This window comes from Bilifractor sp. LCP21S3_A7 (assembly GCF_052118825.1).
Taxonomy (GTDB): domain Bacteria; phylum Bacillota; class Clostridia; order Lachnospirales; family Lachnospiraceae; genus Bilifractor.
Map to the genome: position 1 here is coordinate 57,672 of NZ_JBQKGL010000006.1, position 57,671 is coordinate 115,342.

Below are 57,671 nucleotides of genomic sequence, written 5' to 3' on the forward strand. Positions count from 1 at the left end.
TATACAGGAATGTATAGAAGCAGGTATACAGGGATGTATATTGAATTCATGAAAACAGACAGGGAGGACAATATCATGAATGATTGTATTTTCTGTAAAATCGCAGCAGGCGAGATTCCGTCTGCGACAATTTATGAAGACGATGATTTCCGGGTGATCCTGGATCTCGGACCGGCGACGAAGGGACATGCGCTTATTCTTCCGAAAAAGCATTACGCGGACATCACGGAGATTCCGGAGGATCTCTTATCCAGAGCAGCTGTGCTCGCGAAGAAGATCGTGACCTTTATGATGAAGGCACTTCCGTGTGACGGCTATAATGTGGTTCAGAACAACGGCGAAGCTGCCGGACAGACCGTATTTCATTTTCACATTCACCTGATCCCGAGATACAACGGCGACGGAGCCGGTGTTACATGGAAGCCGGGAACACTGACAGACGAGGCTAAGAAGGAGATTCTGGAGAAGGCAAAGGATCTTAAGTAAGGCTTCGTTCATCCGGAATGAGGAACCTCACTGATCCCGCGAGAAACAAAAGTGGCGGAAGACTGCTTCCGCCAGGACATTTCATATCGTGAATTTGTGAAAAAGAGCCTGACACAGCCGGAAGAATAATACCTGCTGTGTCGGGCTCGCCCTTTCAGTGATTTCTTTTCCTTATTGGTTCAGCGATGCTCTCTTGTCGTATCTTCTACGTACTGACGGGCTTTGGAGAGAAGTTTACCCGTCGACTGCCGCTTATTCCGTTACCTTGTGTACTCCCGGATGAGATCCAGGATCATCTGAATGGAATCGGTATGCTTACTGTTCTTCATTGCGGAGATATAGGTATCCCTGTTGTCATGAAGTTTCTGTACGGCGGAGAGGAGTGTGTCTTTTGTCAGATTTTCCTCTTCGATTACCTCGCTGTATCCCTGCTTTTCAAAAGAGCGCGCATTTAATATCTGGTCGCCGCGGCTGGCGTTCGCGGAAAGCGGGATGAGAAGATTCGGAATGGCAAGGGTACTGATTTCGCAGATTGCGTTTGCTCCCGCGCGGGAGATGATCAGATCCGCCATCGCGAAAAGATCGGGCAGCTCTTCCTTGATATATTCATACTGGCGGTATCCGTCGGTATGGTCCAGCGAGTGGTCGAGATTTCCCTTTCCGCACAGATGCACCACCTGATATTGCTTCAGGAGTTCCGGAAGAGCCTCGCGGACATGGTTGTTTACATTTACGGAGCCAAGGCTTCCGCCCATGACGAGAATGACCGGCTTGTCCTGGGAAAGACCGGTGAAGGAATAGCCGCGCTCTGCGCTGCCCTCTCTCAATTCTTTCCGGATCGGAGTACCGGTAACAACAGCCTTGCCTTCAGGCAGGCTGGAGAGTGTCTCCGGAAAATTGCAGCAGACTTTGGAAGCATAGGGAATGCATATTTTATTTGCGAGACCTGGTGTCATGTCCGATTCATGAATGATTACCGGAATCCTGCAGTGTTTTGCCGCGAGGACGACCGGGACCGCTACGAAACCGCCTTTTGAAAACACAATGTCCGGCCGGATTTTTTTCATCAGTTTTCTTGCTTCAAAGATGCCCTTCACCACACGAAAAGGATCCGACAGATTCTTCGGATCGATGTATCGGCGCAGTTTTCCGGTAGATATTCCGTAATAGGGAATCCCCTCGGCCTCAATCAGGCTCTTTTCAATCCCGTTGTAGGAACCGATGTAGGAAATCTCGTATCCCAGTTCTTTCAGGCCTGGAATCAGGGCTATATTCGGAGTTACATGACCGGCGGTACCGCCGCCTGTGAGAACGATGTGCTTCATCAATTGGCCTCCATAGATGCTGTGAGTAATATCGGAACAGATTGTATTCCTTTCAGAAGCATTCTAGCTGATTTTATGAAAGAAATCAATTCCCGGAGATCATACCGGTCCTGTCATTCCCGGAGATCATACCGGTCCTGTTACCTGAGGTCCTGCTGCTGCCTGCAGCTATTTGTCGCTGTGCGTGCACAACGGATGAGACAGGTTACGGGCAGAAAGCCGTCCTGCCCCGCAAGCGGGGTACCACCATGGGGATAAGTCAAGTGCCCCGCGTCATTTTACTGCTTCACGGCCTGTGTGCCGCTAACAGGTTCACGCATCCTCTTGTAAATGCAGAGGACAGTAGATTATAATTAAATCAGTGTTCGCATCAGGTTTCTTATTTACGCGAACAGTGAGCCGCAGCCGAATGCGAAGTATTCGTATGCGGCGAGCGTCGCGATAGCGAGATAAAACTCGCGCAGCGTGTTTTATCTCGTTGATACTGTAAGCTGCGGATTGGGGGATTGTTTATGAAACTTACATTTTTGGGGGCAGCACATGAGGTGACCGGCAGCTGTTATTATCTGGAGGCAGCCGGGAAAAGGTTTCTTGTTGACTGCGGAATGGAACAGGGAAAAAATATCTACGAGAACAAACCGCTTCCGATCCCGGCGTCAGAGCTCGATTTTGTGCTTTTGACGCACGCGCATATCGATCACTCGGGCAACCTTCCGGTTCTTTATTCCAGAGGATTCCGGGGACCGATATACACGACGGAGGCAACAGCGGATCTTTGCGACATTATGCTCCGCGACAGCGCGCATATTCAGGAATTCGAGGCTGAATGGAGAAACCGGAAGGGAAAGCGGGCCGGAAAGGAAGCATATGTGCCGCCATATACGATGAAGGATGCCATCGGCGCGATTGACCTGCTTGTCGGAAAACCTTATAATGAGATTCTCTGTCCGGCAGAGGGGATCAAAATCCGGTTTATCGATGCCGGACATCTGCTCGGCTCTGCCAGTATTGAAATGTGGCTGACAGAGGGAGAGACCACCCGGAAGCTCGTTTTTTCCGGAGACATCGGGAATCTGAATCAGCCGCTCATCCGCGACCCTCAGTATATCCATGAGGCGGACTATGTTATCATGGAATCTACCTATGGAGACAGGAGTCACGGACCGGTGCCGGATTACGTATCATCGCTCGCGGACGTGATCCAGAAGACCTTTGACCGGGGAGGAAACCTGGTGATTCCGTCCTTCGCAGTCGGCAGAACACAGGAGATGCTCTACTTTATCCGGCAGATCAAGGAAAACCAGATGGTGCGCGGACATGGCGATTTTCCGGTGTATGTGGACAGTCCGCTCGCAATTGAGGCGACAACCGTTTTTCAGAGACACCCCGCAGAATGCTATGATGAAGAAGCGGGAAGGCTGATCAAACAGGGGATCAATCCGATAGCCTTCTCAAATCTGAAGACGTCAATTACCGCGGCGGACTCAAAGGCGATCAATTTTGACGAGACTCCGAAGGTAATCATATCCGCCAGCGGTATGTGTGATGCCGGACGTGTGAAGCATCACCTGAAGCACAACCTCTGGAGACCGGAGTGCACGGTACTGTTCGTGGGCTACCAGGCTGTGGGCACCCCCGGCCGCGCGATTGTTGACGGGGCGGAGAGTATCCGGCTGTTCGGCGAGGAGATAGCGATACGGGCACACATTCAGGTCCTGCCCGGGATCAGCGGCCATGCGGATAACGAGGGACTGATGAGATGGGCTTCCGCGTTCACGGTAAAGCCGGCAAAGGTGTTTGTGTGTCATGGAGAAGATGCTGTGACAGAGATTTTTGCGGAGCGTCTGCGGAAGGAACTCGGGTATGATTCCTATGCGCCGTTCAGCGGAACGGTATTCGATCTCGCCTCCGGGCAGATCGTCGAAGCGCCGGCGGGTGTTCCCGTGTCGAAGGAATCCGGTGGATGCGGAAAGGCGTCCCACCGCAGGGCTGCCGCCGTTTATGAGCGTCTTCTTGGTGCGGGTCAGAGACTTCTGACGGTGATTCGCCGGAATGAGGGAGGTGCGAATAAGGATCTGGCGAAGTTTACGGACCAGATCAATGCTCTCTGTGACAAATGGGACAGATGAGTGTGCCGAGAGGCAAATCAATATAACAGGAGAATATTTTATGAGTTTAATTGGAATTATTGGAGCTATGGAATCGGAAGTAGCAGAGCTGAAGAACCTGATGAGTGAGACCGACATCCGGGAAAAGGCAGGGATGAAGTTTTACCGCGGCATTCTTGAGGGAAAACCTGCCGTTGTGGTGCAGAGCGGTGTCGGAAAGGTAAATGCCGCAATGTGCACACAGATTCTGGTGGATGATTTTCATGTGGATTATATAATCAATACAGGAATCGCGGGAAGCCTTCAGAACAAAATTGATATCGGAGACATCGTTCTGTCTTCCGAGGCTGTGCAGCATGACATGGACGCAACGGTATGGGGATACAAGCCGGGACAGGTTCCCGGCATGGACGTCTACCGTTTTCCGGGTGATGAGAAGCTGATCGGGCTGGCAGAAGAGGTAAATGCGGAGGTGAACCCCGAAATTCACACCTTCCGCGGAACAGTGGTCAGCGGTGATCAGTTCATTTCGGATCATGAGGTGAAGACAAGACTCGCGGAGAACTTTCACGGATACTGCGCAGAGATGGAGGGGGCATCCATCGCTCAGACTGCGTGGAGAAACGGGGTTCCGTTTCTGATCATCCGCGTTATCTCCGATAAGGCTGACGGAAGCGCCGTGGCGGATGACAACACCTTTACCGAAGATTGCGTGAGACACTGCGTGCGCCTTGTGCGCGGAATGATTCGCAGAATCTGAACCAGAACAGTTCAGAATGACCATTAGGTCGATATGTAAGCTTGCGGAGGAATCCGCAGAATCCGGGACAGAGCAGGGAGCCGCGGCCTTCAGGGGCCTGCGGCTCTTTCAGTCCTCGTCCAGAACCTGAAGCTCCAGATAATCAAAGAAAATTTCTTCTCCGACAAAGCTGTCCTGTGTGAAGCGTACCTTTTTGGTTCGCTTGAATTCCCGTATGTTGGAGTCCAGCCAGATCGGCACACTCAGATCCCATTCATGGCAGATCTGCTCCAGGGTATGGAGAACCTTGTGGGTTCTTGTCTCCTCACTGTCATCAGTTATGGTCACATTCATCAGGATATGATTGTCCCGTATTATTTTTCCCCAGAAACGCATGTTTGAATTTTCCTCCCGTCTTGCGAAATTATTCTAAATAATATATGATAAACACTGAATTTGCAATCCGCATTGCGAAGCAGCGAAGTGACACGCAAGTGCGAATATGCGCGGGCGGTGAGCCATATCCGTTCACACAAGGTGTAAAGCAGTGGGGCGAACGCCGCGGCATACCGACAAAGCCGGCCGCCTGAAGGGCTGCGTGAGTTGCGGAGCAGCTGGCTGGACACAGTATGTGACGCTGTCTACATCATGTCGGTTACTGTACAGGTCGGGCTGCCAGAACAGGGCGGCATCAGAGTGATTAACAGGAGGAATGATCAGGTATGATTGAATTACAGAACGGCGGAGTGTATCTGGTAAACGGAACAACCGTGATTCCGGATGGACCGGACGCTGCCGCACAGCTTCAGCAGAAAACCGGAAAAGCTGTGCCGGCGGATGAGGCGAAGAAGGAGACCATGGCATACAATATCCTGAAGGCACATAATGTCTCGGGCAACATGGAAAATCTTCAGATCAAATTTGATAAGCTGACATCACATGATATCACATATGTAGGAATCATTCAGACTGCCCGGGCATCCGGACTGGAGAAATTTCCAATTCCCTACGTTCTTACGAACTGCCACAATTCTCTATGCGCGGTAGGAGGGACGATCAACGAGGATGATCATATGTTTGGCCTTTCCTGCGCGAAGAGATACGGGGGCATGTATGTTCCGCCGCACCAGGCGGTAATTCATCAGTTTGCCCGTGAGATGCTCAGCGGAGCAGGGAGAATGATTCTTGGATCGGATTCCCACACCCGATATGGCGCTCTCGGAACCATGGCCATGGGCGAAGGTGGACCGGAGCTGGTGAAACAGCTTCTGAACAAGACCTATGATATTGCGATGCCGGGAGTCGTTGCAGTCTATATGACAGGAGCGCCGGTGCCGGGGGTAGGCCCGCAGGATGTTGCGCTCGCAATCATCGGAGCAGTATTTGACAAGGGTTATGTCAAGAATAAGGTTATGGAGTTTGTAGGACCCGGCGTTGCCTCACTGTCAGCGGATTTCCGTATCGGCATTGATGTTATGACAACAGAGACTACCTGTCTGTCTTCGATCTGGATGACAGATGATACAATCCGGGACTACTATGCGGAGCACGGACGTCCGGAGGATTACAGCGAGCTGAACCCGGGCCCGGTGGCCTATTATGACGGCTGCATCTATGTGGATCTGGATAAGATCAAACCGATGATCGCAATGCCGTTCCACCCGAGCAACGTCTATACAATCGAAGAATGCAACGCGAATCTCCCGGATATCCTGGACGATGTAGAGAAGCGGGCACAGGTGGCATTCAACGGAAAAGTGGATTATAATCTCCGGAACAAGGTACACAACGGAAGGCTCCTTGTGGATCAGGGAGTTATTGCGGGATGTGCCGGAGGCGGATTTGAAAATATCTGCCAGGCAGCTGATATTCTGCGTGGGCAGTACATCGGCTGTGATGATTTTACGCTGGATATTTATCCGGCAAGTGCACCGATTTACAAGGAGCTGGCGGCTAACGGCGTGATTGCGGATCTGATGGAAACGGGAGCTGTGGTGAAGACCGCGTTCTGTGGTCCGTGTTTCGGCGCGGGCGACACTCCTGCGAACGGAGATCTTTCGATTCGTCATTCCACACGTAATTTCCCGAACCGTGAGGGCTCCAAGGTCCAGGAGGGACAGGTTGCCGGTGTCGCTCTGATGGACGCGCGGTCCATCGCGGCAACCGCTGCTAATAAAGGATACCTGACACCCGCGACAGAATTTGCCGGTGAATACCGTCATCAGATTTACCACTTTGACTCGAATATCTACGCGCATCGCGTATTTGACAGCCATGGTGTTGCGGATCCGACCGTGGAAGTGAGGTTCGGTCCGAACATCAAGGACTGGCCGAAGATGTCCGCGCTTCCGGAGAACCTGATTCTCAAGGTGGTATCGGAGATCCATGATCCGGTTACGACAACCGATGAACTGATTCCATCGGGAGAGACTTCTTCCTATCGTTCCAATCCGCTCAGACTTGCCGAGTTTGCTCTTTCCAGAAAAGATCCTCTGTATGTAGGAAGGGCAAAGCAGGTTCAAAAGGCACAGGAGGCACTGGAAGAGGGAGGCTGCGCTGGAGATGCGCTCCCGGAGCTGAAGCCGGTTATGAAGGTGATTCATACGAAGTTCCCGGATGTCTGCCATCAGAATATGGGAGTCGGCTCCACGATCTTTGCCGTAAAACCGGGTGACGGATCCGCCCGTGAGCAGGCAGCTTCCTGTCAGAAGGTTCTCGGGGGCTGGGCAAATATCGCCAATGATTACGCGACGAAGAGATACCGTTCGAATCTGATCAACTGGGGTATGCTTCCGTTCTTGATTCCGGCAGGCAGTCTTCCGTTTAAAAACGGAGATTACCTGTTTGTTCCGGATATCCGGAAGGCAGTTGAGAGCAGGGAGGATGTCATCACGGCATATGTTGTCGGAGATGAAGAGTTAACCGGATTTGAACTCCGACTGGGCCAGCTGACGGACGATGAGAGAGAGATTATCCTGGACGGATGCCTGATTAATTATTATCGCAATCACAGGTAAAGATTCTGATGATGCCTTGTGAGGTCAGGTAAATGGTATAAGTTCTGGATTGCCTGGCAAATGAAATTCGCCCGCTGGAATTTGCAAAAGGTCAGGTAAATAGTATAAGGTCAGGATTGCCTGGTGCTGTGCGCGCAGAGCAATCCTGATGGTATGAGGAGGTCAGAACCCTGGTTTTTGTATGGGTTCTGGCCTTTTTTACGCGAACAGTGAGCCGCAGCCGAATGCGAAGTATTCGTGTGCGGCGAGCGTCGCGATAGCGAGATAAAACTCGCGCAGCGTGTTTTATCTCGTTGGCTCATTGACAAAAAATTCCGCAGAGAGGCAATTCATGTAAAAATAAAGTCAGAAAATAATTAATTGAACAAATAAAAAACAAAAATTATGAAACCAGAAGACCGGATGAGAGAATAAGCAAAATCATATTTAAAAATGCGTTGACAAATAGAAACCTCTGTGTTATCCTGTAATCACATTAAAGAACGGGCGACAGAATTAATCCGATAAAAGCTCCGTCCTGATATTCAGATCCGATTCGGGATTACATGAACAGATGGAACGGCCTTTGATATCATATCGGATAAACGTTAAGTTCGGATCTTTAATTAAATACGAGAGAAGGAGGACAGTCCAATGGGAATTCCACCGGCACATCATCCTCAATATGAAAGTGGTATTGCATAAGCAGTTCCCTCAGAGAAGACCTTTTATAAGAGAGAAGAAAGTAACCGAGTTCCTGGTATAATCCGGAACCCATGATATGAAAGGTAATGTGAAGCTTGCAATTCATATTGAGTATATACCACGGAAGGTCTGAAGCATCCAAAGGATTCGTGTAAAGAAACGAAGCCCTGTAAAGACGAGAAATTACATGGATGCGGCAGATGTATCCAGAACATCGGAAGGGATTTTCGGACAGGCGTGCAGATATCACCGGCCGGAACGAGGAAGAGATTCCGATGAATTCACAGAACTTTCTAAGCGGGATAGAGAAGAGAGCGCAAGAGCGTAAGCTATATGCGAAGATCTGCAGATCAATATCCTGACGATGCAGGGAACAGATAAGGGTTATCGTACTTATGTTTCTTTCTTTCAAATTATTTGAAAGCACTGTTCTAAGAGAAACAGAGAGCATACCTGTAATAAGAGGAATCACGAAAGAGGAATATGTGATTCATAGCAGTAATTGATAAGATATGTGACTGATCAGCAGTTCATATTTTATAAGCTGTAATTCAGAAACCGAAAATTATTAAATCCATTTATCATTATATTTATAACAGGTTCTTAGAAAGAAAAACGAAATAAGTCCGATTAAACAAAAATTAAAGAAAGAAAGAGTAGAAAATTGAATAGCATTGAACCATTTCAGTAGTGGCCGTCTTGTCAGAAAATACTTGATAAGGCGGCCACTGCTTTTCATTTGTTTTTTCGGGCAGGGGCACGATGTAAACTTATTATTCCGAGGCTATTCCGAGGCGTCCAGGGTGACTCTGGAACAATGCAGTGATGTTTCATTCCGCGACACCCATGGAAGCACGGCCGCAATGCGGTGAAGTTTTATTTACGCGAACAGTGAGCCGCAGCCGAATGCGAAGTATTTGTGTGCGGCGAGCGACGCGATAACGAGATAAAACTCGCGCAGCGTGTTTTATCTCGTTCTGAAGCAGTTATTGCGGCACTGCCCGATACCCGGGTTCTTATTCCGGGGTGTCGGCTGTGGAACCGCCGCGGTATTTCTGCGGGCTGACGCCCTCATACTTCTTGAAAATCCGTGAAAAATAGCCCGGGTCGTCATACCCTACGGCTTCTCCGATTATATGAATGGGATAGTCGGGATTTCGATCCATGAGCTTCTTGGCTTTCTGCATTCGAAGGGATATCAGGTATTTTGTCGGAGGCATGTGATAGGTCTGCAGAAACACCTTGGAAAGGTAGCTCGGACTATAGTTCAGCTTTTCGGCGATCAGATTCATATTGATGTCGTGGTCAAATTCCCGCGTGAGGTAATTCTTCAGAAGCTCCGCAATTTCCCGGGAGGAGTGGCATGAGAATTCGAAGGAGAAGCTCTTCTCGAGCTCCTGTTCTTCCATCCGGTATTTGTTTGCGAGAGAGGATAAAACCGTCCGAAGCTGATCCTCATCCACGGGCTTGAGCAGATATTCCTTCACCTGAAGGTGTATGGCACGCTTGGCGTATTCAAAGTCGGAATATCCGCTGACGACGATCACATCAAGGTCCGGGTGATTTTCACGGGCCTGCTCGATCAGCTCCAGACCATCCATGACCGGCATTCGGATGTCGGTCACGAGCAGATAGGGATTAGAGGAATTGATCAGCTCCAGTGCCTGAATTCCCGTCTGGGCTTTTCCGACGACGGTGAAGCCGGTTCCTGAATTTTCAATTTTCTTTATGATGTTCTGCTGGATCAATATTTCGTCTTCCGCAACAATGACTCCGTATTTCATAAAATAAAACCCTTTCTATCTGGGGCGTCGGCGCATACTGCAGTTTTGAGATGTGTCCGCAGGCGCCCGCGCCTTCTGCAGTTTTGGGATGCCTCCGCAGGCGTCCGTGCTTTCTGCTGTCTTCGGTGACCTCCACAGGTCTCCGCTATATATATTTGGTTGCTTCTCGCAATCGTTCGATCCTATTTCTTTTCGGAAATGTCCGATCATTTTTTTCAGGAGTGCGAGGTCTTATTCTCCTTCGGAATCGTCAGAATCTTCTGTGCCGCCCGGCGTTTTTCTTCCGATTGTCACATAAGCATGGCCGTCTTCCGTGTTTCCGAAGTCAAAGACAATATCATCTCCGCAGTAGAGCTTCCAGCGTATATATACATTGATCATGCCGAGCCCACCGATTTTGAGATCGGTGAGATTGTGGTTCAGGTCGCGGTTGATCGTGGCGATCTTCTTATTCAGTTCATCGAGCACCTCTTCCCCGAATCCGTTTCCGGAATCGGTGACCCGGATATACCACATGGAATCGTCCCGGAAGCTTGTAATGGTGATTTTCCACGGCGGCAGACAATTGGTCCCGTACTTGATGGAGTTCTCCACAAGGGGCTGAATGATGAGCTTGGGAATTTTTTGCTCCATGATTTCGGGGAGAATATCAATGTGATAATTCAGACTCTCCTGATAGCGTACTTTCATGCAGTACATATACTCTTCAATATAGTGAATCTCATCGGCAACGGTAACGATCGTGATGCCGGTATTGGTGATATACCGCATGATGCGGGAGAGCGTCTGGCAGAGCTTTGTGACATCCTTGTTCTGACCGTTCTCCGCCAATATGCTGATGCAGGAAAGAGTATTGTAATAAAAATGAGGGTTCATCTGCACCTGCAGCGCAATCACGCGGGATTTCAGCTCGAGCTTCTGTGCGATTTCGAGCTCGGCGAGGGACTGCTGAAGGGATTCACTCATCTTCTGGAATTCCCGGTACAGCTCACCGAGCTCCTCATAGGAGGCGTCATAATGATCGAGCTTTTCCTCTCCGAGATTTTCCAGACGCAGCCGTTGAATCACGTGCTTCAGATGCTTGATAGGCTTGACCATGTTGTGAGTCAGATACAGGGAGAGGATAATGGAAAACAGCACCATCAGGCCGGTGATCGTGATCAGGACTCGGAGCATCTGGTAGACTGGACGCAGAATGACGTTGTTTTGCTGAAGAGCCACATAGGTCCAGCCGCTGTAGGCCGAGGTCTGCCGGGCGTACTGATATTTGATTCCGGATTCCGGATCGGTTCCGATGCCATAGCTGTCGTTCGTGCCGGAAAGAGTCTGATAGTAGGTCTGACTGATGTCTTTATGATTTTCAGTTGTATCATAAGGAAAAATCAGAGTCCCGTCCGAATCAAAAATCAAAATATCCGCCTGCGTGGAGCTTTTGGTCAGGTAAGCTGTGATGTCATGAAAGAGAACCTTGCAGTTCTTGACCGTTTCAATTCCGCCTATGACACGGTTCTGGCCGTCGAGAGAGGCCCGGTACAGAGACAGATACCATGCTGAATTCGAAGCTCCGGCGGAGTATTTACGGGTCTCATAGGGCGCGCTCAGGAATTTATAACCGCGAAGCCGGACCGCCTTCTCGAGCCATTTTTCATTGTTTTCGGAATAGGTATCATTTTTGGTGATGTTCCCGGATTCGATGACATGCCCATAGAGGTCGTAGATATTTACCTGGTCTGCGTCCAGATCGAGACCGTTCGACATCTGCACAACATCCAGAAAGGCATGGCCTTCATCGGAGGTCACGCTGAAATCCAGAACGGAAGGCATAAATTTGGTCTTGCGGTTATAGAAATTTATATCAGAGGATACCATATCCATGTCCTTGAGCTGCTTCTCTGTCTCATTCATCAAGGTTGAATTGAGCGTCTGAAGCATATTCTGCTCTCGGCTGATCAGGATATTCGAGTTGTATTGGAGAAAAAACAGCGCAAAGAAGATCAGAACGAGGAGTGGAGGAAGCAGGATATACAGAAACAGCTTGGTCTGCAGCTTCCGGGGCCTTCTTGCTGTTTTCTGGTCTTGCGAGGCCGACAGAGGAGGGATTTTTTCCGGTTCCGATTTTCTGTGCCGGATGTGATTTTTCAACAGATAATTTCCTTTCGAGTGAGATTTTTTATAAGTTACCATCATATTATAAACGTTTTACATGGACTTGACAAATCCATGAGCGGGCGCAGAAAATCATCCCGGAATTGTAGCGGATCACATGTGTACATGGCCCCTTACGAACAGGGAATTCGTGATTATTGCCATGGAATCGAAAATAAATAGAAGAAAATTGTTCAAACAGGACAATTTTGTTCAACTGCAGAAAGGTTTTATCCATGGTTTTGGATGCATTGTCTTGTTATGATTATGTTATGTGGAAACGTCAGTTTATTCAACAATGAGAGAGGGAGGAGAAAGTATGAAAAGAAAAGTAATCTCTATGTTGATGTGCGGCGCTATGGCTGCGTCGCTGTTTGCGGGCTGCGGAAGCTCGACAAGTTCCTCTTCGGCAAACGCGTCGACTTCTTCATCGACGGCGGCAGCTGCTTCTTCATCGTCGGAGGAAGCAGCGGCGACATCTTCTTCATCCGCGACAGAGTCGGTGGAGACAACGGCAGTATCATCGACTTCCGCGGCTTCCGGCGACAATGTAGTGGTCAAGGAGGTCCCGAATGATGGCCAGTTTGACGGTCAGACATTGAGCATTCTGGTATCCGCCGGATGGATGGACAACCGTTATGATGCGACGATCCAGAGATTCGAGGATACCTATGGTGTCACCGTAGATCTTCAGACGATTCCGGCCGATCAGTATCTGGATATTCTCCAGTCGGATCTGGCGAACGGCACCTGCCCGGATATTTTCTGGATTCAGTCGAACCCGGTTGGAGCCATTGAGTCCAACATTGGAAATCCGGAAGAGTACTGCATCGATTTTTCCGGAGCTGACTGGCAGAACGTCATGCCGGAGACCCGTCAGGCATCCTGTATCAGCGACGGCAAGCTCTACGGACTGCAGATCTGGCATAATTCTCCGGAGTATGTCATGGTTTACAACAAGACCATGTTCAAGGAGCTCGGCATTAACGAAGTGCCGACAACCTATGATGAGCTGAAAAAGGATCTGAAGACAATCAAAGATTCTGGTGTCGAGACACCGTGGTTCATGCCCGGTGCGGACGGATGGCAGCATCAGCTCGCGTTCTTCCAGATCGGCGGTGTATACACCGAGGATGATCCGGACCTTTATGACAAGCTGAACAACAACGAGGCAACCTTTGCAGACAACAAGAAGATGCTTGAGGTTCTGAATGAGTTCAAGGAGCTTTCCGATGACGGCTACTTTGGAGAGGATTGGGTAGGAACCGATTCCACAAACCTGAGCAATGAGTTCGGCGACAGAAATACAGCAATGGCAATGGCAAACTCCAGCTTCATTCAGCAGATCAAGGATGATACCGGTACAAAGGATGAGTTTGGAATGTTCCTGATCCCGCTCGGCGATAACACCTGGTATCCGACCAATCCGGCCGGCCCGACCATGTTCGGCTATAAGGGAACGGAGCATGAGGATCTTGTAAAGGCGTTCTTCCAGTTTGTATGTACACCGGAGAGCCTGCAGGAGATTCTGGACAATTCTCCGCAGTATACGAACCTGGATGTAAACGTAGATATCGAACAGCACTGGCTGCCTGAGGAAAAGGAATTCATGAGTTCGGTTGACCCGAATAAGATGGGCGTAACTGTACTTCAGAACGGCACCAAGTACACCAACGATTATTGGATGGATTTCGGCGCGGATATGATTTCCTTCTGCCAGGGCTCTATGGAGGCTAATGACGTCCTGAAGAATATGGATGCGAACCGTGCAGAATCGGCGAAAACAGCCGGTGATTCCGCATGGAAGTAATCCTGCGGAAACAGACGGAGAACAGGAAAACGCTCTGAGCAGGCAGTGATGTCCCGCGTGTGGGGCACGGAGCAATCCGCGGCTTATACAGTTTGTGGCACAATGCATCGTATGAGCGTTTACAATGAAGTGTCGCCCGGAGGCCTGAGGAGGGCCTCTGCAGGCGACACTCCTTCGTTAGAGGATATCAACCGGATGGTGGGAAAGCGGATTTGCCGCAGTGCATGAAAACAAATGCAGCAGCCGCTGACAGAAATTAGTATGAGGCAACTATGAATAAAAATAAGATTTACCCGAGATGGTTCGTCATTCTGCCGCTGATTATTTATGTGGTGTTTTTCCTTTTTCCAAGTATTCTCGGCGTATTCTATTCTTTCACGGACTGGGGGAGAATGACGCCGAAGAACGGACTTCATTTTATCGGTCTGCAGAATTATATCGATCTTTTTACATCCAATAAGAATTACATGGCGGGTTTCTGGAATACGGTCCGGTTCACGCTGATCTCCAATGTGGTGAAAATTATTCCCGCCTTTTTCCTTGCGATTCTTCTGAATTCCAGGCTGAAGGGCAAGAAGTTCTACCGGACGGTATTCTATCTGCCGTCCATTCTTCCCTTCGTAATCATCGGAATTATCTTCAGCTCGATCTTTTCTTACAATACCGGACTTCTGAACAGCACATTCACGGCTCTGGGGCTCGGTGTATTGAAGCAGAAGTGGCTGTCCGATCCTAATATGGTGTGGAATTCGATCTTTTCGGTGGATGCCTGGAGAGGTATCGGCTATGTCATGACGATCTTCCTGGCCGGGCTGAATACGATTGATGATTCCCTTTATGAGGCGGCAGAGATTGACGGCGCCGGTTTCTGGAAGAAGCTGTCTTATGTGACACTTCCGATGATGCGTGGACCGATCATGATCAATCTGGTATTCGGCATCACCTACGGTCTGAAGGTCTTCGATATCATCTATGTATTGACAAATGGAGGACCCGGACATAAGACCGAGGTCATGACCACATACGTATTCCAGTTGTACGGCAGCGGCCAGTACGGAATGTCCACAGCCATGAACACCATTCTTCTGGCGGTTACCGCGGTGATTGGTGTGATCATTGTCAAGGTTATGAGCGGAAAGGAGGCAGAAGCATAAATGGGAAAGTCTAAGAGAATTTTTCAGACCATCATCAAGCAGGTCGTCTGTGTTGTGCTTTCTCTGCTGGTGCTGGTTCCCCTCTACATGGTGGTGATCAACTCCTTCAAGACAAAGGGAGAGGCGGCCAGAATGAATCTGAAGTTTCCGACGACCTGGGTGTTCGGAAACTATGTGGATGTCATTCAGAAGGCCGGTCTGATCCGCGGATTTGCGAACAGCATGATTTACGCGCTGGTTGCCACCTTCGTGGGCGTCATCATCAGTGCAATGGCCGCATTTGTTCTCAGCAGAAACCGGATCCGGATTAATCGGAGGCTGTACTATTTCTTTATCATCGGACTTTTCTTTCCGGTGAACTATGTAACGTTGGTTCGGGTGTTTCAGTGGTTCCATCTGACAAACACCAGACTGGGAATTATTCTGGTGTTCATCAGCTCGATGATTCCGTTCTGCATCTTCACGATATACAGCTTCGTTGAATCGGTGCCGAGGGAGATCGACGAGGCGGCCGTGATCGATGGCGCCGGACCGCTTCAGATGTTCTTCCGGGTAGACCTTCCTATGATGAAGCCGACAATTGTCACCTGCTTCATTCTGCAGTTCATGGGTGTCTGGAACGATTTCCTGACACCGCTGTATTTGTCGAGCAAGAGCAGTCTGTTCCCGATGACAATGGCGGTATATCAGTTCTTCGGGAAAAACCAGCAGTACTGGAACTATGTGTTTGCGGATATTGTCATGACACTGATTCCGGTCATTATTGTATACTTCATTGGACAGAGATATCTGCTCGAGGGAACGACCGGCGGATCGGTCAAGGGTTAATGCAGCAGATGAGAATAATGGATCCTGCGATGCCGCAGATGTAAGGACAAAGCTCCTGCATGCCGCATCAGGTAAGAGCCGGGGGAGTGTGCTTTTTGTGCGGCGCAGTCACCCGGCTTATCTTATATTGCAGGAAAAAATTTTGAGGGAGAGACTTCGATGGATCATTACGAGAGAGTGAAACGGTACAAGGCTGTGTATGACGGGCCTCCGCGGGCGGTTCCGGATGGCGATGTCGATGTGTCGGGCAACGGAAGATGGAGAATCTGGCAGTATACCGGGACAAAAACCGACGCTCCGGTTCTGGGGAACGGAGATATGCTGGCGGCCTTTGCGGGCCCCTGTGAATATCCGCAGTTCTGGGTTACAACGAATGATTTCTGGCAGATGGAGAGCAATCCGAACTGGGTGTTTTTTCATGATAATTCGACGGCTGCGCTGGAACCGGCGGTCACGCTGGGGGGACCGAGACCGGTCGGACGCCTCGTGTTCTCGATACCGGAGCTGAAGGGAGCGGCCTGCCGCATCGAACAGGAGCTCGCGGATGCGGTTACGGTGGCGCACTATGATTTAGGGACAGAGGGAAAACTGACGATACGAAGCATGGTTGCGGCGACAGAGAACGTCCTTCTGTTACAATTTCATTCGGAATTGCCTGATCCGGTGCGGATTCGGGCCTGTTTCCGTTTTCCGGATGAGCCGGGCATGGGATGTGAGAAGGGAGTGAATCTGTCCGGGAAAAATGAGAGCGGGACGGACCTCAGAGGAACCGCTGTCGGTATGATGTGCGGCAGAACGATCAAAGAACAGAAAACGGTTGGCGGGATTCTGTCAGGATTCCGGGCCTTCGAGGAGCAGGTGGATGTTCCGGTGAAGGCAGGATTCGGCGGTGCCTTTCATCGTCCGGAAGACCGTGACGATGGGAATGAATCATCCGTATGGAGCAACAATGCGGGTGTAGGTAAATCCTGCGCCCTGAGCAGCAATTCGGATGCAGATATATGGTGCGCATCGAGCGTCAAAGCAAACGACGATGAATCGGGGGTGCGGAGTACAAACAGCAATCAAGAAGATACGGCGTCTCTGGTGCTGCGTCCGGGAGAGAGCGCGGATTATGTGTTTGTTCTGCGCACCTGGAATAAGGTGTCGCGCCCGGTGGAGATGGCAGCGTCCAGGGCGGAGTGGATTACGTCCCGGGAGATTTCGGAGCTTGTCGAACTGCACAGAAGCTGGTGGAGAGATTTCTGGAACGTATCCGGAATCTGTCTGGACGATCCGATGATGGAGCAGCGTTATTACCTGTCCCAGTATGTGATGGCAAGTCTGAGCCGGGATCCCGACTATCCGCCGGGGATCCTGGGCGTCTGCACCTTTGACCGGCCGGCCTGGAACGGAAATTACAAAATCAATTACAATCATCAGTCGGCCTATCTTGGCTTGCTTGCCTCCGGGCATTTTCCACAGGCGGATCCCCATGACGCCCCGTACTTCGCCATGATGGATATCGGACGGGAGATGAGCCACAGGCTGTATCAGCATGGAGGAACCTGTCTGCCTTTGGGACTTGGACCGAAGGGCATGGTCAGCGAGGCGCTTCTTCTCCACATGAAGTCACAGGCGGTTCACGGCGCGACGAATATGATCATGCGGTATTCGCTGACGCTGGACCGGGATTATGGGAGAAAAATATACCCGTTTCTCCAGAGCCTCGCGGATTTCTGGGAGGCGGATCTGATTCAAAAAGATGGATGGTGGCATATCCGGGACGACAGCATGCATGAGCGGACAGAGGATGATGTCCGGAAGAACGGAGAATCCATGGATCCGGTCAACAGTCTCGGATACCTGAAATGCCTCTTCCGTTTTCTTCCGGTCATCAGCCGCGACCTCGGGCTGGATGAGGAACGCCGGAGTCACTGGGAGGATATCGCGGATCACCTGGCACCGTATCCGATGGGGACACTGGAGGATATCCGGGAGAATCCGACGCTCTGGGCGGAGGCGGAGGTGCCGCTTGGCGAGCTGGTTCCGGAGGAATGGATGAAAAAACCTGTCTTTTTCGATGAAGGAAAAGGAGGAAAGTGGTCCTATCATTTTCCGGGAAATATTATGCAGATTTATCCGGCGGGGGCGATCGGGCTCGGATCCGATCCGGATCTGCTTCAGACGGGGTGGAATACCGTTCATGTGCATTCCATCATTGAAAATCAAATGGCAGAATATCGGAAAACGCACGACACCGGCGCGGATGACCTGGACAATGAACAGGGGGATTCTGATCCGCATTACAGAAAGGCTGGCGCATGGAACGCGACAAACCTGAGCTGCCTGTTTTTCCCTGCGGCAGTCCGCGTGGGCTATGATCCGGAGGTGATCTGGAGGGAGCTGGAAGAGAGGATCGTACATCGTGGACTGCCAAACGGGTATATCAACCGGAATCCACATGGAATCGAAAACCTGAGCACAGTGCCGAATACGCTGCAGGAGATGATGCTGCTCAGTCACGAGGGCATTCTCCGGATTTTCCGGGTGTGGCCGGTGAAGAGTCATCCGAACGCTTCTTTTGAGAGGCTCTGGGCATACGGCGCATTTCAGGTGAGCGCTTCCCTTGAAGCTGGAATTGTCGGAACGATACAGATTCTGAGCCGCGCGGGAAGAGAACTGGTGCTTGAGAATCCCTGGCCGGGAGAAGAGGCAGAGATTGTGCATCTGCAGACCGGCCGCAGAGAGGTTTCCGGAGGAGAGTACCTGAGAGCGGAGACTTTCCCGGGTGAACGGCTGGAAATCCGCAGGATGGCGTGACGCGGGAATGACCGAAGGCGTTTGCGACTGAGGCGTTCCGCAGCTCCATAAATCGGGATAAAACTTTGTTACAGCCAGTTTGCAAAGGGCAAGAGGACTGTAAAATCCTTGCCGTACATCGTTGGGGGAACAGTAACCTGAACGGAGATGGGGGAACAGTAACCTGAGCGGAGGTTGTAATCTCGTCAAAAATGTGGTATGACATATTTAACAATTCGGTGACAGAACAAATGTTTTTAATTATCAGAAAAGAGGACATGCCATGCTTGATAAGAAAGTAAAAGAATTGATCAATGATCAGATCAACAAGGAGTTCTATTCCGCATATCTGTATCTGGATTTCGCAAATTATTATTATGATCAGGGGCTTGACGGCTTCGCGCACTGGTACGATGTCCAGGCGCAGGAGGAGAGAGATCATGCGATGCTGATGCGCACATATCTTCAGAACAACGGTGAGCTGGTAACCTTTGAGGCTGTCGCAAAGCCGGACAAGACCTACAGCAGCCTGGATGATCCGCTGAAGTTCAGCCTGGAGCATGAACAGTATGTGACCAGCCTGATCAACGGTATCTACAAGGCGGCAAGTGATGTCAATGATTACCGCACCATGCAGTGCTTTGACTGGTTCGTAAAGGAGCAGGGAGAAGAGGAGAAGAATGCGGACGATCTTATCCGCAAGTTCAAGCTCTTCGGCGCTGATCCGAAGGGACTTTACGCGCTGAATCAGGAACTTCTCGGAAGAGTCTATGCTGCTCCGTCTCTGGTTCTGTAAGTGGGACTGGTAAGAAAGATACGGCGGGGAGCCCACTGTACTTTATCCGGGTCTTCCGGGATCAGGTAGTTTATGAGAATTAATAGCAGGTTGAGCAATCAGGAGAAGCTGTCGCTTCTCGGACATTCCGGGGGCTTCGGACTGGAAAAGGAGAGCCTTCGGGTGACAATGGACGGGCGTCTGGCACAGACGCCCCATCCTTTTCCCGGAAATAAGCATATTGACCGGGATTTCTGTGAAAATCAGGTGGAGATTATCACGAATCCCGAGGGCAGCGTCCGTAAAGCCGTAGATTCCGTGAGGGAGTATCATGAATATGTCGCGGATGCGCTGTGGAACCTGAAATCAGGTCGTGAGGTACTTTGGCCGTTCAGTAACCCTCCCCGCATATCCGGGGAGGATGAGATCCCAGTGGCGCGGTTCTCGGGAGAGCTTGCTGAGCGGACAGCCTACCGGAAGTATCTTGGAAGAAAATACGGAAAGCGGAAAATGCTGCTTTCCGGCATTCATTTCAACTACTCGTATCCGGCTGAATTTCTGCGGCGGATTTTTGAGGAAAGTGGGGAAGCGGATTACAGAGAATTTGTGGATTCTCTGTATCTGAATCTCGCCAGAAAGGCCATGATGTACAGCTGGCTGATCGTGGCGCTGACGGCGGCGAGCCCGCTCTATGATCTTTCTTTGTTTGAGGAGAGTCAGCGGGACAGGGTCCGGGATCTGAGACTTGCGACGGTCCGGTCCAGTGAATTCGGGTACTGGAATGATTTTACTCCGACGCTTCGATATGAGAGCACGGAGGCCTATGTCGCCTCGATTCAGCGGTACGTGACGGAAGGCCTTCTCCATTCTCCAAAGGAACTGTATTATCCGGTGAGACTGAAACCGGCCGGTGAATATTCGATGGAGGGCTTTTCCGGAGGGATCAGCCACATCGAGATCCGTTCGCTGGATCTCAATCCGCTGTCCCCGTTCGGCCTGATGGAGGAGGATGTGGAATTTCTTCGGATGCTTATCGGATGGATGACCGTCCTGCCGGATCATGAGCTCAGTGAAGAAAGACAGAAATCTGCCATACACAATATGAAAAAGGCGGCCTCGCTGGATCTGGAGAATGTAATTCTTCGAAACGCGGATGGGACCAGAAGCGTACTTACCGATAAGGCGCTTGAGGTGCTGGACCGGATGGAACGGGATCTCGGCAAGAGCGCAACGCTTGATTTTCAGCGGAACAAGATCCTTCACCGGGAAAACAGGTACTCGGAAATTATTCTGGACCGGTATGGCGATGATTTCATGAAATCCGGTATTCTGCTCGCGACAAGGCGATTTCATGGACAATAAAAGGAGCATTGCAGCTGTTCTGGCTGAAATGTGAAAAGCTCTGCCGCTTCGGCGATAAGCCGAAGCGGCAGAGCTTTTTTTACGCGAACAGTGAGCCGCAGCCGAATGCGAAGTATTCGTGTGCGGCGAGCGTCGCGATAGCGAGATAAAACTCGCGCAGCGTGTTTTATCTCGTTGTGTTGATTCGGCCGAGCGGCGGGCTGCCGCGCTGCTGAGAGGGCGCCAAACCGACGGATGTCCCTCAGCAGGGGAGATCCGGTATGGTGTCCGCATCATCGAGAAAGACATAGAAGATATCCCCGTAATAGACGCTGTGCACGAGTCTGCAGGAGTCTCTGATCGTCCGGATTCTGCCCTTCCTGGTCTTAATGCGGTATTTCTGGCAGAAGGCAAGACAGTCGGAAAGAGATTCACGGGTATCTGAGGGGTCGCCGTGTTCTGCATAATATTTGCGGATACGCTCTCTGGTTTTATCCCTGTCTTCCGGGCAGAGGATGGAAAGAAAGCTCGATTTCGAGTATTCGTTGAATTCATCAATGCTGTCACATTCACAGAGCCGGAGGAGATATTCACTGGCGTATAGAATCTGCAGGTCGTCGGCCATCTTGTAGACCAACACGGCCTTTGGAAGATCCGATGCGAGATTTGTGATGCTCTTCTGAAGGTGCGTGCGGTTTTCCGTGCATATATCGGAATTGTAAACCCTGTAGCAGTGCCCCTCCGACTGCTTTGCAGAACAGAGAGCCGCGTTTGCCTTCCGGCAGAGTGTGCCGGGCTTGCTGCCCTGCTTCGGGTATTCCACGAGGCCGGCAGACAGGTAAAAACGGTAGCTTTCGCCGTGAAAATCAACAGTCATCGGGCTTGATACGAGCCGGTTTACAATGGATCTGGCTTCTGCAAGAGAAGAATCCTTCATGAAGACGATGAATTCATCCGCGGCGTTGCGTCCGATGATATCCCCGTCATCGAAATTCTGCCGCAGAGCATCCGCGACACGGCAAAGCGTCTTGTCACCGATGTCGCGTCCCAGAATATCGTTGATGATTTTAAAATTGTCGATATTCAGGTTGATGAGTACACCCGGGGCGGAAGGATAGCAGCGGATGTATCTTAAAAGCTTCTGATCGATGCCTCTCCGGTCGAGCAGGCCGGTAACGGGGTCTATCTGCATCTGCAGATCCCGGCCCTGAGAATACCAGAAGTCGAGCATTTTTTCCAGGGAGGAGCTGCCTGTCCATTGAACAACTACTGTAAAGACAGCTGCGTCATGGCCGTTCTGTATGATGTTATGGATGAGCCAGGAATAACCGCCGCTTCCGTTTTTGATTCGGAAGGCTTCGGAAAACTCATGAAGACTGTTTTCCGCGGCGCGTTCCATCCATGTTCTGCGGTTCATGAACGCAAGATAGCGTTCCCGGTCATCGGGATGCACGTTATTTTTGCAGAAGCTCTCACGGGCCTGCGTAAAAGTGAGATGTGTTCTGAATGCCGAATCCCAGTTCCGGTAGATCAGAGTATAACTGTCTTCTGCGGCGTTGACCTGCACGATTCCGAGGAAGGAGGTGAGAAGGTTCGCCATGGATTCGTTGATGCGGTCAGAGCCTATGGAGGTATTGCGCAGGAGCTGATCCTGAAAGGCCTTGTTGTAGATGGTGTTTCCGATGTCAGAGATACAGGACAGAACCATACGGGCGCCGTTTGTGCTGAACGGAATCAGGGTGTAGGACTGCAGGTGCTGTCTGCTTGTTTTGTCGTGAGACACGAAAAAGGCCGTGATGTAACTCGCGTTTCTGTCTGGAATGCGGGTGTTCAGCTTATCCATATCGTAGAACTCTATGAAGGAGGAACGATCCTCCTCATCCAGATATTTCTCCGCATATGCCGCGATGGTCTCTTTGCTGGTATCGCAGAAATCAGTCAGTCTGTCCTGTGCGGTGTTCAGATAGATGTTCTCTACAGTTCCGGCATCGAGATTAAACAGGTCGATTCTGTTGAAAATCGTCAGAAGATGGCGGATTCCATCGTTGATATGGATGGAACGGGTTATCGCTGACGAAGAATCCAGAATCAGTCCGGTAAACGCAAGGTATGCATAGCTGTCCGTCTTCGATGCGATCGTGCGGAAGCTGATGCTGCAGAATTTGTTGCTGATAACGAGGTCGAAAGAACTTAATTCCTGGGTATCCCCGGGGTGTGTAATTGCATGGCGGATGATGCTTCGGTATGTTGAAACGGACATAAAATACTGAAGAAAATCCTCTGAATCCCGCAGCTTGAGAGATTCTGCCATTTCGTCCATTGCGGTGTTGTGATAGAGCAGTCTGGTTCCCTTTTGATCCGCTTTTACAAGCATGAGCGGAACTCTTGAGCCGCAATCATAGCTTCTGCCGGATTCCAGAGGGGAATCGGATATCATGTTGATTTCACCGATGGCTTTGTAGCAGCGCGCCTTCTGAGGAGATTCCAGACCGAATTTTGAAATCAGCTTCCGGATCTCCGTGATCGGCAGTGGCTTTGAGTAATAAAATCCCTGGAGCTGCTCGCATCCGATTGTATTCAGGAATTCAATCTGTTCACGGGTCTCCACACCCTCGCATAGAGTGTGGATGCCGAGATGCTTGGCCATGTTGACGACGGACGCGACCAGGGTTCTTGCCTTCTGGTTGCTCTCCATGCCTCGGACAAATGTCTGATCAATCTTCAAAACATCGAAGTTGAAATCCTTCAGTGTGCCGAGAGTTGAGTACCGGCTTCCAAAATCATCAATCCAGATCTCATAGCCGGCCTCCTGAAAGCGGCTGATCTGATGCCGCAGATATTCGGGCTCGGCCTCAAGTGTACTTTCGGTGATTTCAATGTTGATCAGATCCGGAGAAATACCGGATTTGGTCACGATGGAATTCACTTCGTGAAAGGCATCTGTGCCCAGAAAATCATTTCGTGAAAGATTGATAGAAACCGGTCCAACCGGGCGTCCGTCGGATTCCGCGGTCTTGAGATCCCGGCAGACATTCTCTACCATGCGAAGATCCAGTCTGGAGATCAGATGGGCGTCCTCGAGGACGCCGATGAAAAGCGCGGGAGACAGAATGCCATTTATGGGATCATTCCAGCGGCACAGTGCTTCAAAGCCGCAGATCTTTCCGCTCAGAGTCCGGATCACCGGCTGATACCAGGTCTCAATATATCCGCATTCGAGCGCCTCGTTGAAATGATTCAGAATATAGCGCTTCAGCTCCTCACGCTCGGCGATGTCATCATTGTAGATGGCGATATTGTAGTCGTACTGATCGTGAATACTCCTGGCGGCAAGACGCGCGTGATCGATCATAAGCGAGACGTTTGTGTCAGACGGACCGTTCTGAAGATAGATGCCGGCCTTCAGCTCCAGGCTCACATTTTTCTGCAGCGCATGGACAAAAATATGGAGATGTTCGATTTTGTCGGAGACATCCTGGCTGCCGGTCAGTACGGAGAACTGATCCGCTGAGAGGCGGGTGATGTAATCGCCGGGGAAAGTCTTCCGGAGTTCCTCCGCAAACTGCAGCAGAAGATCGTCTCCCTCATGGAATCCATATTTATGATTGTAATCACGGAAGGCACAGATGTCGAAAAAAATCAGGACATGCTGCCTTTCCGGAGAAAGGGTCAGATATTTTCGAACTGCATTCAGAAATCCTTTCATCGAAAGCAGTCCGGTAAGTTCATCGTATTCAGCCAATGTATAATACTCCCACACATAAAATTATAAATAAATTATAACATTTCCGGGAGTTAAAAGCTACATAAAGATCAAATTTCGACAAATCGGTTCAGATTTCAGAAAAAAAATACAATTCGGTGGGAGCTGAGCACTCCGCATGAGGCAGACTCCGCGAGGGACAGATTTCTCAGGGGGACAGACTCCGCGGGGGACAGGCTCCGTATTGGACAGATTCACCGGGATTCGCGGTATTCGGTCGGGGATACGCCTTCGGAACGCCGGAAGAGCCGGCTGAAGTAATTCGGGTCCTGGTAGCCCACGGCAGCGCAGATCTCTTTTACCGGAAGCTTATTCTCGGCGAGAAGCTTTTTGGCGTGGCTGAGCCGGATGCCGGTCAGGTATTCGATAAAGGTTACGCCCTCCTCTTCCTTGAAAATTTTGCTGAAATAGTAGGGGCTGATATTGAGCTCCCTGGAGACGTCATCAAGCGACAGGTCGCGGGAGTAGTGACTGTCGATATACTCCTTCGCCTGATGCGTCAGATTGCTGGCGCTGCTTTTGGCCTTGTCGGCGATTTTTTCGGCGGCGTCCCGGATCTTCGCCACAAACCATGTGTGCAGCTCCGCGATCGTATAGTCAGAGATAATATTCAGATAATCACCGCGGTCCGCAAAGCGGTACAGGCCAAGGCCGCCGCTCTGGTAGGCAATGTGCTCGGCCCAGAGGACAAATTCGATCGTCTTCAGACGCACGTTATTTTCATAGGTCGAGACCTGGGTTTTCTCCATCCAGGTAAAAAAACGGTCTGCGTATAATCCGGCATCCCTGATATTGCCGTTCTTCACGCTGTCGAAGAGCTGTTTCTCAAGGTCGATCGGGTAATCCTGCTCGTAGGTGCAGGAGACGGGGAGATCATCGGCGTGAGAGACGGTTTCGTTGTTCTCGCAGAGGGAGCGGAGTGCCTCCCGATAGGAGGTCCGCATGTCCGAAAGAGGCATGACAGAGCCGATCCCCATACGGTAATTTACCCCGGTCTCCTCCTTCAGGCGGGAGATGATTCTGCGGACGCGATCGATCACCCGGACCCTCTCGACATAGTCCATTCTGGCGGCCGCATAGGGGATGAAGACAGGGATTTTGTTCATCATGATCTGTCCGATGACAGCGTGGGCGCTGTATTCCTTCAGGATCTCACGGATTTTTGCATAGTACTTCTGAAGGCGGATTCCGGTTCCGATCGGATTGCCCAGGTGGTCTCCGCTTCCGGTGAGAGGAGCAGAGGCATTTGGCTGTTCCGGATTCTCATGCCCGGATGCAGCGTCTCCGCACGCAAGAAGTGCGACAAAGCCATAGGATTCAGGGATTTCCAGCAGATTGCAGTAGTTTGCCGTGACGTCCGGGGAAGTATCCTGAAGGAGGAGAGAATAAACCAGACCGCTTTCGATCATGGGAACGACGGCATCCAGCTTTTCACGGTTCGAGAGCTCTCGGCTTCGCTGCTCACGGGTGCGGTCGATACCGGCCATCGCTTGGGTCATGGTATCCACGAAGATTTTCCGGTCCAGAGGCTTTGTCAGAAAACTCATGACGCCGAGGTTCAGCGCGTCCTTGGCAAAGCTGAACTTGTCATAGGCGGTGAGGACGATAAAAACCGTTGCCGGGCTGAATTTCCGGATTTCCCGGATCGCCTCGATGCCGTCAATTCCGGGCATGCGGATATCCATGACGGCGATGTCCGGCCGGAAGGTCTCTGCCATTTCAATGACGGCGCGGCCGCTTCTGGCGGAGCGCACCTCACATCTGTCATGAAATTCCTTATCCATAATATACGTAAGAGAATCGATGGCGATCCCTTCATCATCCGCCAGCAGAACTCTGTACATTTTCAATTCCCCCTTTGAATGCGGCGCCGACATCCATGGCGCGTTAATGATCATGGTTAGTCCGGCATTGGAATATAGAGCAGGACCTCCGTTCCCTGTCCCTCGCCCGGGCTCGTGATGTCAAAGACATCCTCGCTGTTGTAAAACAGCCGCATCCGGCTGATTACATTGGAGAGCCCGACTCCGTTTGTCTCGTCTCCCTTTCGTCTGACAGGAGCGTTTCCGGACAGAATCGCGTTCATCTGTTCCTCCGTCATTCCTCTCCCGTTGTCATGGACAGAGAGCGTGATATACCTTCCGGTCCGGTAAACGGAGAGGATGATGACCGCCGGGCGGTCCATGTCGCGGACGCCGTGATTGATTGCGTTTTCGATGATCGGCTGCAGAATCATGCTGGGTACCGATACCCGGGTCAGATCATCGTCGATTCTCTTTTCATAGGTGATTGCACCGGAAAAGCGCACGTTGATGATATACATGTAGTTGTCGGCGAGGGAAATTTCATCTGCGAGAGTTGTGATCTGGTTCTCACGGTTAGTCTTATTGCGGAAGAAGGCCGCGACATTCTGCAGATACTTGTAGGTTCCGTCCGCTTCCTCCATCATGGCAAGCTGCGCGCCTGCATTGAGGGTATTGAACAGGAAGTGCGGATTGATCTGGGCCTGCAGATATTTCAGCTCGGCTTCCTTGAGGTGGGCGTTCATGAGGAGCTCCCGTTCCTTCAGCCGGTTCTCGGATTCCATGGATTCCCTGAGCTTCTGGAGATAACCTCTCATGCTGACGACCATCTCGTTGAAGGCGGAGGTGACGATGCCGAGCTCGTCGTCGCTTTTTACCGCAAGCGGAGGCACGTCAAAGTTTCCCTTTCCGATTTCGCCGGTCTCCGCGATCAGCGCGTGCAGCGGGGCGGTCGCGTGCCGGACGGTCATGACGATCATGAAGACATCAAGGAAAGCAATCATGACAATCATGAACAGGGAGGCGATTTCCAGAGAGTGGAAGGTGTCCGCGAGCTTCAGATAGTTGTCCGAGTTGCCCTTCAAGAGGAGGTTGTTCATGCTGTAGATGTACGACTGAAGGATGTCGTTCATGCTCACGGTTTCCTCATAATATTCCTTGTACTTCTGGATATTCCTTCCTCTCTTGGCGGTGAGCGCGTTTTCGCAAAGCTCCATGTAATGATCAGAGAGGTTCTGAATATCGCGGGTCGTACTCTGAATCTCAACGCTGTCGGAATAATCGCCGAGGGCGGCAAGGCAGTTCGCGTAATCGCCCTGAACCTGATAGAAATTGCGGAGATTATCCGAGCTTCCGACATTCAGATAATCTGTCAGGCTTTGCTGAACGCTGTCCAGAGTCTCGGACAGACTGTTGGTCTGGACATTGGAGTAGAAGACCCGGTTGACCTTTTCGAGCGCGTTGTTGATATTCAGGAACAGAAAGAGGTTTACGGCAAAAGTAGCAGCGGTGGCCAGCAGAAATGCGAGGGTCAGCTTTCCCTCGAGGGTGTGAAGCGGACGTCTCTGCCTGTTCGGAGAAGAAAAAAATATCTGCGGAGAGCTGTCCGGCCCGTTATTTTTCAGATGAATCAAGACTCGTCCTCCTTCTCCAGATAGTCACCAACGTTTTCGGGTGTGATGATCTCAATGTCGATGGATGAATACTCGGTGACAAAGCCGCTGTCGATGTACTCAAGGAGATTGTCGACGGCAGTGCGTCCGATTTCCTCTGTGGAGACCGTAAGGGTCATCGCCGCGACATTCCGCTGTACAGCGTTAAGGATGGTGCCGTTGCGGTAGTAGCCGCAGATCGTTACATCGCCTACATGATTGGTGTCCACGATGGTCTGGCACACACTGCTCGTGGTTGTTTCGTCGAGGCATACCAGAATATCCGGGAGATCGGCGCTCTCAAACAGATCCGTGACAGCCTCGGCGGTGGAGAAGCTGTCGCCGTTTCCGAGGGTCCTTGAAGAAATGGAGAAGCGGTCCATGACGTTATTCTTCTCGAGCGAATTCTTGATTCCGGAGATGACCAGATTCTGTCCTGTGGTCTTGTCCTCCGGGCTGGCGATGACCAGCACGTTCTGCCGGCGGTTCTCCGCGAGAGAACTGAGCATGTTGCCGTAAGCCTCTCCGACGTTGTAGTAGGAGATGCCGACAAAGCTTTGTCGGCCGGAGCCGTAGCAGTCTGTGCCGACGCAGATGACCGGGATTCCGGCATCGACGGCGCGGTTGATGGCACTCTTGAGTTCCTCGCTGTCATCGCCGTTGACAATGATGCCGTCCGCCCTGGACTGAATGGCCAGATCCATGAGTTTGGGGATGGTGTAACTGGTATCCAGGTTCTTTCCGGTGAATTCGATGTAATCGCCTTTTTTTTCGGCTTCTCTGAGAGCCTGATCATAAACGGCGTTCTGAAAGGAGCTGGATTTGTCTCCGATGTACGCAAAATTATACCGGAAACCGGATCCGCCTGAAGACAGGTCTGAGAGTGCATGGATCTGACGTTCAAAGACCACCATACTTACAATTGTAATGATGACCAGAATGGATCCGAAAATACAGAGGAACAGATTCAGGCCGTGGATCGGGCGGGAGTGTTTGTGATTCTTTTTCATCATGATTATTGTGGTTTTCCTGTTTCGCAGAAAGCAACGTGACGATTCAGCCCTCCAATTTCGGAAACCTGCAGTTCTATTGATGTGCTGAATCGTTATAAAGTAACAGTTTTTTGTGAATATGACTTCAATATCTGTTAGAATATTATAATGATTCCTGCGGGAAAAGGCAATGAATGTTGTCAGAGCAGGCAGACCTGAATGCCGGGCGGAGCAGACAGATCTGGACAAGAGGCAGAACGGGAAGATTTGCATGTAGAGCAGGCCGGGCAGGTCTGTATGATCGGGAGGATGTTATGAAGCGAGGAGGATTTTTGTGCGGAGCGGTGCTGCTTATTTCGGCAGTACTCTGCAGCTGCGGCAGGGAGCGGCCGGATACATCGTCTGTGGAGCCGGAGAAGGCGGAGCTGAAGCCGAAGATCGGACTTGTGTTTGATTCGTTTGTAATTGAGCGCTGGGAGCGGGACCGTGATATTTTTACCTCGACGGCGAAGGACCTCGGGGCGGAAGTAATCGTGGGCAACGCGAACGGAGATGTCGGGGAGCAGAAATCAATTATCAGTCATATGATAGATTCAGACGTGGATGTGCTGGTGATCGTGGCGACGGACGGGGACAGTCTGGGAAAGGAGATCAGCGAAGCCAGAAGGGAGGGAATCCGGGTGATTTCCTATGACCGTCTGATTCAGAACGCGGACACGGACCTGTACATAACATTCGATAATGAGACGGTGGGAAAGTTCATGGCGGACGCGGTGAATGAGGCGATGCCGGACGGCGGAAGCTACGTGAGGGTGAACGGTTCACCCGCGGATTACAACGTGACGCTGGTCAACAAGGGATTCGACGCTGAAATCAATGATAATCTGAAGATGATCGACAGCATTTCCTGCGACAACTGGGATGACAGCATTGCATACAGCTATCTGACGGAGCATCCAGAGGATGTGGAGAACGCAGGGGCCATTGTATGCGGCAATGACGCGATTGCGGGCCAGGCGGTGCGGGTGCTCGCCGAGCGCAAGAAGGCCGGAAGCGTCACGGTCACCGGACAGGACGCGGATCTGGACGCGTGCCAGAGAATTGTCGAGGGGACGCAGACGATCACGGTGTACAAGCCGATCGAGAAGCTTGCGGAGAAGGCGGCGGATTACGCCGTGCAGATGGCGAAGGGGAAAATGCCCGAGACGGATGAGACCATGAGCGACGGAACCTATGATGTTCCGTACATTGCCATTCAGCCGGTAAAGGTCACGAAGGAGAATATGGACAGCACAGTGATTGCGAGCGGATTCCACAGGAAGGAGGACGTGTACCTCCATGCGCAGGGTATGGAGGAGGTGTCGGGGTCGTGAAATCTGTGGACCGGGCCTTGCCAGGTGCGGTCGGACAATGACGGCGGATTTATCGTTCACCCGAGGATTGCCTTCTGTTCACGTGACTTTTCAGCTACGGGCGAACAATGCGGAGCAAAATGGATGCGATGTATGGATCATGGTGGGCGAGATGGATGCGATTTACGAATAACGATGAGAAAGGCAGGTTCGGTTTATGAATGCAGAGGAAAAATATCAGGAATGGCTGGACAGGCTTCCGGAGGGCGACTCAATGAGGGAGGAGCTGCTCTCGATCCGGGGAAACGTGAAGGAAATCAACGACCGGTTTTATCAGGAGATTGTGTTCGGAACGGCGGGCCTTCGGGGAATCTGCGGCGCAGGGACCAACCGGATGAATCCGCTTACGGTCGGAAGAGCGACGCAGGGGATCGCCGGTTATCTGAAGAAGAGCGGAGAGGATCTGACAAGGGGCGTTGCGGTGGCCTATGACTGCCGGCATCACTCCAGGGAGTACTCGGAGCTGGCGGCGGAGATTCTGGCGGGAAACGGAATCCGCGTGTGGCTGTTTCCGTCCATGAGACCGACGCCGGAACTGTCCTTTGCGGTGCGGGAGCTTCATGCGCTTTCCGGGATCAATATGACGGCAAGCCACAATCCAAAGGAATATAACGGCTACAAGGTCTACCAGGAGGACGGAGCGCAGATCTCGGGAGCTGTTTCGGACGGGATTCTGCGGGAGATTCAGGGACTCGACCTCTTTGATCCATTCCCCCGGATGGCTCTGAAACAGGGAGTCCGGGAGGGAATGATCCGTATGATCGGAGAGGATATGGACCGGCGGTATCTGGACTATGCGGAGGGACTGAAGCAGAGACCGGACAGCGAGCTGGACCGCTCGGTTACCGTCGTGTACACACCGCTGAACGGGGCGGGAAGCATCCCGATGGAGACGGCGGCGTGGGAGCTCGGTTATAAAAATTTTGTCATTGTGCCGGAACAGAAGGATCCGGACCCGGATTTTACAACGGTGGGATATCCGAACCCGGAGGATCCTCGTGGGTTTGCGCTTGCGGAGAAGCTTGGGAAGAAGCTGCACGCGGATCTGCTGATTGCCACAGATCCGGACAGTGACCGCATGGCGGTGGAGCTGCCGGACGGGAAGGGAGGCTTCCGTCCCTTGAACGGCAATCAGACCGGAGCGATGCTGATCGCGTACATGGCGGGGAGTCAGAAGGCGGCGGGGACACTGCCGGAAAACGGGGCGATGATAAAATCTATCGTAACCGGAGACATGGGGAAAACCATCTGCGAGTCCTACGGGATCCGGGTATTTGAGGCCCTGACGGGCTTCAAGAATATCTGCGGCGTCATTCCGCGGCTTGAGAAGGAAGGGTACCGGTATTTCTTTGCGTATGAGGAGAGCATCGGCTGCGCGCCCGGTGAGCGGGTGCGGGACAAGGACGGAATTGCGGCGGGGCTTCTGATGATGGAGATGGCAGCATTTTATAAGAAGAAAGGGATGACACCGGGCGACGCGCTGGAGGCACTGTACAAAAGGTACGGGTATTTCGCCGAGAGACAGGTATCTCTGATCCGGAAGGGACAGACCGGAGCGGAGGAAATCGCGCGGATCATGCGGAAGGCGCGGGAGGAGAAACCGGACCGGTTCGGAGAATTCCGCGTCGCGGAGGTTACCGACTATCTCCATGGATGGGAGGATATTCCGCCGTCCAATGTGCTGAAGTTCCGTATGGAAAACGGTGACTGGTTCGCGATGCGGCCGTCGGGCACGGAGCCGAAGCTGAAGTTTTATTTCTATACGCGCGCCGAAAACAGTCGGGATGCCGGGCGAAGAGCGGACGGGCTGCGGGATGCGGTTCTGGAGGCACTTTCGGCAGACCGATAAAGGGTGCGGCGTCACAGATGCGAAGCAACGGAGAGGCTGGCATAGGACTTTCTTATAATATATGCCGCAGCAGAGACAGAGAACGCATGCGCATTTACGATCACCCGTGGAGTAGGATATTTTTGCTTCACGGGATTTTTTGACAAAAAAATCCTACTCTCCGGACATGGGGATAGGATTTTATTTTGGACATTTCGTATGATTTCGAGCAAGAATGACATATTTTCGTTGTGAATAATGAGTGATATCATACAGGTATGAAAGGAAAACTTCTAGTCATCAAACCGGTTTTCCACAACGTTATGTTTCTTTTTTCATTCGCATTATCAAAGGAGGGTTTTAGAAAATGAAAAAGAGAATCGTAAGCACACTGCTTTGTACAGCTATGGCGGCATCTCTGTTCGCAGGCTGCGGATCCGCTACATCTACGAGCACATCGGCGTCCGGTTCTTCGTCTTCCGCATCATCGGCGGCGAAGGAGGAGAGCACATCTTCTGCATCCAGCGAAGCAGCAGATGAGTCCGCTGAGACGGAAGCCACTTCGGATACAGCGTCGGCAGGCGGACAGACCATCGGTATTTCGATGCCGACCAAATCTCTGGAGAGATGGAACCGCGATGGATCTTATCTGCAGGATCAGTTTGAAAAGGCAGGCTACAAGGTAGAGCTTACTTATTCCGATAACAAGTCCGCACAGCAGAACAACGATATCGAAGGACTGATCGCAGACAAGGTAGACCTGCTGGTAGTTGCGGCAATCGACGGCGAGGCTCTGAGCCAGGTTCTGAACGAGGCAAAGGACGCCGGCATTCCGGTTATCTCATATGACCGTCTGATCATGAATACAGACGCTATCAGCTACTATGTATCCTTCGATAATTACACCGTAGGTAAGCTGCAGGGTGAATTCGTTGCAAAGCAGCTGGATCTCGACAATGCAGGCGACAAGACCTACAACATCGAGTTCACAGCCGGAGATCCCGCAGACAATAATGCGACATTCTTCTTCAACGGCGCGATGGATGTGCTGAAACCATACATCGACAAGGGCACCCTGAAGGTTCCGTCAGGACAGACCGAATTTGATCAGGTTGCTACCGCACAGTGGGATACTTCCACAGCTATGAAGAGATTCCAGAATATCCTCGGATCTTATTACAGTGACGGTACACAGCTGGATGCAGCCGTATGCTCCAACGATTCTACGGCACTCGGTGTTACACAGGCCATTGAGTCTGACTATGCAGGCAACAACAATGTTATCATCACCGGACAGGACGGCGACGAGGCAAACCTTGCGAATATCGTAGACGGCAAGCAGACCATGACCGTGTACAAGGCAGTTGCCAACGAGGCAGTTGTAACCCTTGACCTGGCAGAGGCAATGCTGAACGGAGAGAAGCCGGATGATTCCCTGATCTCCAAGTCCGGATGGGATTTCGACTGCTCCTATGATACTTCTTCTTATGATAACGGAACCGGTGTCATCCCGTCTTACCTGCTCGTTCCGACCGTTGTAACCAAGGACAACATGGACAAAGAGCTTGTAGATCCCGGATATTACACAAAGGATGACGATGGATATCTGCACCCGGTAGGGTAATCGAGAGGATTTACCGAAAGGGACGATAGCACAAAATGAATCAGGGGCTGTCGCATAGAGCATCTTGCGGCGGCCTCTTTTTTCGAAAAGAAACAGATTGCACAGGAGGTATTCACTTGGCAGACATAATTCTTGAAATGAAAGACATCGTCAAAGAGTATCCTGGTGTCAAAGCTCTGAATCATGTCAATTTCAAAGTGGAACGCGGAGAGATCCACGCGCTTGTCGGCGAAAACGGCGCCGGGAAATCTACGCTGATGAATGTACTTGCAGGGACCATTCCGTTTGGACAGTATACAGGGGATGTCGTTTATAACGGGAGTGTCTGCAGGTTCCACAATATTAAGGAATCCGAAAAGCTCGGAATTGCAGTCGTGCATCAGGAGCTGGCTCTGATTCCGGAGCTTACGATCGCCGAGAATATGTTCATGGGAAATGAGCGCCGGAAGAAATCCGGAGTCATTGACTGGGACAGAACGTTCCAGGAAGCGCAGGATGCCATGAAGCGGGTTGGATTGAAAGAGTCCTCCCATACGTTGATCAAGGATATCGGTACCGGTAAGCAGCAGCTGGTGGAAATCGCGAAGGCACTTTCCAAGAACTGTAAGCTGCTGGTTCTTGATGAGCCGACATCCTCGCTGAATGAGGAAGATTCCAAAATGCTTCTGGACATGATCCTCGGCTTTAAGAAGCAGGGAATTTCGTCCATCATTATCACACACAAACTCAATGAGGTTGCCTATTGCGCGGATAATATCACGGTTCTTCGTGACGGCCAGACAATCGAGACGATTCCGAATCCGGATCACAATATCGATGAGGACCGGATCATCAAGGGAATGGTTGGAAGGGAACTGACAGACCGGTATCCGGCAAGAGAACATAAGATCAGTAAAGAAGTGATTTTTGCCTGCAAGGACTGGACGGTATATCACCCGGTGTATACGGAGAAGTGCATGGATGATCACATCAGCTTTGAGGTTCACAGGGGCGAGGTCGTGGGCTTCTCGGGACTTCAGGGCGCGGGCCGTACAGAGCTGGCGATGTCGCTGTTCGGAAGAAGCTACGGATCGCACATATCCGGACAGGAATTTATTAACGGCAAGGAGGTCCATCTGAAAAATGAAGCCGATGCGATCGCGCACGGACTTGCCTACGCGACGGAGGACCGGAAGACAAACGGACTGATACTTTCGGAGACGATTGCGAGGAATACCACGCTTGCGCGCATGGATAAAATTTCTTCCAAACGCGGAATCGTAAATGTGCCCGAGGAGAATAAGCAGGCGGAAATTTATGTAAAGGCCATGCATACAAAGACGCCCAGCATTCAGCAGAATGTCGGAAATCTGTCGGGAGGCAATCAGCAGAAGGTGCTGCTTGCGAAGTGGATGTTTGCGGAGCCGGATGTCCTGATTCTGGATGAGCCGACGCGAGGCATCGATGTCGGCGCGAAGTATGAGATTTATCAGATCATCAACGATATGGTCTCACAGGGAAAGGCTGTCATTATGATTTCCTCTGAGCTTCCGGAGCTTCTGGGTATGTGCGACCGGATCTATGTCATGAATGAAGGAAAAATGGCGGGAGAGTTTTCTGCTGATGAGGTTACGCAGGAGAAGATTATGAGCGCGATCCTCAAGGACAAGAAATGATATCATATCGCAATTCTATCGTTATGGAGGCTATCAAATGAAAGTTAGTGCATTCTTGAAAAAATACACCATGGTCTTCGCTCTGGTCATCGTATTTATTTTCTTCACAGCCCTGACCGGCGGACGGCTGATCTACTCACAGAATATTTCCAACCTGCTTCTGCAGAACGCCTACGTCCTGATCATGGCCTGCGGTATGCTTTTGTGTATCCTGACCGGCGGTAACGTAGACCTTTCCGTAGGTTCTACACTCTGCCTCTCCGCGGCGGCAGCAGCCAAGATGCTGGATCTCGGCGCGGCTCCCGGACTCGCGATTCTGATTTCTATGGTAATTGCCGCAGTCATTGGTCTGTGGCAGGGATGGCTCATCGGATATATTCATATCCCGCCGTTCATCTGCACGCTGGCAGGCATGTTCCTGTTCCGCGGAATCGCGCGTGTCATTTTGGATTCGAAGACCATCGCAATCATGAACCCCGGATTCCTGAATCTGTTCACATCCTACATTCAGATTCCCGGCGTTGACAGCAACAAGAAGTGTATTTCCGCATTGATTGTCGGAATTATTATTTCGATCGCGCTTACGATCTTCATGATTACGAACCGCGCGAAAAAGGCCAAAGAAGGATATCAGGTGGCAACCATTCGTGCAACGATTATCCGTATCGTAGTATTTGATGTATTGATTATTGCATACAGCAGCCGTCTGATGGGATACAAGGGAATTCCGGTGATGGTTCTGTGGATTTTGGCGGTTGTCGTTATTTTCGCGTTCCTTACAAGCCAGACCGTGTTCGGCCGTTACTTCTACGCAGTCGGCGGAAATGAGAAGGCCACCAAGCTCTCCGGTATTGATCCCCGGAAGGTATACTTCTGGGCATACTTCCTGATGTCTATACTCGCAGGTCTCTCCGGACTTCTGGTCGGAGCGAGAATCGGATCGGTAGACGGCAACATGGGCAACTCCTATGAGATGGATGCCATCGCATCCTGCTTCATCGGCGGCGCTTCCGCATACGGCGGATCCGGAACAGTTCCGGGAGTCATGGTCGGAGCCATCCTCCTCGGCGTCATCAACATGGGTATGTCCATCCTGGGTCTTCCGGATCAGTACCAGTACATCGTCAAGGGAGCAGTACTCCTCGCGGCAGTTATCTTCGATGTTGTATCCAACCACAAGACAGGAAAATCATAAAGCTTCTAAAATTATAAAGCTTTTAAAATCATATAGCTTCTAAAATTATAATGTTTTTAAAAGCATAACTCTTCTTTAACAAGACAGGTGTCATGTGCTCTAAGTGACTTTTCCATCATGAGTTTTGTCATGATTCAGGAAAAAATCACTTAGAGCATTTTTAGTGTATAAGCTCTTCGAAAACGCAGACAGGACTCGTCGCACGCGAAGCGCGCGTAAGAGACTGGATGCGATTTCGAAGGCAACAGGTATAAGCACGAAGTGACGCGTAAGCGGCACGAAAGTGGTTATACCTGCAGGATTGCGAGAGTGCGTAGCACGGAGCAATCCGCAGCTTATACACGTTGCGCCGTCCTGCTTGCGGCGCATGGAGCGGTGTGAAACACCGCGAGAATGCTCATACCTGTTAGCGGCACGAAAGCTGCGAAGCAGCGAAGTGACGCGGGGACTTATACACGTTGCGCTGCCCACATGCGCAGCACGGAGCAATCCGCAGCTTATACACGTTGCGCCGCCCCGTCTCGGCCCATGGCGGTTTATTTCCGGAGGGACAGTTTGAAATGTCGAGACAATACCCGGAAAATGATGTAATATAAAAACATAAGAGTCTGCCGTTTTTTTGCGCAGAACGTTCATGAGAAAATGAATTCTTTCGCGCAGTCTGAGGGAGGTGCGCATGGATATTGATGATATGAAAATTCCAATGGAGGTCCAGCCGAGCTGTGTGGTAGGCATCGGTGCCTCGGCGGGCGGTCTGGAGGCGCTTCAGCAGTTTCTGACATTTCTTCCGAAGGATACCGGCATGGCATTTGTCATCATCCAGCATCTGTCGCCGGATCACAAGAGTCTGCTCGGGGAGATTCTGAGCAAGTATTCCGCGCTTCCGGTGCAGGAAGCCAGAGACGGTATGCAGGTAAAGAGGAACAACATCTATCTGCTGCCTCCGAAATATAATATTGAAATTACTTCAGACGTTCTGCATCTGAAGGAGTACAATCATGCCCTGATCAACCATCCGATTGATATTTTCTTCCGGTCGCTGGCAATTGCGTATGAGAACCGGGCAGTCGCGGTGATCCTGTCGGGCACCGGATCGGACGGAACCAACGGCATCCGGTCGATCAAGGAGCAGAACGGCATGATCATCGTGCAGAATCCGGAGACGGCAAAATTTGACGGCATGCCAAGAAATGCCATTGCGACGGGGTTCGTGGACCTGATTCTGGGACCGGACGCAATCGCGAAGGAGATGGCACATATCTCCTCCTCGATCAATCTGTCCAACGGGAAGATGCAGCTGACGGACGGAGATCTGATGTCGCAGGTATTCTCGATTCTGAAGAGCGTCACGAACACGAATTACACCTATTACAAGCAGACGACGATCCTTCGCCGGATCGAGAGGCGGATCGTGGTAACGCACTGCAGGAACCTTCAGAGCTATGTCCAGTATCTGCAGGAGAATCAGGATGAGGCAAAAACGCTCGCCAAGGAGGTGCTGATCGGTGTTACCTCCTTCTTTCGGGATCCCGAGTTCTTCGAGGTGCTGAAGCAGCGGGTGATCAAGGACATCGTGCAGAACGGGAAGAAGTCAGATCAGATCCGTGTGTGGGTGGCGGGCTGTTCCACCGGTGAGGAGGCGTATTCCATCGCAATCCTCTTTGCGGAGGTCATGGAGGAGCTGAATCTTCGCAGAGATGTGAAGATATTTGCCACAGATCTGGATGCGGATTCGATCACCTTCGCAGGAAGGGGTGTGTACGGAGAGAATATTATCGAGGATGTCAGCGTCAGCCGTCTGAGCCGCTTTTTTACAAGGAAGGGCTCAAAGTATGTGGTGAATCACGATATCCGGACGATGATTGTGTTCGCACAGCACAATGTATTTCAGGATCCGCCCTTCGGCAGGCTGAATCTGATCAGCTGCCGGAATCTGCTGATCTATTTCCAGTCGGTTCTTCAGAAAAACCTGTTCTCGATCTTTCACATCGCGCTGAATGACGGAGGATACCTGTTCCTGGGAAAATCGGAATCGGTGGGGGAGTATTCGGATGTCTTCCGGACCGTCTGCTCCAACGAGAAGATCTTCATACACAACGCCGCCGGCAGAAAGCCCTCCCATGCGAGAATCCCGTACTCGATGCAGGGGGTGGAGGATAATCTGGAATTGCCGGACAACATCCGCAGTCATGGAAAGAGCGGCGCCGAGTACCCGGGCCGGGAGCTGGACACGAGAGTCCTGGAGGCTCTGATGCCGGCCTGCGTCGTGGTCGATACGAACAATGAGCTGAAACATTCCTACGGAGACTGCAGCAGATTTCTCACGATTCCCGCGGGAACCGCGACGCTCGATATTTTTCTCCTGCTGCGGCAGGATCTGAAGATCGCCTTTTCGACCGCGCTGAAAAAGGCGCGGGTTACCGGAAAGCGGGTGGCCTATGACCACATACCGGTAAAGCTGGATAAGGAACCTGAGAATATCACGGTTGTAGCGCTTCCGGTAACGGACAAGACCGGGGCGAAAACCGGCTACACGGCGGTCGCCTTCATCCGCTCGGACCGGAAGGTCACGGGACCTGTGGAAAAATATGATATCGACACCGCGGCGGCGAACCGGATCTCGGATCTGGAGAAGGATCTGCGGGTTACCCAGGACAGTCTTCATCAGACTGTGATGGAGCTCGAGTCCGTGAACGCGGAGCTGCAGGCCGCGAATGAGGAGCTTCTGACCTCGAACGAGGAACTTCAGAGCTCAAATGAAGAGCTGCAGTCGGTAAATGAAGAGCTGTATACCGTGAACTCGGAGTATCAGTCCAAGGTATCCGAGATCGCGGCCGTCAATAACGATATGGCAAATTTCCTGTCCACCACGCTGATCGGAATCATGATGGTGGATCGGGATATGAATATCCGCAAGTTCACGGAATATATCGCCTCGGAATTCAACGTGGCGGAGCAGGATGTCGGAAGATCGCTGCAGTACATCGCGTACAATTTTTCCTCCATCAACCTGATGGATCTGTCCCGGAAGGTTCTGAATACCATGGAAACCGTGGAATGTGAGACGACATCTGTGACCGGAAAGACCTATCTGATCCGCATCGCGCCGTACCGTGTGTCGAAGGAGCAGGAGGATGATCCGGGTTCCGAGACGGAGAATCTGAAGGGTAATACCGAGAAGAACAAGCGGAACGCGGGAAAGGACCGGGAACAGAAGAAAAATCTCAGAGGACTGGTCATTACGTTTGTGGATCTCACCAAGCAGATCAACGACGAGCAGCAGCTCGAAGAAATCAGCGAAGCACTGCGGATTGCCGCGAAAACGAGTCAGGAGAAGGAAAACTTCCTGTCCCGAATGAGCCACGATATGAGGACACCGCTTACGACGATTCTGGGCCTTCTGGAGCTGACGCTCACAAAGGAGAAAATGTCGGATCCCGTCCGTGAGAATCTGGAGAAGATGCAGAGTTCTGGCCGGTATCTTCTGAGTCTGATCAACGAGGTGCTTGAGACGAGCAAGCTGGATGCCGGAAAGGTAGTCAGCGAATATGATGTGGTGCATGAGAAGGAAGTCTTCGAAGAGGTGAACACGATCATCGAGGAAAAGGCCAGGAGCGCCGGAATCCATTATCACTTTGAGATCAGCAACTGCAGGAACGAAGTGATCATGATGGACGTTGATCATGTCGCTAGAATTCTGGTGAACCTTCTGGGAAATGCAGTCAAATTTACCGAGAAGGGCGGAGACGTCTCACTCGTGGTAGATGTCGTTTATCTCGCAGAGGGACGGGTGGAGCACACCTACCGGATCAAGGATACCGGAATCGGAATCAGCAGGGAATTCCTGCCGAAGATGTATCTGCCGTTCGAGCAGGACAGTGCAGCTCAGTCAAGGAACCGGGAGGGAACAGGTCTGGGTCTGTTCATCAGCCGCAGGCTGATCAACCTCCTTGGGGGAACGATTGAATGCAGGTCCGAGGTAGGAAAGGGCACGGAATTCACCGTGAAGCTTGCCTATGATGTCGCGAGCGAGGACCAGAGGAAGCTGATGCGCCGGGCGGAGAAGAAGGACTACGATATCAGGAACCTGAAGGGAAAACGGGTGCTTGTGGTTGAGGACAATCAGATCAACGCGGAGGTCATCATGCACATTCTGGAGTGGAACGGGCTGGTGGCGGATCATGCGGAGAACGGCAGAAATGCGCTTGAGAAATTCAAGGCGTCTCTGAAGAACGGTCCGAAATATGACGTTGTGCTCATGGATCTACGGATGCCTGTGATGGACGGCTTTGAATGCGCCCGCAAGATCCGGGAACTGAAGAATGGATGGGCACAGAAGATCCCGATCATCGCGCTGTCGGCGGATGTTTACGACCGTGCAGATGAGGAGTGCTACGAGAACGGAATGAACGCGAGAGTGGCGAAGCCGATCGACACCGGAGAACTGTTCCGCGTTCTGGAGCGTGAGATGATAAAGGACCGGTAATTCATGTGGTGACCTTGAGACCCATCGGAGCAGAAATGTGTAAGCTCATTTGCAAATGGCCGGAGCAGGGTAATGGCAGCTCATTTGGGAATGGCCGGAGCAGAGTGCCGCAGATTCATTTAACATGGATGTGCGGAGCAGTCAAGTTGGCAATTGTTTCGTTTCGGGCGTTATGTTATGATAGTGGCAATGCCTTTATGCATATTGAGACGCAGACATGATCCGTATAAAGATTGTGACGCGGGCATGATCCGTATAAAGGCTGAGACGCGGGCATAGCCCGCATAAAGGTTAACGCGAACAGGGAGATGCATCCGGCCGGCTTGCGGCCGTGTGCGGCAGGCGCTGAGACAGCGGGACAGAATCCGCGAAGCGCGTTTTATCTGTTTTTTCAAGGAGGAATCAGAAATGATCAACTGGAAGAATCTTGATGAGCTTGCTTCTTATGGGGAGCTGCAGAAGGTAGAAAAGGTGAACCTCGCAGAGGTTATGTCTGGTGAAAGCGGAGCGCAGCGTGTGAAGAGCTGCAGCATTCCGATGGCGGAAGGCCTTTCCTACAATTACGCGGCAAAGGCTGTGGACAGCAGGGTGCTGGATGTCCTTGTGAAGCTGGCGGATGAGGCGCAGCTGACGGAAAAGTATAAAGCCCTCTATAACGGAGAGGTAATCAATACAGGAGAGAAGAGACTGGTTCTCCATCATCTGACCAGAGGACAGCTCGGAGATGCCGTTGCAGCGGACGGTGTCGACAAGAGAGCTTTTTATGTGGAGCAGCAGAAGAGAATCGCAGATTTCGCGAACAAGGTACATGCGGGAGAAATCACAAATGAGAAGGGCGAGAAGTTTACCACGGCGGTACAGATCGGTATCGGCGGAAGCGATCTTGGCCCGCGCGCCATGTACATTGCCCTGGAGAACTGGGCGAAGAAGACCGGAAACTTCAAGATGGAAGCAAAGTTCATCAGCAACGTAGATCCGGATGACGCAGCAGCGGTTCTGGCTTCCACAGATGTGGCACATGCGATCTTCATCCTGGTATCCAAATCCGGTACGACTCTGGAGACACTGACCAACCAGTCCTTCGTCATGGACGCACTGAAGAAGCAGGGCCTGGATCCGGCGAAGCATATGATCGCCGTTACCTCCGAGACATCTCCGCTGGCAAAGAGCGACGATTATCTGGATGCGTTCTATATGGATGATTACATCGGCGGACGTTATTCCTCCACCTCCGCGGTAGGCGGCGCTGTTCTGTCTCTTGCGTTTGGTCCGGAAGTCTTTGCGGATTTTCTTGAGGGCGCGGCAGCCGAGGATAAGCTTGCGACAGAGAAGGATCCACGGAAGAACGCGGCGATGCTGGATGCGCTGATCGGCGTATACGAGCGCAATGTGCTCGGGCTTCCGGCTACGGCGGTTCTGCCGTATTCCCAGGCACTTTCCAGATTCCCGGCGCATCTTCAGCAGCTTGATATGGAGTCGAACGGCAAATCCGTCAACCGTTTCGGAGAGCCTGTCTCCTATGTGACCGGGCCGATCATCTTCGGAGAGCCGGGAACGAACGGTCAGCATTCCTTCTATCAGCTCCTGCATCAGGGCAAGACGATCATTCCGCTTCAGTTTGTCGGATTCCGCAGCAGCCAGATCGGCACGGATGTGGAGATTCAGGGAAGCACAAGCCAGCAGAAGCTCTGCGCGAATGTCGCTGCACAGATCGTGGCCTTTGCCTGCGGCAAGAAGGATGACAACCTGAACAAGAACTTTGAGGGCGGCCGTCCGTCGAGCATCATCATCGGCGATCAGCTCTGCCCGAAGACGCTCGGTGCTCTGCTGGCACATTTTGAGAACAAGGTTATGTTCCAGGGCTTCCTGTGGAATGTGAACAGCTTCGACCAGGAAGGCGTACAGCTTGGAAAGGTTCTGGCAAAACGGGTACTCGCCCACGATACAGAGGGCGCACTGTCTGTGTACAGTGATCTTCTCAATATCTGAGATTGCAGCGTCTGTATACAGTGATCTTCTCGATATCTGAGATTGCAGCGTCTGTATACAGTGATCTTCTTGATAGCTGAGAACGCATTGTCTGTATACGGTGATTTTTATATCTCAGACGTTCTGGAAACTGTGAGACAGTGGAGGGAACGGGGAATAGTATTTTTTTACAGAAAGGTTCTGCAGCGTGAAGCTGCGGAACCTTTTTCGCACTGGAAAAGAACGCGGATTCCGGGATCTTTTTAAATATTTTGATCAGAAAGAACAGAAAATTAGCACTCGACACTTGACATGGCTAACAAATGGTGCTATTACATAATCGTAACAAGAAAGGGTTACATAAGATGAGCTGAAGGGCCACGGATACAGAGACCCGGAGCAAATCGGAAAACGAAAAGAGCATTAGAGAAAGGCTCAGAAGTTACATGCAGGGTGCTTGAGACGACATCCGGACATGCTTTTATGGTAAAAGGAGGTATGACTTATGATGTATTTACCAAGTTTGTTCGGAGAGGATATGGAAGATATGATGGATGATTTTGACGATGAATTCTTCGGAAAAAGAAATCCGGTGTTCGGGCGTCATGCAAAAAATCTCATGAAGACAGATATTAAGGATCAGAAGGATCATTATGAACTGGACGTAGATCTTCCGGGATGTAAGAAAGAAGATATTGCGCTGACACTCAATGATGGCTATCTGAATATTGCCGCTCAGAAGGGCCTCGGCAAAGAAGAGAAAGATAAAGAAGGCAAGCTGATCAGACAGGAGCGTTACGCAGGCAGTATGGCAAGAAGCTTCTATGTAGGTGAAGGCGTCAAGGAAGAGGACATCGGAGCAAAATTCGAGAACGGTGTTCTGAAAATTACAGTTCCGAAGAAGGAAGATAAGAAGGCGGTTCCGGAGAAGAAGACCATTGCAATTGAATAACGGCCGATGGAATTCTGGCTGTGTATTCTGTCATTACATCGGATGATCAGCCGGGAGGCTGATCGTTCGCAGGTATCAGAACCACAGCGTATATGGTATTCGGCGGATAATAAAGAGGTGCAGCAGAGGGAAATTTCTCTGCTGCATTTTTACGTCTCCCGTTCACGGTGTATATGGGGTTATAATAAAAATACAGAGACATAATATAACGCAGGGCTATAAAAGCACCGGGTAACGATAAAACAGCAATAAAAACTCAGGGTAATGATAAGGTATGTTTTTTAAGCGTGTGTTTCGGGATGAAATCAGGGAGAAAAGGATATGGGAGAGGACAGAGATTTCACGGATAATCGAAAGGAAGAGAAGCTGCTGACGGAGAGTCTGGAGAAGATGAACCGGGAGAACACGGAGCTGTGCCGCAGGATCCAAAAGGGTGATGTGTCTGCCCAGGAGGAACTCTGTGAGAAGAACAGAAAACTGGTAGATAAATATGCCTGGTCGTATCACAAGTATTATGGCAATGACCTGGATTTTGAGGACATTGAGAACATGGGACTTACGGGTCTTCTGCATGCGGCGGAGAAGTACGATCCGGAGAAGGGTGCGTCTTTCAGCACTTACGCGACTTTCTGGATTCGCCAGTCGATCGTCCGGGGAATCATGGAATCGGGATTTTCGGTCCGGATTCCGGTGCATGTGTTCTCGGCGGTATCGAAGGCATCTGCGATCGACAGCAGGCTCTCTCAGGAGGGGGTGGATGATCCGGACAAACGCAGGGCAATGGTCGCAAAGGAGATGAAGATTCCGGAGGAAAAGGCGGCGTACTATCTGTCTCTGAAGCAGGATTTTTTCACAATGCCTTCCCTGAACAATCCGGTCGGCGACGATGGCGAGACGGAACTGGGCGATATGGTGACCGGGGATGATCACCTTTCCGTGGAGGACGCCGTGGTGCAGTCGGACATCTATAATCGTCTGGATGAGATCGTAGGCACTTTGTCTGACCGGGAACAATATGTCCTTAAGCGCAGGTTCGGACTGGATGGAAATGAGGTGCAGACGCTGGATGAAATCGGAAAGCAGCTGGGAGTCACAAGAGAACGGGTGCGTCAGATCGAGGCAAAAGCGATCCGGAAGCTCCGCGCGCCAAAGACCATGCTGAAGCTGAAGGATGCGGAGTCGTAAGAAGAATTTCTGAAGCAGAAGTAAGGCGGAGAATTGCGTCACGAGACAGAGCAAAATGTGAGAAAATAAAAACAGAACATAGCACAGAAAAACAGAGCATCACACAGAAAAACCAGAAGATAACACAGGAAAAACAGAATAAACACAGAATAAAAAAGAAAAGGAGAATGCCGCGTGGGACATTCTCCCTTTCTTTTTTAAATGAGGGGGAGATAGTGAGTGGTTAATCAACTATCTGAGTAAAAATATACGTGGAAGTTGTGATTAAAATGTGGTGGCTGTCTAAAGAAAATATAAACTTTATCAATTTCAATTTGAGAGACCTGCAAAGCGGAGCCTTCCAGTATTCGGGGCAATCTTGCTTTTGGCAGCTTGATTTTCCTTCCGCATTCTTACTGCGGTTGGAGGGCCTGGTGTTGAGAAATCGACAGAAAAAATGTATAGTAAGATCAGATCCGATATCAGGGACAGATGGTATTTTCCTGAAGTGACGCGCGAATATACAGCCTGCTGAGCGGATCTTCCGGGATACACGCGCGGCTTGCAGAGTCTGCTGAGCGGATTCTCCGGGTGACAGGCGTAACTAACTGTTGAGTTTACGGGGCTTCCACTCCGGGGAATGATGAAGAAGAAGCTGAGAGGAACGGGCGATGGATGATTTTTGGGGATGCAGGCATGCACTGTGTCAATATGGGAAGAGACATGGAAGCTACGATGGTCTGGAGGAGATCTCACTGGACAAGGTCGGAGTAAGGGTAGAAAATCACTATTTTATGTATGGAGATTATGTTATCACCGTTGAGGAAAGCATTCGGGAAGCGGATTTGGCACGGTCTTACAGTGCCTGGATCTCGGAGGATTCCTATTCGGAGGTGCGGCAGTATGTGATCGGTTATCGTCCGCTTTCGGGATTTGAAAGAACAGGGCATGATTACCGGGAATTCATTCGGGAGTCTGTTCTTCAGGACAACAATATTCCCCGTGCGATCCGGAAGCTGAACGCGAAGCTTAGGCGTTTGAATGAGGAAACCTGGGAGAATGACGAGCGGGAGAATGAAGTATATCGTCTCTACGCTGCGCTCCGTGACACCAACGGGGATATCCTCGGATGCTGCCCGGTAGCTTTGATGGATTCCGAGGAGAAAGCAGGTGCGATTGGTGAGTTTCTGCGGTCTCATCAACTGCTTCCGGCAAAAGCGTGGGATTTATATCGGGCGTCGCGGGACGCATCGGTTGAATATCGAGCGGTGAGGCTGACCGAGGAGGATATTCCAGAGTACTGGTGCGGGACCGACGAGAAGGTCGTCTTCAGTGCCTGTCTGTTTCGGGACTGTAACGGGAGCCCGGAGGATCAGGAATTATACGGCATCAAGCCGGAGTGCAGGATCGACACTGCCTCCTCCCGTGGAACGGTCGCTTATGTCCGTGGAAGAGAACTGGCGGGTGAGATCTGCAGCCTGATGAATGTGATGTCGCTGTATCCCATTGAGATGTATACGGAATTTGATTCGCCGGAACATACGATGACTGCGGGCATCCGGCGGATCGGGCCCGGAGAGGTGCCGGAGGCGGAGGAAAAACTTCAGAACGGGATTGTGCTTGAGATCATATCGAGCTGGAGAATGTGAGAAATCCACAGATGTTTTTCTCGTTTGGGAAAACATCTGTGGATTTTATTTACGCGAACAGTGAGCCGCAGCCGAATGCGAAGTATTCGTGTGCGGCGAGCGTCGCGATAGCGAGATAAAACTCGCGCAGCGTGTTTTATCTCGTTCGTGGAAAGCGGAGCTGTAGACTTGCTTGTGTTTGAGGAAAGCGGGCGTATCCGTTCGCAGCTTCACGCGAAGAAGAGAAGCAGTCGGAACCATGCTTCACGCGAAGAAGAGAAGCAGCCGGAACCATGCATCACGCGAAGAAAAGAGGCAGCCAGAACCATGCTTCACGCGAAGAAGAGAAGCAGCCGGAACCATGCATCATGCGAAAAACAGAAGCAGATTGGATGCCGCGAGACCGATGAGGGATGAGGCGGCAATCATGAAAGGATTGCTTTTTTTCTTCATGAGAGAGAGATTCAGAACAATGATGCCGCAGGTTACGAGGAATACCGGAAGAACGGCGATGCCGATGGAGGCGGCGGTGTTGAGGCTGGTCTGAATCATTGAGCACATGACGCTGAGCAGAAGACCGGCGATGATAGGACGGATCCAGTGGCCGATTTTCTGAAACACGGTGATGTGCTCCACCGAGTTATAGGCATGATAGACAAGGCAGAATACAAGCCCGGAAGCAACGACGCTGCAGATGAACCCGGCGAATGCTACAGCGATGCCCTGGACGGGTGAACCGTTCAGATTGTAGCCGATATAATATCCCACGCCGGTGAGAATTTTGCTGAGAATCGATCCGGGCAGTACATTTGCTACAGGCACGAGGAGGGAATAGAATTCCCGGTAGGTGACCATGCCGGAGTTGACAAACAGGCCGTCGGCGACCGAGAGATAAGCGTCTCCTCCTCCGAAGGAGATGATAGAAGAAAAAAATCCCCGGATCAGATAGAGAGGTGTTTTTTCGGTCAGAAGGAGAGCGGGTAACGCGCAGACAGCCAGAAGCAGGAGCCAGGCGATGATCTCCTTCAGGAAATGCAGAAGATTATTTCTTCCGGAAAGCAAAGCTCTGTGCGCGCGCAGATCATCCCGGATGCTGAGAATCATTCCTGCGGCTGCGCAGAAGTACATGGCAGCCACCAGGACTCTGCGGGGAACAGCTCCCGGAATGAGGTGAGCATGGCCGGCACTGAGTGCGTACAGAACTACAAGAACGGCAGAAACCGCTGTTTTCCATGGGGTGTTTTTCCCTCCGGTGAAGAGGATCACGAAAAAAGCGAGCCCCAGGATCTGAATGGTAGAGAGTCCGAAGAGATACTTTCCATTCATAAAGGGGAGATTGCTGAAGGTTTTTCCGCATCCCAGAAAAAACACGGCAAACATCACAAGGAAGGTTTTCCTGGTGTTGCCGGAGGCTGCATTACGGGATTCCCGCAGGGTGTTGATGGCGTACAGAAGCAGCAGATAGCTGATAAAAGCACCGACACCGATGGAAAAGCACTGGATCTCTGTCAGGACCAGGCCATCGGCTCCGGACAGGAGCGCCAGAATCAGAACCGTCAGAAGCGAGCCGGGAAGCGCGAGCGCCAGGGCGGCAGAAAGCATCCCGGTGATTCCATAGGCGGAAAGCCCGAGACCTGTGGCGATTTCGATGGGAAGGGCTCCCGGGGTGATGCATGCCACGAGAGTATCCTTGTCGTATTCCTTCTGAGTTACCAGCTTTGCGTTCTCGACAATTTCCTTCTCCATGACAGGAATCAGGGCGCATCCGCCACCGAAGCCGAGAAAACCGATCTTAAAGAGCGAGGAAATCAGGGCCGGAAAATGCTTCCGGTTTCTCTTCGCCGCGGTCTTTCCGGTTTTTGCTTTCGTTTGTATCGTTGACATCGATAATCCTCACTATTTTTTGCATAATTTCACATAATTCCTATAGACATGATAGGAAATATATGCTATGATTCTACGATGAAACGGGTAAAAAATCAATAGAATAAAGACGAAACAGGAAAAAAGTCGAAATCAGCAGCCGGAAGAGAAACAGGAAAAAGTCGAAATCAGCAGCCGAAAGACAAAAAAGTCAAAGTCATCGAATCGTGGAAAGAAATATGAACAGGAGAATCGCAGACAATGGAATCGCGCACACGCACAGGAGTATCAAATGAAGATTGAACGAATCAATGCAGATGTACTGATTATCGGAGGCGGTACCGCGGGCTGCTATGCCGCGCTTACTCTGGCGGATCGGAATCCGGAGCTGCGGGTTGTGATTGCGGAGAAGGCAAATATCCGGAGAAGCGGATGCCTTGCTGCGGGTGTCAACGCCTTGAACGCATATATCACGAAAGGGCACACGCCACAGTTTTATGTAGACTACGCGCTGAAGGATGCGCACGGCATTGCGCGGGAGGATCTGCTTCTGACCATGAGCGAGAATCTCAATGAGGTGACCGCGAAGATGGAGCAGCTCGGGCTGGTGATTCTGAAGGATGAGAACGGCGAGTACGTGAGCCGCGGCAACCGGAACATCAAGATCAACGGGGAAAACTTCAAGCCGCTTCTGGCGGACGCGGTCAGAAAGCTGCCGAATGTTTCCGTGTACAACAATATTAATATAGTAGATCTTCTCCGGGATGAGAAAAGCGGCAGAGTTACCGGAGCCTTCGGACACGGGGTCAAGGAGGAAGTGATCTGTTTTTTCTCCGCGGATGCTACGTTGATTGCGACGGGAGGAGCGTCCGGCATCTACCGGCCGAACAATCCGGGATTTTCCAGACATAAGATGTGGTACAGTCCTTTCAATACCGGTGCCGGATATGCGATGGGAATTCGGGCGGGTGCGGAAATGACGACTTTCGAGATGCGATTTATCGCTCTTCGCTGCAAGGATACCATCGCGCCAACCGGAACGCTGGCGCAGGGAGTCGGCGCAAAGCAAATCAACGCCCTTGGTGAGGTGTATGAGAACAAATATGGGCTGACCACCTCTCAGAGGGTATGGGGCACGGTAGAGGAGAATAAGGAAGGCCGCGGACCCTGTTATCTCCGGACTAAGGGAATCAGCAGATCACAGACGGAGGACCTGGAGAAAGCGTATCTGAATATGGCTCCTTCACAGACACTGAAGTGGGTGGCGAGAGGCAAGGGACCGGATGAGGAGAACGTGGAGATCGAGGGGACGGAGCCCTATGTTGTCGGAGGACATACCGCGAGTGGCTTTTGGATCGACGACGGAAGACGGACAACGATTCCGGGACTCTACGCTGCCGGAGATGTGGCGGGCGGCTGCCCGCAGAAATATGTGACCGGTGCTCTCGCGGAAGGAAAGCTGGCGGCGCTGTCCATACTCAGGGATCTGAAGACTCTCCGGGCGAAGATGAATCCCTGTGAAGAAATAAGGGTGACCGTAGGAAAGGATTCTCACCATACCAATGAAAGTATAACAGAGGGCAGTGTAAGAGAGGGCAGTATACCAGAAGGCAGTAGAGCGGAAGGCAGAATACCAGAAGGCGGAATACCAAGAGGCGGAATACCGGAAGGCGGGGACGGCATCAACTCGTTGATATCTCCGGCGTGGGATACGCTCACAGATGCCCGGATCCGCAGCGCCGTGGAGGAGATTGAGTCGCACTACACCGGCGGACAGACGTCATCCGGATATACTCCGGAGCAGCTTGAGGCAGATATGCAGGAGGTTATGGACCGCTATGCCGGAGGAATCAGCGAAAGCTACGCGTTTACAGAGGAATCTCTTGCGGAGGCGGACCGGAGGATCGACGGACTGATGCGGAGAGCCGGGGAGATCCGGGTGAACCGTCCCATGGATCTCGCACATTATTTCGAGACGCGGGAGAGGCTCCTCGTGGCGAAGGTTCTGATTGCGCATCTAGGTGCCAGAAAGGAGACCCGCTGGCATTGTTTTGCCGAGAATGAGAGCCATCCCGACAGAGACGATGAGAACTGGCTGAAATTTGTGAATTCCGTCTATGAGGATGGCAGAGTTCGGATGATTTTTCACCCGATCCGGACCGGAATCCGTGATTTCACCGAAGGAAGCGGAGAACAGCCGGCAGCAGGAGCCGGGGAAGGGCCGGAAGCGGGAATTGAAGCAGAAGCCACGGAAGGACCGAAAGTGGGAATTAAAGCAGGAGCTGTGGAAGGAGCCGGTTGGAGACAGCTGTTCGGAGAGGAGGCGGCAAGATGAGTATTCGAATCAATGACAGGTGTATCGGATGCGGCCGCTGTGCCGATGTTTGTCCCGGGAGCCTGATTGATGTCATCGGGAAAAAGGCAGTGATGCAGTATCCGGAGGGCTGCTGGGGCTGCGTGTCCTGTGTAAAAGAATGTCCGGTTCGGGCCATTGAATTTTTCCTCGGAGAGGACATCGGCGGAGGCTCAGCCTACATGCAGGTGGAGCGGGAAGGAAAGCTTCTGAACTGGAAGTTTTATGATTCGGATCACCGGGAAAAGCCCATCCGCACCATCACCGTAGACAGTACAGATTCCAACAAATACTGAGCAATACAGATCAGGTCACAATGCGACCCGGTTATAAAGAATCAGGTCACAACGCGACCTGGTTATAAAGAATCAGGCCGCAGCACGGCCCGGCTGTAAACCATCAGGTTGTAAACCGATGAAGTCATACATCGACCAAGTCATAATAGGAAAGGATGAAATATCATGAGTAATCTTTCGCATCTGGACGCCCTGGAGGCAGAGTCCATCTACATTATCCGCGAGGTCGCGGCAGAGTGTGAGAAACCGGTCATGCTTTATTCCATCGGCAAGGACTCATCTGTCATGCTTCACCTGGCAATGAAGGCCTTTTACCCGGCAAAGCCGCCGTTCCCGTTCCTCCATGTCAACACGACCTGGAAGTTCAAGGAAATGATCAAGTTCCGTGATGAGACGGCGAAGAGACTGGGCATCGACATGATTGAGTACATCAATCAGGACGGCGTGAAGCGGGGAGTCAATCCCTTCGATTATGGGTCATCTTACACGGACATCATGAAGACGCAGGCTCTGAAGCAGGCACTGAAGAAATACGGATTCACCGCAGCCTTCGGCGGCGGACGCCGTGACGAGGAGAAGAGCCGCGCGAAGGAGAGAATTTTTTCCTTCCGGAACGAGGCACAGGCATGGGATCCGAAGAACCAGCGTCCGGAGATGTGGAAGCTGTACAACACAGAGATCCGGAAGGGAGAATCTATCCGTGTATTCCCGATCTCAAACTGGACGGAGGCAGATATCTGGGAGTATATCAAGCGGGAAAATATTCCGATTGTGCCGCTGTATTATGCTGCCGTGCGGCCATGCGTCGAGCGCGACGGACAGTTGATCATGGTGGACGATGACCGCATGCGCCTGAAACCGGGCGAGAAGCCGATGATGAAGAAAATCCGTTTCCGCACGCTCGGATGCTATCCTCTGACCGGAGGATTCGAGTCCGATGCCGATACACTTGACAAAATTATTGCGGAAACACTGTCTTCGGTAGAATCCGAGAGAACCACCCGGGTCATCGATAAGGACGGGGGAGAAGCCAGTATGGAAAAACGTAAGAGAGAGGGGTACTTCTGATGAGCGATCTTTTGAAATTTATCACATGCGGCAGCGTTGATGACGGAAAATCCACACTGATCGGACATATTCTCTATGACTCGAAGCTTCTGTACGCGGATCAGGAGAAGGCTCTTCTCCTGGACTCCAAGGTCGGATCCACGGGAGGCGACATCGATTACTCCCTTCTTCTGGACGGCCTGATGGCAGAGCGGGAGCAGGGAATTACCATCGACGTGGCATACCGCTATTTCACCACAGATAAACGTTCCTTTATCGTTGCGGACACGCCGGGACATGAGGAGTATACAAGGAACATGGCTGTCGGTGCCTCCTTTGCGGATCTCGCGGTCATCCTGATTGACGCCACACAGGGAGTTCTGGTGCAGACGCGCCGTCACGCGAGAATCTGCGCCCTGATGGGAATTCACTATTTTGTATTCGCTGTCAACAAAATGGACCTCGCCAATTACAGCAAGGAGCGCTTCGACGAGATCACCGAACAGATCCATGTGCTGGCAAATGAACTTCACCTCCGCAATGTGCAGATCATTCCGGTGTCCGCAACGAAGGGCGACAACATCACAAAGAAGTCTGCGAACATGCCCTGGTATGAAGGCCCGGCGATTCTCGAATATCTGGAGAATGTCGATGTGACAGAGAAGGGACACGAAGAGGGATTCTACATGCCGGTGCAGCGTGTCAACCGTCCGGATCATACCTTCCGGGGATTTCAGGGACAGATTGAGGCGGGAACCGTCCGGATCGGAGACGGGCTCACGGTTCTGCCATCCGGCGAGAAGGCAGAGGTGGAGCGCATTCTGATCGGAGACAAGGACGCCGAATCCGCAGACGAAGGTCGTCCGGTGACCATCTGCCTGAACCGGGAAATCGATATTTCCAGAGGCTGTGTGCTGGAGAAGGACAGCAAGATTGCCGTATCCAGAGTCTTTGACGCGACACTTCTGTGGATGGATGACGCAAAGCTGGCGGACGGAGAGGATTTCTTCGTTAAACTCGGAACCAAGAAAATCGGCGGTTTTATCCGCAGAATTTTGTACAAGACGGATATCAACAGCGGCGAGCAGGTCAAGGCGGACACGCTGGAGAAAAATGAGATCGCGCTCTGCGAGATCGTTCTGGATGAGGCGATTCCGGTGGATCTGTTCCGCAACCACAAGACCATGGGCGAGCTGATTCTCATCGATCGGATCAGCAATATGACGGCAGCCTGCGGTGTTGTGGAAAAGCTTGTGAATGAGGAGGATACCGGCGTGAGAATCTCCGGCGGAGATATCACCACAAGAGTGAACGTATTCGACGAATTCTTCTTCAACGAGAAGCATGACGCAATCGAGAATGTGGGCGTCGAGGAGAAGGAATACGAGGTTGGAGATTCCTTCCCGGTCAAGGGCGAAAGCTACGAGTACCCGAACTATTTTGACATTCTGGCTGTGGATTCCGGCGCGTACGTGCAGATCCGCGATGACAGAGTGGCTGAGGTCGGCGCCATCGAGAATTACAGATACACCGGACTTCCGGTTGTTAATGCGAACGGATTTGCGGTAGGAATCTCAAGTCAGAAGGATTTCGAAAACTTCCTGAAAGACCGGAAGAGTATGGACCGTCAGGAGTTCAATGCGAAATGGCTTACCTTTGAGACATACCGCCGTATTATCTTTACCGGTAATTCGTGGAGCATCTGAAACGATTGTTCAAATGAATCATAGCTTTTATGTTCCCGCCAGGCGCTTAGAGGGCCAGGCGGGATTTTTCTGTCTCTGAGTCTGACAATTGCGGCCTTTGATTGGCTGCGATTTTGCGAGAAACGATTGCAATTATGCTGGAACAATTGCGATTGAGCCGGAACGGCTGCAATTGTGTCAGAACGGACTTTACAAACAAAATGGCAGGTGTTACAGTTAATGCGATTGATAAATTTTTTATAAAATCTATCCGAAAATCTATCCGATGGATGGTTCGGCTTTTCTATTAAAAGGGGAAGGCTGTGGATCTGGCGGGTTAACAAAGAAAAGAGGTGGAGCAGATGGAAGGCTGTGATGGTGAAGGCCGAAGTCCTTATCACATACCGAAGGAATTGCAGATCTTGGGGAATGCAAGTCACAACGGGCAGCCGGAAGCTGTTCTTTCTTTTTGGTGCTTTTCATATCCTCTGTTTTTTTGAGTCTTTATTTCTGATCTGCAATTCATTTTCGTATACATCCAAAAAGACATTTAATTTCATACAAAACCGCAGCGCAGAGAAAATGTATCCGTGAAATTGTCTGAATGCCGGCTGAATCGGAGCATAGACCTGATTGGAGTGTCGGCTGAGTCAGAGCACAGATTTCAATTCTGATTTCTGTCAGGGCCCCTGGTGCAGGAACATTGCTGTCGAACGGAAGGTCTCCGGGGATTGCGTTAGGAACATCAGGTGAAACGCTTCGCCGGTATGAGCGTGCGCGAGAGCACCTGTGCATGAGATTGTGCGTGACAGGCGGCGCGTGAGGACGATGCGTGAGAGCAGCTGTGCATGAGATCGCGCGTGAGGATGATGCGCGTGAGAGTAACTGTGCATGAGATTGTGCGTGACAGGCGGCGCGTGAGGGCGATGCGTAAGAGCAGCTGTGCATGAGATTGTGCGTGAGAACGACTGGGCGTGAGAGGGGCTGCGGGTAAGGAAAGGAGACGGAATGAGCAGAGAGGAAAAAAAGACAGAGATGACTGCCACCGGATACGAGAAGGAAATTCTGGATGTCATCCGCAGCAAGAATTCTCCGAGAGTGATCCGGGACAGGCTGCAGGATTATCACGCGAACGATATCGCGACGGTTCTTCCGGAGCTGGATAAAAGAGAGCGGCTGTCGCTGTACCGCATCATGCGTACAGAGGATCTGGCGGAGATGCTGGAATATACCGACGAGGATGCCGAGGAATATCTGAATGAGATGGATCCGAAGAAGGCGTCTACGGTTCTGGAGGAGATGGAGCCGGCGACGGCAGCGGATATTCTGAAGAACAGCGATTCACAGCAGAAAAGAGCCTGGCTGGAGCTGATGGATCCGGAGTCCAGAGAGTCGATTCAGGTGCTGGCTTCCTACGATGAAGACACAATTGCGAGCCGTATGACCACCAATTTTGTCACACTGAACTGCAGTCTTTCCATCAAGGAGGCGATGAGCTCGCTGATCGAGCAGGCGGCGGAGAACGACAACATCTCCGTGATCTATGTGCTGGATGACGACGGTGTGTACTACGGAGCCGTTGATCTGAAGGATCTGATCATCGCGAGGAACGGAACGAGTCTGGAGGATATCACGGCCACAGCATATCCGTATGTGTATGCCGACGAAAAAATAGAAGACTGTCTGGAAAAGATCAAGGACTATTCCGAGGAGTCCATACCGGTTCTGTCGGACGACAACCGCATCCTGGGTGTCATCACCTCGCAGGATGTTGTAGAGGTTGTTGATGACGAGATGGGTGAGGATTACGCAAAGCTCGGTGGTTTGTCCGCGGAGGAGGATCTGGAGGAGCCGGTGAAGCTTAGCGTCAGGAAACGTCTTCCCTGGCTGGTGCTTCTCATGTTTATGGGGATCGGCGTATCTACGGTCGTCGGCCTTTTCGAGACAGTCGTCCAGAAGCTCACCCTGATCATGGCTTTCCAGTCTATGATTCTGGATATGTCCGGTAACGTGGGCACACAGTCGCTTGCCGTTACCATTCGTGTCCTCATGGACGAGCATCTGACCGGAAAGGAGAAGCTTCATCTGGTCGGAAAGGAAATGACCGTGGGATTTTCCAACGGCTTTATACTGTGTCTGGTTTCGTTTGCAGCGATCGGATTGTATATCATGGCGGCGCGGCACATGCCGCCGACTACGGCATTTGCAATCTCGGCCTGCATCGGTCTGTCTCTGCTTCTGGCAATGCTGATTTCAAGCTTTGTAGGAACCGCGGTTCCAATCTTTTTCAATCAGGTCGGGGTGGATCCGGCGGTTGCTTCCGGTCCGCTGATCACAACGCTCACGGACCTTGTCGGAGTTGTAACGTACTACGGACTTTCCTGGATCATGCTGGTCAATGTGCTGCACATGTGAGAGTGGTATGTGTCCCGCAGCAGAGAACTGTCGGGTGATATCGGTGGAGTTTGCCGGTGGACATCCGTGCGTACACTGGTAAGTTCAGAGAACTGTCGGGTGATATCGGTGGAGTTCGCCGGGCAATATCAGAGCGTACGCAGGTAAGATCAGTGAACTCGCGGGTGATATCGGTGATTGGCTGGTGCCAGCTGTAATTTTGCAGAGAGATATATGTGTCGAGAGGGATAAACAATGGATTTACAGGATTTCTACAATGGAGAGGAATTTAAGGCCTTTGAGTATCTGGGCGCCCAGTGCGGGAAGAAGAACGTGGTATTCCGCACCTATGCGCCGAATGCGGAGGCGGTTTCCGTGATCGGCGAGTTCAACGGCTGGACGGATACGCCGATGCAGAAGGTGGAAAACGGGCAGTTCTGGGAGGCTGAGGTGGATAACGCAAAGCCAGGACAGATGTATAAGTTCCGGATCTACGGCCCGGACGGGAACTTCATGGACCATGCCGATCCGTACGCTTTTTTTTCGGAGAAGAGACCGGGAACGGCGTCTGTAATCTATGACCGGAAGGGCTATGAATTCCATGACGCGGACTGGATGTGGACCAGAAGAGACCGCACAAAGGAACCGCTGAATATCTATGAGATGCATATGGGTTCCTGGAGGAGGAAGGACGACCCGGAGATCCACGCGAGGGAGCTGGATGAGGCGAAAGCGCAGGGGATTGGCATCGATGTCTCCGATGGGTGGTACACCTACGATGAGATTGTGGGCCAGATTATCCCTTATCTGATGGAAAACCATTACAACTATCTGGAGATCATGCCGCTGAACGAGTATCCCGCCGACGAATCCTGGGGCTACCAGTCGCTGGGATTTTTCAGCGCGACATCAAGGTACGGCAATCCGGACGGACT

General features: G+C 51.5%; 35 protein-coding genes (1 of these 35 only partly in view). 26 read left to right on the plus strand and 9 right to left on the minus strand.

Going from position 1 to position 57,671, the window contains the following annotated elements; genetic code table 11:
• The first annotated feature begins 75 nt into the window (after nucleotides 1-75).
• Nucleotides 76-486 carry an HIT family protein gene (locus ACTQ1O_RS07130; RefSeq protein WP_441100857.1) on the plus strand — a complete coding sequence of 137 codons (411 nt, stop codon included), beginning with the start codon at nucleotides 76-78 and terminating at the stop codon, nucleotides 484-486.
• A gap of 260 nt (nucleotides 487-746) precedes the next feature.
• Here the strand turns inward: ACTQ1O_RS07130 and ACTQ1O_RS07135 are convergent, their stop codons facing one another.
• Nucleotides 747-1,811: an undecaprenyldiphospho-muramoylpentapeptide beta-N-acetylglucosaminyltransferase gene (locus tag ACTQ1O_RS07135; protein ID WP_441486679.1), complete on the minus strand. Its 1,065-nt coding sequence runs from the start codon at nucleotides 1,809-1,811 to the stop codon at nucleotides 747-749.
• A 512-nt stretch (nucleotides 1,812-2,323) separates the two neighbouring features.
• Here ACTQ1O_RS07135 and ACTQ1O_RS07140 point away from each other — a divergent pair.
• Together ACTQ1O_RS07140 and ACTQ1O_RS07145 are read left to right on the plus strand one after the other, a co-directional pair.
• The gene (locus ACTQ1O_RS07140; RefSeq protein WP_441486680.1) at nucleotides 2,324-3,940 is read left to right on the plus strand and encodes an MBL fold metallo-hydrolase RNA specificity domain-containing protein; all 1,617 of its coding nucleotides are present in this window, start codon (nucleotides 2,324-2,326) and stop codon (nucleotides 3,938-3,940) included.
• A gap of 40 nt (nucleotides 3,941-3,980) precedes the next feature.
• Nucleotides 3,981-4,679 (plus strand): 5'-methylthioadenosine/adenosylhomocysteine nucleosidase, encoded by a 699-nt coding sequence (locus tag ACTQ1O_RS07145; RefSeq protein ID WP_441486681.1) that lies wholly within the window; start codon nucleotides 3,981-3,983, stop codon nucleotides 4,677-4,679.
• A 108-nt stretch (nucleotides 4,680-4,787) separates the two neighbouring features.
• On the opposite strand, the gene ACTQ1O_RS07150 is transcribed toward ACTQ1O_RS07145, so the two are convergent.
• A complete protein-coding gene (locus ACTQ1O_RS07150) occupies nucleotides 4,788-5,054 on the minus strand; it encodes a hypothetical protein (protein WP_441486682.1) in 267 nt (88 codons plus the stop codon).
• 326 nt (nucleotides 5,055-5,380) lie between these two features.
• Here ACTQ1O_RS07150 and ACTQ1O_RS07155 point away from each other — a divergent pair, with 326 nt between their 5' ends.
• Nucleotides 5,381-7,675 carry a hydratase gene (locus ACTQ1O_RS07155; RefSeq protein WP_441486683.1) on the plus strand — a complete coding sequence of 765 codons (2,295 nt, stop codon included), beginning with the start codon at nucleotides 5,381-5,383 and terminating at the stop codon, nucleotides 7,673-7,675.
• A gap of 1,700 nt (nucleotides 7,676-9,375) precedes the next feature.
• Here the strand turns inward: ACTQ1O_RS07155 and ACTQ1O_RS07160 are convergent.
• Complete coding sequence (locus tag ACTQ1O_RS07160) at nucleotides 9,376-10,143, minus strand: response regulator transcription factor (protein ID WP_441486684.1); 768 nt, start codon at nucleotides 10,141-10,143, stop codon at nucleotides 9,376-9,378.
• A 231-nt stretch (nucleotides 10,144-10,374) separates the two neighbouring features.
• Nucleotides 10,375-12,075 (minus strand): sensor histidine kinase, encoded by a 1,701-nt coding sequence (locus ACTQ1O_RS07165; protein ID WP_441486685.1) that lies wholly within the window; start codon nucleotides 12,073-12,075, stop codon nucleotides 10,375-10,377.
• Nucleotides 12,076-12,607: 532 nt separating this feature from the next.
• Here ACTQ1O_RS07165 and ACTQ1O_RS07170 point away from each other — a divergent pair.
• The 6 genes from ACTQ1O_RS07170 to ACTQ1O_RS07195 all read left to right on the plus strand — a co-directional run bounded on the left by ACTQ1O_RS07170 (nucleotide 12,608) and on the right by ACTQ1O_RS07195 (nucleotide 20,998).
• On the plus strand, nucleotides 12,608-14,098 hold the full coding sequence (locus ACTQ1O_RS07170) for an ABC transporter substrate-binding protein (RefSeq protein ID WP_441486686.1): 1,491 nt from the start codon (nucleotides 12,608-12,610) through the stop codon (nucleotides 14,096-14,098).
• A 272-nt stretch (nucleotides 14,099-14,370) separates the two neighbouring features.
• Nucleotides 14,371-15,252 carry a carbohydrate ABC transporter permease gene (locus tag ACTQ1O_RS07175; RefSeq protein WP_441486687.1) on the plus strand — a complete coding sequence of 294 codons (882 nt, stop codon included), beginning with the start codon at nucleotides 14,371-14,373 and terminating at the stop codon, nucleotides 15,250-15,252.
• Nucleotides 15,253-16,080 carry a carbohydrate ABC transporter permease gene (locus tag ACTQ1O_RS07180; protein WP_441486688.1) on the plus strand — a complete coding sequence of 276 codons (828 nt, stop codon included), beginning with the start codon at nucleotides 15,253-15,255 and terminating at the stop codon, nucleotides 16,078-16,080. It abuts the gene before it with no gap.
• Between the two features lie 159 nt (nucleotides 16,081-16,239).
• Nucleotides 16,240-18,882, plus strand: coding sequence for a glycosyl hydrolase family 95 catalytic domain-containing protein (locus tag ACTQ1O_RS07185; protein WP_441486689.1), 2,643 nt, complete (start codon nucleotides 16,240-16,242; stop codon nucleotides 18,880-18,882).
• Nucleotides 18,883-19,144: 262 nt separating this feature from the next.
• A complete protein-coding gene (locus ACTQ1O_RS07190; protein WP_441486690.1) occupies nucleotides 19,145-19,657 on the plus strand; it encodes a ferritin in 513 nt (170 codons plus the stop codon).
• 72 nt (nucleotides 19,658-19,729) lie between these two features.
• Nucleotides 19,730-20,998, plus strand: coding sequence for a hypothetical protein (locus ACTQ1O_RS07195; RefSeq protein ID WP_441486691.1), 1,269 nt, complete (start codon nucleotides 19,730-19,732; stop codon nucleotides 20,996-20,998).
• A gap of 241 nt (nucleotides 20,999-21,239) precedes the next feature.
• On the opposite strand, the gene ACTQ1O_RS07200 is transcribed toward ACTQ1O_RS07195, so the two are convergent.
• The 4 genes from ACTQ1O_RS07200 to ACTQ1O_RS07215 all read right to left on the minus strand — a co-directional run bounded on the left by ACTQ1O_RS07200 (nucleotide 21,240) and on the right by ACTQ1O_RS07215 (nucleotide 29,207).
• Nucleotides 21,240-24,719: a bifunctional diguanylate cyclase/phosphodiesterase gene (locus ACTQ1O_RS07200; protein ID WP_441486692.1), complete on the minus strand. Its 3,480-nt coding sequence runs from the start codon at nucleotides 24,717-24,719 to the stop codon at nucleotides 21,240-21,242.
• A 215-nt stretch (nucleotides 24,720-24,934) separates the two neighbouring features.
• The gene (locus ACTQ1O_RS07205; protein ID WP_441486693.1) at nucleotides 24,935-26,584 is read right to left on the minus strand and encodes a response regulator transcription factor; all 1,650 of its coding nucleotides are present in this window, start codon (nucleotides 26,582-26,584) and stop codon (nucleotides 24,935-24,937) included.
• Between the two features lie 56 nt (nucleotides 26,585-26,640).
• Nucleotides 26,641-28,176, minus strand: a complete 1,536-nt coding sequence (locus ACTQ1O_RS07210; RefSeq protein ID WP_441486694.1) for a histidine kinase — start codon at nucleotides 28,174-28,176, stop codon at nucleotides 26,641-26,643.
• The gene (locus ACTQ1O_RS07215; RefSeq protein WP_441486695.1) at nucleotides 28,173-29,207 is read right to left on the minus strand and encodes a sugar ABC transporter substrate-binding protein; all 1,035 of its coding nucleotides are present in this window, start codon (nucleotides 29,205-29,207) and stop codon (nucleotides 28,173-28,175) included. The genes ACTQ1O_RS07210 and ACTQ1O_RS07215 overlap by 4 nt, the downstream gene beginning before the upstream one ends.
• Before the next feature lie 293 nt (nucleotides 29,208-29,500).
• Between ACTQ1O_RS07215 and ACTQ1O_RS07220 the strand changes: the two genes are divergently transcribed.
• From ACTQ1O_RS07220 to ACTQ1O_RS07265, 10 genes are all read left to right on the plus strand, one after another.
• Nucleotides 29,501-30,559 (plus strand): sugar ABC transporter substrate-binding protein, encoded by a 1,059-nt coding sequence (locus ACTQ1O_RS07220; protein ID WP_441486696.1) that lies wholly within the window; start codon nucleotides 29,501-29,503, stop codon nucleotides 30,557-30,559.
• A 196-nt stretch (nucleotides 30,560-30,755) separates the two neighbouring features.
• Nucleotides 30,756-32,447 carry a phospho-sugar mutase gene (locus ACTQ1O_RS07225; RefSeq protein WP_441486697.1) on the plus strand — a complete coding sequence of 564 codons (1,692 nt, stop codon included), beginning with the start codon at nucleotides 30,756-30,758 and terminating at the stop codon, nucleotides 32,445-32,447.
• Nucleotides 32,448-32,793: 346 nt separating this feature from the next.
• Nucleotides 32,794-34,050 carry a substrate-binding domain-containing protein gene (locus ACTQ1O_RS07230; protein WP_441486698.1) on the plus strand — a complete coding sequence of 419 codons (1,257 nt, stop codon included), beginning with the start codon at nucleotides 32,794-32,796 and terminating at the stop codon, nucleotides 34,048-34,050.
• Nucleotides 34,051-34,166: 116 nt separating this feature from the next.
• Complete coding sequence (locus ACTQ1O_RS07235; RefSeq protein WP_441486699.1) at nucleotides 34,167-35,705, plus strand: ATP-binding cassette domain-containing protein; 1,539 nt, start codon at nucleotides 34,167-34,169, stop codon at nucleotides 35,703-35,705.
• Between the two features lie 37 nt (nucleotides 35,706-35,742).
• On the plus strand, nucleotides 35,743-36,900 hold the full coding sequence (locus tag ACTQ1O_RS07240) for a sugar ABC transporter permease (protein ID WP_441475815.1): 1,158 nt from the start codon (nucleotides 35,743-35,745) through the stop codon (nucleotides 36,898-36,900).
• Between the two features lie 676 nt (nucleotides 36,901-37,576).
• Complete coding sequence (locus ACTQ1O_RS07245; protein WP_441486700.1) at nucleotides 37,577-41,386, plus strand: chemotaxis protein CheB; 3,810 nt, start codon at nucleotides 37,577-37,579, stop codon at nucleotides 41,384-41,386.
• 408 nt (nucleotides 41,387-41,794) lie between these two features.
• Complete coding sequence (locus tag ACTQ1O_RS07250; protein WP_441486701.1) at nucleotides 41,795-43,375, plus strand: glucose-6-phosphate isomerase; 1,581 nt, start codon at nucleotides 41,795-41,797, stop codon at nucleotides 43,373-43,375.
• Between the two features lie 487 nt (nucleotides 43,376-43,862).
• On the plus strand, nucleotides 43,863-44,306 hold the full coding sequence (locus ACTQ1O_RS07255; protein WP_441476351.1) for an Hsp20/alpha crystallin family protein: 444 nt from the start codon (nucleotides 43,863-43,865) through the stop codon (nucleotides 44,304-44,306).
• Between the two features lie 321 nt (nucleotides 44,307-44,627).
• Nucleotides 44,628-45,491, plus strand: coding sequence for a sigma-70 family RNA polymerase sigma factor (locus ACTQ1O_RS07260; RefSeq protein WP_441486702.1), 864 nt, complete (start codon nucleotides 44,628-44,630; stop codon nucleotides 45,489-45,491).
• A 650-nt stretch (nucleotides 45,492-46,141) separates the two neighbouring features.
• A complete protein-coding gene (locus ACTQ1O_RS07265; protein ID WP_441486703.1) occupies nucleotides 46,142-47,119 on the plus strand; it encodes a hypothetical protein in 978 nt (325 codons plus the stop codon).
• Between the two features lie 345 nt (nucleotides 47,120-47,464).
• Here ACTQ1O_RS07265 and ACTQ1O_RS07270 read toward each other — a convergent pair whose 3' ends face one another.
• Nucleotides 47,465-48,982: a chromate transporter gene (locus tag ACTQ1O_RS07270; RefSeq protein WP_441486704.1), complete on the minus strand. Its 1,518-nt coding sequence runs from the start codon at nucleotides 48,980-48,982 to the stop codon at nucleotides 47,465-47,467.
• Nucleotides 48,983-49,253: 271 nt separating this feature from the next.
• Here ACTQ1O_RS07270 and ACTQ1O_RS07275 point away from each other — a divergent pair, with 271 nt between their 5' ends.
• The 6 genes from ACTQ1O_RS07275 to glgB form a co-directional block, all read left to right on the plus strand.
• The gene (locus ACTQ1O_RS07275) at nucleotides 49,254-51,296 is read left to right on the plus strand and encodes an adenylyl-sulfate reductase subunit alpha (protein ID WP_441486705.1); all 2,043 of its coding nucleotides are present in this window, start codon (nucleotides 49,254-49,256) and stop codon (nucleotides 51,294-51,296) included.
• Nucleotides 51,293-51,610 carry a 4Fe-4S dicluster domain-containing protein gene (locus tag ACTQ1O_RS07280; protein WP_441486706.1) on the plus strand — a complete coding sequence of 106 codons (318 nt, stop codon included), beginning with the start codon at nucleotides 51,293-51,295 and terminating at the stop codon, nucleotides 51,608-51,610. The genes ACTQ1O_RS07275 and ACTQ1O_RS07280 overlap by 4 nt, the downstream gene beginning before the upstream one ends.
• Before the next feature lie 165 nt (nucleotides 51,611-51,775).
• Complete coding sequence (gene cysD / locus ACTQ1O_RS07285) at nucleotides 51,776-52,678, plus strand: sulfate adenylyltransferase subunit CysD (protein ID WP_441101135.1); 903 nt, start codon at nucleotides 51,776-51,778, stop codon at nucleotides 52,676-52,678.
• Nucleotides 52,678-54,363: a sulfate adenylyltransferase subunit 1 gene (locus tag ACTQ1O_RS07290; protein ID WP_441486707.1), complete on the plus strand. Its 1,686-nt coding sequence runs from the start codon at nucleotides 52,678-52,680 to the stop codon at nucleotides 54,361-54,363. The genes cysD and ACTQ1O_RS07290 overlap by 1 nt, the downstream gene beginning before the upstream one ends.
• Nucleotides 54,364-55,350: 987 nt before the next feature.
• Nucleotides 55,351-56,757 (plus strand): magnesium transporter, encoded by a 1,407-nt coding sequence (gene mgtE / locus ACTQ1O_RS07295; RefSeq protein ID WP_441486708.1) that lies wholly within the window; start codon nucleotides 55,351-55,353, stop codon nucleotides 56,755-56,757.
• A gap of 234 nt (nucleotides 56,758-56,991) precedes the next feature.
• Nucleotides 56,992-57,671, plus strand: the 5' portion of a protein-coding gene (gene glgB / locus ACTQ1O_RS07300) for a 1,4-alpha-glucan branching protein GlgB (RefSeq protein WP_441486709.1). It continues 1,435 nt past the right edge of the window; 680 of the gene's 2,115 nt are visible here — the first part of the coding sequence; its start codon is at nucleotides 56,992-56,994; its stop codon lies off the right edge, out of view.

What these genes read in the sequence shown, in the direction of transcription:
- ACTQ1O_RS07130 (WP_441100857.1), top strand. Translation starts at nt 76, where the DNA reads ATGAATGATTGTATTTTCTGTAAAATCGCAGCAGGCGAGATTCCGTCT.
- ACTQ1O_RS07135 (WP_441486679.1), bottom strand. Translation starts at nt 1,811, where the DNA reads ATGAAGCACATCGTTCTCACAGGCGGCGGTACCGCCGGTCATGTAACT.
- ACTQ1O_RS07140 (WP_441486680.1), top strand. Translation starts at nt 2,324, where the DNA reads ATGAAACTTACATTTTTGGGGGCAGCACATGAGGTGACCGGCAGCTGT.
- ACTQ1O_RS07145 (WP_441486681.1), top strand. Translation starts at nt 3,981, where the DNA reads ATGAGTTTAATTGGAATTATTGGAGCTATGGAATCGGAAGTAGCAGAG.
- ACTQ1O_RS07150 (WP_441486682.1), bottom strand. Translation starts at nt 5,054, where the DNA reads ATGCGTTTCTGGGGAAAAATAATACGGGACAATCATATCCTGATGAAT.
- ACTQ1O_RS07155 (WP_441486683.1), top strand. Translation starts at nt 5,381, where the DNA reads ATGATTGAATTACAGAACGGCGGAGTGTATCTGGTAAACGGAACAACC.
- ACTQ1O_RS07160 (WP_441486684.1), bottom strand. Translation starts at nt 10,143, where the DNA reads ATGAAATACGGAGTCATTGTTGCGGAAGACGAAATATTGATCCAGCAG.
- ACTQ1O_RS07165 (WP_441486685.1), bottom strand. Translation starts at nt 12,075, where the DNA reads ATGCTTCAGACGCTCAATTCAACCTTGATGAATGAGACAGAGAAGCAG.
- ACTQ1O_RS07170 (WP_441486686.1), top strand. Translation starts at nt 12,608, where the DNA reads ATGAAAAGAAAAGTAATCTCTATGTTGATGTGCGGCGCTATGGCTGCG.
- ACTQ1O_RS07175 (WP_441486687.1), top strand. Translation starts at nt 14,371, where the DNA reads ATGAATAAAAATAAGATTTACCCGAGATGGTTCGTCATTCTGCCGCTG.
- ACTQ1O_RS07180 (WP_441486688.1), top strand. Translation starts at nt 15,253, where the DNA reads ATGGGAAAGTCTAAGAGAATTTTTCAGACCATCATCAAGCAGGTCGTC.
- ACTQ1O_RS07185 (WP_441486689.1), top strand. Translation starts at nt 16,240, where the DNA reads ATGGATCATTACGAGAGAGTGAAACGGTACAAGGCTGTGTATGACGGG.
- ACTQ1O_RS07190 (WP_441486690.1), top strand. Translation starts at nt 19,145, where the DNA reads ATGCTTGATAAGAAAGTAAAAGAATTGATCAATGATCAGATCAACAAG.
- ACTQ1O_RS07195 (WP_441486691.1), top strand. Translation starts at nt 19,730, where the DNA reads ATGAGAATTAATAGCAGGTTGAGCAATCAGGAGAAGCTGTCGCTTCTC.
- ACTQ1O_RS07205 (WP_441486693.1), bottom strand. Translation starts at nt 26,584, where the DNA reads ATGTACAGAGTTCTGCTGGCGGATGATGAAGGGATCGCCATCGATTCT.
- ACTQ1O_RS07215 (WP_441486695.1), bottom strand. Translation starts at nt 29,207, where the DNA reads ATGATGAAAAAGAATCACAAACACTCCCGCCCGATCCACGGCCTGAAT.
- ACTQ1O_RS07220 (WP_441486696.1), top strand. Translation starts at nt 29,501, where the DNA reads ATGAAGCGAGGAGGATTTTTGTGCGGAGCGGTGCTGCTTATTTCGGCA.
- ACTQ1O_RS07225 (WP_441486697.1), top strand. Translation starts at nt 30,756, where the DNA reads ATGAATGCAGAGGAAAAATATCAGGAATGGCTGGACAGGCTTCCGGAG.
- ACTQ1O_RS07230 (WP_441486698.1), top strand. Translation starts at nt 32,794, where the DNA reads ATGAAAAAGAGAATCGTAAGCACACTGCTTTGTACAGCTATGGCGGCA.
- ACTQ1O_RS07240 (WP_441475815.1), top strand. Translation starts at nt 35,743, where the DNA reads ATGAAAGTTAGTGCATTCTTGAAAAAATACACCATGGTCTTCGCTCTG.
- ACTQ1O_RS07245 (WP_441486700.1), top strand. Translation starts at nt 37,577, where the DNA reads ATGGATATTGATGATATGAAAATTCCAATGGAGGTCCAGCCGAGCTGT.
- ACTQ1O_RS07250 (WP_441486701.1), top strand. Translation starts at nt 41,795, where the DNA reads ATGATCAACTGGAAGAATCTTGATGAGCTTGCTTCTTATGGGGAGCTG.
- ACTQ1O_RS07255 (WP_441476351.1), top strand. Translation starts at nt 43,863, where the DNA reads ATGTATTTACCAAGTTTGTTCGGAGAGGATATGGAAGATATGATGGAT.
- ACTQ1O_RS07260 (WP_441486702.1), top strand. Translation starts at nt 44,628, where the DNA reads ATGGGAGAGGACAGAGATTTCACGGATAATCGAAAGGAAGAGAAGCTG.
- ACTQ1O_RS07265 (WP_441486703.1), top strand. Translation starts at nt 46,142, where the DNA reads ATGGATGATTTTTGGGGATGCAGGCATGCACTGTGTCAATATGGGAAG.
- ACTQ1O_RS07270 (WP_441486704.1), bottom strand. Translation starts at nt 48,982, where the DNA reads ATGTCAACGATACAAACGAAAGCAAAAACCGGAAAGACCGCGGCGAAG.
- ACTQ1O_RS07275 (WP_441486705.1), top strand. Translation starts at nt 49,254, where the DNA reads ATGAAGATTGAACGAATCAATGCAGATGTACTGATTATCGGAGGCGGT.
- ACTQ1O_RS07280 (WP_441486706.1), top strand. Translation starts at nt 51,293, where the DNA reads ATGAGTATTCGAATCAATGACAGGTGTATCGGATGCGGCCGCTGTGCC.
- cysD (WP_441101135.1), top strand. Translation starts at nt 51,776, where the DNA reads ATGAGTAATCTTTCGCATCTGGACGCCCTGGAGGCAGAGTCCATCTAC.
- ACTQ1O_RS07290 (WP_441486707.1), top strand. Translation starts at nt 52,678, where the DNA reads ATGAGCGATCTTTTGAAATTTATCACATGCGGCAGCGTTGATGACGGA.
- mgtE (WP_441486708.1), top strand. Translation starts at nt 55,351, where the DNA reads ATGAGCAGAGAGGAAAAAAAGACAGAGATGACTGCCACCGGATACGAG.